The following is a 56,093-nucleotide window of genomic DNA, read 5'->3' as shown; positions in this document are numbered from 1 at the left end:
GACATACTGACACCTCGACTCCGAAGTCACGGGATAATGGGGGTATGTTATCCACAGCCCGATACCCAGCGGCAGCGTCGGTGATCCGTTTTTCCACCCTGCTGCTTACCGCTGCGGCGCTTCTCAGCGCCTGCTCTCCCGCACTCGACTGGCGCGATGTGCGACCGAAAGACATCAACATTCTGCTGACCTATCCCTGCAAACCGGAGCAGATCGCGCAGGACGTGGAGCTGGCCGACCAGAAAATAAAAATGAGTATGACCGGCTGCGTGGCCGACAAAATGACCTTTGCGCTCGCCCACGCCCAGCTGCCCAACCCCGCGCTGGCCGCCCAGGCGCTGGCTCAGTTGCATCAGGCCGCGGTGGACAATGTGCATGGCAAGGTCACCTTCTCGTCGCCCGACATTCCCAAAAATGCCACACCGGGTCTGCCAGACGGCCTGGATCTTCGCATCGACGGTCAGACGCCCGACGGCAAGCCGGTGCGAGAGCGGGTTTTGCTGTTCAGCCAGGGCAATAACGTCTATCAGGTCACCGCGCTTGCCCCCACAGACGACTTCAAGGATGAAGCGGCGCAAACTTTCGCCGGATCTGTGAATTTATCCCCCTCCCCCTGAAAACCAGCGACCTATCATGCAAAGCAGGTTCACTCGCCGGTAAGGTTCGTATGCCCGGTCTATTCATCATTGCCCACGCCCCGCTCGCCAGCGCCTTGAAAGAATGCGCCACCCATGTGTACGCCGGATGTCCGCAAAAGTTGCTGGCTTTCGACGTGGCGCCCGACGCCGTGGTCGAAGACACGGCGCAGGCCGCCCTGCCCGCGCTGCGCCAGGCCGCGGCAGATGGCAGCGCCCTGGTGCTGGTCGACGTTTTCGGCGCCACGCCGAGCAATATCGCGCTGCGACTGTCCGAGCTGGCGGGCGACCTCAAGCTCAAGATCGTGGCCGGGGTGAACCTGCCCATGCTGCTGCGGTCGGTGTGCTATCAGGCTGAGTCGCTCGACGGTCTGGCCGCCCGCGCGACGGCTGGCGCCGTTCAGGGCGTGGTTCAGGTTTCCGCAGGCGCCCCACAACAACAGTCCCTCCGCAGTCCTTCTCATGCCGCAACGCATCATTCAAGTCAGCAATAAGCTGGGTTTGCACGCCCGCGCGTCGGCCAAGCTCACCAAGCTCGCGGGACAGTTTCCCTGCGACATTTTCATTTCCAAGGGCGCGCGTCGCGTCAACGCGAAAAGCATCATGGGGGTGATGATGCTGGCGGCGGGCATCGGCTCCACCGTCACCGTCGAAGCCGAAGGCGATCAGGCCGATATCGCCCTCGACGCAGTGCAGGCGCTGTTCGACGACAAGTTCGGCGAAGGCGAGTAAGCGCGGCGCAAGGCCTCGCAGCTTTACATATCTTCACCCCCGCGAGACTTGCGGGCAATCGCCGCCTCGCAAAATGGATACATCGTCACTTCCTTTTCAAGGACTGCCATGAATCCTCAAACCTCTTCTCCTTCCACGTCCGCCAAGGTGTCGCGGCTGCGCCGCACTCTGGGCATGGTCAGCGCCGCAGTCGTCGTCGCCGTGGCCAGCCACGCCGCGCTGGCCAGCGCGCAAACCCCGCCGCCCGATGCCCCCATGCAGCACGGCGCCATGGGGGGCAAGATGGGCCATTGTGGCCCCGGCAAACATGGCGAACGCGGCATGGAGCGCATGCTCTCCAAAGCTGGCGTCAGCCCGGAGCAACGTGAAAAAATGCGCGCGCTGCAAAAACAATCCTGGGAAAAAGCCCGTCCGGAAATGGAGCAAATGCGCGGTCTGATGCAGCAGCGCATGAAGCTGCTAGCCGCGCCGCAGATCGATCGCGGTGCACTCGAGGCCTTGCGCGACAAGCAGATGGCCCTGGCCAACCAGCTCTCGCGCAACCGCACGCAGACGCAGTACGAAATGGCGCAAATCCTCACCCCCGAGCAACGCGCCAAGCTCTACGCCATGATGGAGCACCGCATGGATCGCATGGAACATCGTCACGGCCACGGCATGGGCCCTGGCATGATGCAATAAGGTTTCTTCACAGAGGGGCGCAGGCCGCTTGTCGCGGCCTGTCTGTTTTTACCGAAACTTTGTTTTGCTCAACGGGATTTCCCATGACCCCGCAAACCCGCACCTCCCCCAGCCAGCTGCTGCTGGTTGAGGACGACCTCCGGCTGGCCCAACAGGTCAGCGACTTCCTGCAAAGCGCCGGCTGGCAGGTGACGCATGCGGCCAATGCTGCGCAGGCCGAGGGCGAACTCAACCCGCGGCGCGGTGACGCCCTGGGTTTCGACGCGCTCGTACTCGACCTCATGCTGCCCGACGGCGACGGCCTCGACATCTGCCGCCGCCTGCACACGCACAGCGATCTGCCCGTGCTCATGCTGACGGCGCGCGGCGACCCGTTCGACCGCGTGGTCGGGCTGGAGATCGGCGCCGACGACTATCTCACCAAACCGTTCGAGCCGCGCGAGTTGCTGGCGCGGCTGCGCGCCATTACCCGCCGCCGCGCGGGCAGTCTGTCGCCGCGCGATCCGCAGGCCGAACAAATCCTGCGCTTCGGGCGACTCGATATCGACCCTGCCGCCCGTCAGGCACGCATCGACGGGGAAGACCGGCCGATGACGGCCTACCAGTTCGATCTGCTGCAAGTGCTCGCGCGCCATCCGGGTCGGGTGCTGACGCGCGAGTTCCTGCTGGGCGCCGTCAAGGGGGAATCGCTCGAAGCCTTCGACCGCTCCATCGACGTGCATATCAGCCGCATCCGCGCCGCGATCGAAGACGATCCGCGCCACCCCCGCCGCATTCTCACCCTGCGCGGCGCGGGTTATGTGTTCACCAAATCGCAGGACGGCATCTGAACATGGCTTCGCCCATGCCGCCCGGCGCCGTGCCGACCCCGCCCGCAGCGACGGAGCCCGGAGTAGCCAAGCAGGCCAAACTCTGGAAGCGGCTGTGGATCGCACTGATTCTGGCGCTGCTGGTGCAGGCGCTCGTTTCTGCCCTAGTGTTTCACTGGGTGTTCGAGATGGATCCGCAGCGCGCCCAGTTCCGGCGCGAAGTCTTCCGCGCCTTCATGCAGCAACACGGCATCGGCCCGCCCTCGCCCTGGCGTCATCTGCTGATGTCGCCCTTCTTCGGCACCGTGGTCACCGCCATTCTGCTCAGCCTGGTCACTTACCCCATCATGCGGCGGCTGACCCGGCGGCTGGAAAATCTCCAGCAGGGCGTGCGCGCCTGGGGCGGCGGCGACCTGAGCGCGCGCGTGCCCGTGCAAGGCCGCGACGAAGTGGCGCAACTCGCGCAGAGCTTCAACACCGCCGCCGGGCGAATTGAATCGCTGATGCAGAGCCACAAATCGCTGCTGGCCTACACCTCGCACGAACTGCGCACCCCGCTCACCCGGCTGCGTCTCAGCCTGGAAACGCTGTCCACCCCCGTGCCCGCCGCAGCGCGCGATGTCGCCGCGCGTGCCGCCAAGCACGATCTCGCCGAGCTCGATGCGCTGATCGACGACATCCTGCTCTCCAGTCGACTTGATGCCGCGACCGGACAAACCCTGCAGCTCGAAGAACTGGACCTGCTCGCCCTTCTGGCCGAAGAAGCCGCACGTTTCGACGTTGAAGTGCACGGCGACTGGATCACCCTGCAAGGCGACGAGCGCCTGCTGCGCCGCGCCGTGCGCAACCTGCTCGACAACGCCCAGCGCCACGCGCCGGGCGCCGCGCCGCAAGTCAGCCTGACCGCGGTGCAGGGCGGCGGCATCATCCGCGTCTGCGACCAGGGGCCAGGCATTCCCCCGGCCGATGCGCAGCGCATTTTCGAGCCTTTCGAGNNCGGCGAAGGCACCGGGCTGGGCCTGGCCCTGGTGCGCCGCATCGCCCGCCAGCATGGCGGCGAAGCCCGCTGCCTGCCCCGCGCTGGCGGCGGCACCTGCTTCGAAATCTGGCTCGGACGCAAGCCCTGAGCGCGGCGCCGCCGTTGCCGCCGCGCGCAAGACTGGCGCAATACTTGCTTGGCCCGTGCCTGCTTTCAGAACCTCCCATTGGAGCGACCGAAAGCTCCGGTTTTTTTAATACCATGCGTGACCGGACGCGGAAAGTCGCAGCAAAACAGGGGCTATTCGTTCTGCTTCGAGAGCATCCTGGGCCGCCTGCCATCGCTGGCGAACATCAAAACATCGCAGTTCACACCTCTTAAGGAAAAAATCATGACGTTCACTCTTCGCAAGCTCGCATCGCCGCGCCGTCTGGGCGCGCTGGCGGGTTCCGTGGCGCTGTGCGCGGTTTTCTGCGCCAGCGCATCTGCAACCCCCATCGCCCTGCCGCAGAAATACAAGGAACAAGGCCACCTGACCATCGCTGCCGACGCCACCTATGCGCCGATGGAATTCATCGCCAAGGACGGCAAGACCGTCGTCGGCGCCGACGTCGATCTGGGCAAGGCCATCGCCAAGAAGCTCGGCGTGAAGGCCGATTTCATCAACGCCAGTTTCGACAGCATCATTCCGGCACTGCAGTCGGGCAAGTACGACATGAGCATGTCGTCCTTCACCATCACCAAGAAGCGTGAAGAAGTCGTCGACTTCGTCAGCTATATGACGGCGGGCACCTCGTTCTACGTCAAGGCCAAGGGCGGCCCCAAGGTCAATGGGCTGGCCGATCTGTGCGGCATGTCCGTGGCCGTGGAAAAAGGCACGACCCAGGCCGCAGACGCCACCAAGCAGAGCCAGGAATGCGTGGCCGCTGGCAAGAAGGCCGTGACGGTTTCGGTGTTCCCCGACCAGAACGGCGCCAACCTCGCCATCGTCAGCGGCCGCGCACAAGTGGGCATGGCCGACTCGCCGGTGGCGGCCTGGATCGTTGAAGAGTCTCGCGGTCAGTTCAAGCTGACCGGCGATTCCTACAACTCCGCGCCCTATGGCATTGCGATTCCGAAGAACAGCGGCCTGGCCGAGCCGGTATTGCAAGCCCTCAAGGAAGTGATCGCCAGCGGCGAATACGCCAAGATCCTGCACAAATGGGGCATCACCCAGGGCGGCATCAAAGACCCCGCCATCAACACGGCCGTTCAGTAAGCACCCTCGCAGCCAAGCTACGTAGTCGGCCTGATAAGACTTGGTGCCCTGCGCCCAGGCGGCAAAAAGCCACTTCTGGGGCAGGGCTGCAACCATATCGGCGCTTGCTCGTCCTGGGTCTTCCTCTCTTATCCCCATCAGTTTAGGAATCGAATGATGATTCGCGTTCTCCGAGGCTACGCCTCTTTCCGCCACGGCTTGGGCGCCCTTAGCGCAATCGCAGTAGGCATGACCCTGGTGGCCTCTTCGGCTGCTGCGGCCACGATCGCCCTGCCCGCCAAGTACAAGCAGCAAGGCGAATTGACCTTTGCCTTCAATGCCGCCTACGCGCCCATGGAGTTCATCGCCAATGACGGCAAGACCATGATCGGCCTCGACATCGATCTGGCCAACGCCATTGCAAAAAAACTGGGCGTCAAGGCCAAGTTTGTCCAAGCTGGTTTTGACACCATCATTCCTGGGCTGCAATCGGACAGGTATGACTTGAGCATGTCGTCTTTCACCATCACCAAAAAGCGCGAGGAGGTGATGGACTTCGTCAGCTATTTCACTGCTGGCACTTCCTTCTACGTCAAGGCCAAGGGTGGCCCCGCGGTTGCCTCGTTGGGAGATTTGTGCGGACTGAGCGTGGCTGTGACCAAGGGCACGATTCAATCCGAAGACGCCACCAAGCAGAACCAGGAATGCAAGGCTGCGGGCAAGAAAGGTGTGGACGTGCAGTTCTATCCCGACCAAAACGCCGCCAGCCTGGCTATGGACAGCGGCCGCGCGCAAGTGTGCATGGCCGACTCTCCGGTGGCGGCGTGGATCGTTAAGGAATCGCGCGGCAAGTTCAAGCTTTCGGGTGTGCCCTACAACTCCGCGCCCTACGGCATTGTCATTCCCAAGAACAGCGGCCTGGCCGAGCCGGTGCTGCAGGCGGTCAAGGCGGTCATGGCCGATGGCGAGTACACCAAAATCCTGAAAAAGTGGGGCGCTGAGCAGGGTGCGATCACCACGCCTGAAATCAACCCTGCCGTGCAGTAAGTTCAATCCCCCGCTGTGACCGCGCGCCACAGCGGGTCGCCTGATCGGTTCCATTCCATGCGACCTGACGATATTCAAGCCATCCCGGCCCGACATCCCGGCCGCTGGGTGGCCGCTGCCGCTGTTTTTGTGCTTCTCCTAGCCACGGTCTACTCATTGACGACCAACCCGCGCTTCGAGTGGTCAGTCGTCGGTGAATATTTCTTCTCTGTGCGCATCTTGCACGGTTTGCTGCTCACTCTCGAACTCACCGTGATTTCGATGGTCATCGGCGTGGCGCTGGGCGTGCTGCTGGCGGTCATGCGCCTTTCGCACAACCCGATGGTCTCGAAGGCGAGCTGGTTCTACATCTGGCTCTTCCGCGGTACCCCGGTGCTGGTGCAGATTCTGTTCTGGTTCAACATCACCGCGCTTTACCCCAATATCGGCTTTGGCTCCTGGAGTTTCGATGCCAACAACCTGATCACCCCCTTCGTCGCCGCCATTCTGGCGCTAGGCCTCAACGAAGGCGCTTACATGGCCGAGATCGTGCGCGCGGGCATTCTGTCGGTGGACGAAGGCCAGAGCGAGGCCGGGGCCGCCCTGGGCATGTCGCGGTTGCAGATCATGCGACGCGTGGTGCTGCCGCAAGCCATGCGGGTCATCGTGCCGCCCACCGGCAACGAGGCGATCTCGATGCTCAAGACCACCTCGCTGGTCAGCGTGATCGCCGTAAGCGATTTGCTGTATTCGGCGCAACTCATCTACTCCGTGAACTACCGCACCATTCCGCTGCTGCTGGTGGCCAGCATCTGGTACCTGATCGTGACCACGTTGCTGTCGATCGGTCAGTTCTACATCGAACGCCATTTCGGCCGCAGCGCCACCCGTCAACTGGCCCCCACGCCATTGCAGCGTCTGCGCCAGCTCGCCTTCGGACGGGGCGCAAACAACGAGGTTGCCCAATGAACCAGCCCATGGTCAAGGCCGAAGGCGTGCACAAACGCTTCGGCTCCGTCGAGGTGCTCAAGGGCATTTCGATGGAGGTCGCGCGTGGCGAAGTGGTCTGCCTGTTGGGTGCATCGGGCTCGGGCAAATCCACCTTTCTGCGCTGCATCAACCACCTGGAAAAAATCGACGCCGGCCGTCTGCTGGTCGATGGCGAGTTGGTCGGCTATCGCCAGGTCGGCGAACGGCTGCACGAGTTGCACGACCGCGACATCTGCCGCCACCGCGCCGAAGTCGGCATGGTGTTTCAGCGCTTCAATCTGTTCGGCCACATGACCGCGCTGGAGAACATCATCGAAGCGCCCATGCTGGTGCGCAAAATGCCCAAGGCGCAAGCCACCGAGCGTGCCCGCGAGCTGCTCGCCCGCGTCGGGCTGGCCGATCGCGGCAGCGCCTATCCCAACCAGCTCTCGGGCGGGCAGCAGCAGCGCGTCGCCATCGCCCGCGCACTGGCCATGAGCCCCAAGCTCATGCTGTTCGACGAACCGACCTCTGCGCTCGACCCCGAACTGGTCGGCGAAGTGCTCGACGTCATGAAGTCGCTCGCGCGCGACGGCATGACCATGGTGGTCGTCACCCACGAAATGGGCTTCGCCCGCGAAGTAGCCGACCGCGTGGTGATGATGCACCAGGGGAAAATCATCGAATCCGCGCCGCCGGAGCAGTTTTTCGGCGCGCCGCAGCACGAGCGCACGCGGCAGTTCCTGTCCAAGATTCTCTGAGGTCATTGCCCAATTGCATTTGGCCCCAGAGGCATTAGCATCGTTTCCGTTTGTAACAACACAGCCACGGAGATCGATCATGACTCGCAGCCCCACCTCCCCCGCTCGCCGCCGCGTTCTTGCGCTCGCTGGCGGCGCCGCTTTGCTCTCCCCTCTTGCTCTGCGCCCTGCGTTTGCGGCCGAGTACCTCACCATCGCCACCGGCGGCACCAGCGGCGTGTACTACCCACTAGGCGTTGCGCTCTCACAGATCTACACCAAGGCCATACCTGCGGCCAAGAGTTCAGTCCAGGCGACCAAGGGATCGGTGGAAAACCTCAATCTGCTTGAAGCAGGCCGCGCCGAGCTGGGTTTCTCGCTGGGCGATTCGCTGTCGGACGCCTGGAAAGGCGAGGCCGACGCCGGGTTCAAAGTCCCGCTGAAAAAGCTGCGCACCATGGCGGCGATCTACTCCAACTATGTGCAGATCGTGGCGCGCGAAGATTCGGGCATCAAGACCCTGGCCGACCTGAAAGGCAAGAGTATTTCGGTGGGCGCACCCAAGAGCGGCACCGAACTCAACGCCCGCGCCTTGCTCAAGGCCGCCGGGCTGAGCTACAAAGACTTTTCCAAGGTCGAATACCTGCCTTTCGGCGAATCCGTGGAGCTGATGAAAAACCGTCAGCTCGACGCCACGCTGCAGTCGGCCGGGCTGGGCGTGTCTTCGTTGCGCGATCTGGCTGCGTCGCAAAAAATCGTGGTGGTTCCCGTGCCTGCTGACATCATCGCCAAGGTGGGCGATCCGGCGTATCAAAGCGGGGTCATTCCGGCGAACACCTATGAAGGCCAGACCGCCGCCGTGCCGACTGCGCGCATCCAGAATTTCCTCGTCACCCGCGAAGGGCTGAGCGAAGAGATGGTCTATCAGATGACCAAGGCGATGTTCACCCACCTGCCCGAACTCGTGGCGGCGCACGCCGCGGCCAAGGGCATCAGCCTCAAGGACGCGCCGCTCAATTCGCCCGTGCCGCTGCACCCCGGCGCGGCCAAGTACTACCGCGAAGCGGGTGTGCTGAAGTAAACCCCAGCAAGGCTTTTTCGCCTCGGCCCGCCTGCATGGGCCGTCTCATCCATCGTGTGGCGCCGCCACGAGCGGCCTTCACGCGCCTCGGATTCCAGCCATGAGCACCACCGCCGACGACCTGATCCACACCTCCTCGGAGCCGCACGCCGACAGCGGCCACCAGCGCAGCTTATCCGGCCTTGCCCAGCGCGGCGTCATGGCGGCGGCGCTGGCGTTTTCGGCCTATCAGCTCGTCGTAGCCGCCTTCCACCCGCTGTCGAGCCTGGTGATGCGCTCGCTGCATGTGGGCTTTCTGATGTTGCTGGTGTTCTGGGTCGTGCCGGCGCTCAAGCGCGGGAGCTGGATGCACCGCATTCCGTGGTTCGACTGGTTGCTGGGCGCAGCCGCTTTCGGGCTCGGGCTGTATCACTGGTTTTTCGAAGCCGACCTGATTCAGCGCAGCGGCGACCCGACGCTGTCAGACCTCTGGGTCGGCGCCGCGGTGGTGGTGTTGCTGTTCGAGGCGGCCCGGCGCAGCCTGGGCTTGGCGCTGCCGCTGGTGTGCGCGGCCTTTCTGCTTTACGGCCTGTTCGGCCAGTACCTGCCTGATGCCATCAGCCACCGCGGCTACGGGCTCGACCAGATCATCGGTCAGCTCTATCTCGGCACCGAGGGCATCTACGGCATTCCCACCCTGGTGTCGGCGACCTACATCTTTCTGTTCATTCTGTTCGGCGCGTTTCTCGAACATGCCGGCATGATCCGGCTGTTCAACGCCCTGGCGCTGGGACTGGTGGGCAAGGCGCGCGGCGGCCCGGCCAAGGTGGCCGTCATCTCTTCCGGATTGATGGGCACCATCTCCGGCTCCGGCGTGGCCAATGTGCTCACGGTAGGCCAGTTCACCATTCCGCTGATGAAGCGCTTTGGCTACTCGCCGGTGTTCGCCGGGGCGGTGGAAGCTACGGCCAGTATGGGCGGGCAGATCATGCCGCCGGTCATGGGCGCGGTGGCCTTCATCATGGCCGAAACCCTCAATGTGCCGTATGCCGACATCGTCAAGGCCGCCGTCATTCCGGCCGTGCTCTACTACCTCACCGCGTTCTGGATGGTGCATCTGGAGGCGGGGCGCAAGAAATTGCTCGGCCTGCCTGCCGACCAGATTCCCAACTCCTGGAAGGCGCTGAAGGAAAACTGGCATCTGGCCCTGCCGCTGGCCGCGTTGGTGTGGATGCTGTTCCACGGCTTTACCCCGATGTTCGCCGGCATGATGGGGCTGTCGCTCACCGCCATTCTGCTGCTGGGGGCGGCCATCGCCGCGCGAATTTCGCATACGGCGTTCCGCATGGTGTTCTGGTTTGCCTGCGGTCTGGGCGCGGCGGCGTTTCTACAGTTCGGCATCCTGCCGGTGCTGGGGGTCATTGCGGCGCTGGTCGCCATCAACTTGGTGGTCAAGGGCGGACGTCAGACGCTGCGCGTTTTGCGCGACAGTCTGATCGACGGCGCCCGGCAGGCCCTGCCCGTGGGCATCGCCTGCGCCATCGTCGGCGTGATCGTCGGTGTGCTCACCCTCACCGGCGCGGCCACGAGCTTTGCCGGGTTCATCGTGGACATCGGCGCGCACAGCCTGCTGCTCTCGCTGCTGCTCACCATGGCGGTCTGTCTGGTTTTGGGCATGGGCATTCCCACCATCCCGAACTACATCATCACCAGTTCGATCGCCGCGCCCGCCCTGCTCAAGCTGGGCGTGCCGCTCATCGTCAGCCATATGTTCGTGTTCTATTTCGGCATCATGGCCGACCTAACGCCGCCGGTGGCGCTGGCCGCGTTCGCCGCAGCCTCTGTGGCCAAGGCTTCGCCGATGCGCATTGGCTTCAAGGCCACGCAGATCGCGTTGGCGGGCTTCGTTGTGCCGTATATGGCGGTGTACGACCCGCAGCTCATGCTGCAAGGCGACTGGACCTGGCTGGGTGTGGCCTATGTGACGTCCAAGGCCATTCTGGCCATTGTGCTGTGGGGCGCGGTGGCCGTGGGCTATCTGCGCGGACCGATGTCGGTGCTTGAACGCCTGCTGGCGTTCTGCGCTGCCGCCTTGCTGATCACTGCCCTGCCGATGACCGACGAGGCCGGGTTCGCCTTGGCGGCCATCGTGCTGCTCTGGCATGGCCTGCGCGCACGCGGACTGGCCGCACAGGCGACGACCTGAAAGATCAAAGTTTTTTCTGCCAGAACTGAGCCCGGCCAAAGGCCGGGTCGAGCGCATAGGTCTCGAAGCCGAAGCGCCGATAACTGGCAATGGCCGAAGCGTTGCCGTCGAGCACTTCCAGGGTGAGCTTGCCGCAGCCGCGAAGGCGCGCTGCGTCTTCCACCCGCTGCAAAAGGCGGCGCGACAGACCCTGGCCGCGGTAGTCGGGCTCGACGTAAACGTCGTGCACATTCATCAGCGGTAGCGCCATGAACGTGGAAAAGCCCTCGAAGCAGTTGATGAGCGCAATGGGAGTGGCGCCGTCGAACGCGAGTACGCCAAAATAATCGGCGCGTTCGCGCAGTCGCTGCACCAGCACGGCCTTGACCTCGGGAGCGAGGTCTTCGCCGCCCCCCATCGGATCGCGGGCGTAGCGGGAAATGAGTTCCAGCAGCGCGTGGGCATGCTCAGGAAGGGACAAATCGACATCGACAAGGGTGATCACGCTGCACATCTCCAATGAAAACGGGGCGCCTTCGCGACGCCCCGTGTTGGCAGAAATGGTAGCGCGAGGCCGGTTCAGCTTATTTTTTGATGTCGCCGCAAGCCACGTATTTCTTCAGGTCCTGCGCGCTTTCATGCACGTTGATGGCCATGGGCTCCTTGAACAGATCGTCCATGCTCACGGACGGCAGCTTGGTGACCGACTTGCCGTCCACCACGTTTTCCAGCGGATACTTGGGAACCGGGTTGAGGTTGGCGCAGGTGCCGGGGTGGATATGGTCGGGCTGCGCCACGCCTTTGGGTCCGCCCTTGATATGGACGGTGACTTCGATGCCCTTGCCCATGGGCTTGATCAGGGCGTAGCCGGTTTCACCGGAATTGTTCTGGGCGGCAAGCTCGATCTTCAGTTCGTGCGGCATGGTGGAGGCAAAGGCCGGTGCGGCAGCAAAGCCGAGCAGGGCCAGGGAGAGTGCAAGTTTGTGCATGGTGAACTCCAGAGAAAAGGGCATTGATCAGGGAAAACACCGCGCGCTCTGCGGCGCAAAAGTGCTTTACGAAGCTTAATGAGCCGCGCATCTCCATGCTGGCCCGTCTGGTATTGCGTGGCGCAGGGTGTTTTGCGCCGCCGCGCCGCCGTTACCATCGCCGCATGGCTCTTCAACTGTTTGGTATTCCGGTTTCTCGCGGCATGGCCATCGGGCGTGCCGTCATCCTCGCTTCGGCCCGGTTGGACGTGGCGCATTACTTCGTCGACCCCGGCACGGAAGAGGCGGAAATTGAGCGCCTGCGCGCCGCGCGCCGTGCCGTGCGCGCCGAACTCGACACCCTCAAGGCGGATCTGCCCCCCGATGCCCCGGCCGAAATGGCCGCGTTCATCGATGTGCACAAAATGCTGCTCGATGATCGGCAGATGGCGCTCGACACCATCACCTGGATACGCCAGCGCCGCTACAACGCCGAGTGGGCGCTCACCGCCCAGCTCGACGTCATTTCGCGCAATTTCGAGGAAATGGACGACACCTATCTGCGCGAACGCATCGCCGACGTCGAGCAGGTGGTCGAACGCGTGCTGCGCGCCCTTCGCGGCAGCGCGGGGCTGGCCCGCTCGGCCAGCGGCAACGGCGATCTGGTGCTCATCGCCCATGACATCGCCCCGGCCGACATGCTGCAGTTCAAGACCGGGGTGTTCCGCGGCTTCGTCACCGATGTGGGCGGCAAAACTTCGCATACCGCCATCGTCGCCCGCAGTCTGGATATTCCCGCCGTGGTGGGCGCGCGCTCGGCCGGCAGCCTGATCCGCCAGGACGATCTGGTCATCATCGACGGCGACAGCGGGCTGCTCATCGTCGATCCGTCACCCGTCATCCTCGAAGACTACCGCCTGCGCCAGCAGGAATCGCAGCTCGCCCGCGAACGGCTCAAGCGCCTGAAATTCACCCCGGCGCGCACCCTCAACGCCGAGCCGGTGGAGTTGCTCGCCAACATCGAGCAGCCCGAAGACTGCGCGCCCGCGCTTGAAGCCGGTGCGATGGGGGTGGGCCTGTTCCGCACGGAATTCCTGTTCATGAATCGTGGCGACCATCTGCCCGGCGAAGACGAGCAGTACGCCGCGTACAGCCGCGTGATGCAGGCCATGCAGGGCAAGCCGGTCACCATCCGCACCATCGATATCGGCTCGGACAAACCGCTCGACGCCGAAGACTATCGCGACGGCGAGTTCACCCACCTCAACCCGGCGCTGGGGCTGCGCGCCATTCGCTACAGCCTGTCCGACCCGGCGATGTTCCGCATGCAGTTGCGCGCCTTGCTGCGCGCCGCCGCGCTCGGGCCGCTGAAGGTGCTCATCCCCATGGTGGCCCACGCCAGCGAAATCCGCCAGACCCTTGCCGAACTCAACAAGGCCCGCGCCGAACTCGATGCCAAGGGCGTTTCATACGGCCCGGTGGAACTGGGCGCAATGATCGAAGTGCCGGGCGCAGCCTTGGCGCTGCCCTTGTTCCTGCGGCATTTCGACTTCCTGTCGGTCGGCACCAACGACCTGGTGCAATACACCCTGGCGATCGACCGCGCGGATGAGAGCGTCTCCAACCTCTACGATCCGCTGCATCCCGCAGTGCTCAACCTGCTGGCGCAGATCATCACCCAGACCCGTGCTGCGGCCGCCTGGAAGGGCCGACCGGTGGAAGTGAGCGTGTGCGGCGAAATGGCCGGCGACCCGAGCATGACCCGCCTGCTGCTGGGCATGGGCCTACGCAGTTTTTCCATGCATCCGTCGCAGATCCTCGCGGTCAAGCAAGAAGTGCTGCGCGCCGACCCCGACAAGCTCGCGCCGCTGGTACAGACCGTGCTGTCGAGCTTCGAGCCCGAAGAACTGAAGGCGGCACTGGCGGCGTTGGGCTAAAGACTTGCGGGAACCTGTCGAGCCAGGGCCAGTCTTCACCTGCAGACCTCCTGACGCCCTTTTCTCCGACCGATCCGTGCGCTTCGCCTCGCCTCATTTCCGCCTACGCCGCCTGCGCCGCATCAGCCAGCAAGCCACCCTCTGCCTGCTCGGCGCCGCGCTATCTGGCGCGCCGGTTTGGGCGCAAGGCGCTGACACCCGCGCCCCCGGCTACGCCAGCAGCCTGCCGACCTTGGGAGACCCCGCGCAGGGCAGCCTGTCTTCGGTACAGGAAAAACGTCTGGGCGAAATCATCATGCGAGAAATGCGGCAGGAGCCCGACTACCTGCACGACAGCCTGCTGCGCGACTACCTCCAGGCCATCGTCGACCGCCTCACGCCCGCTGCCCGGCGCACCGCCGAGATGGAGGCGCCCGCGCACTTTCGCGTGTTTCTGCTGCGCGACCGCAGCTTCAACGCATTTGCCCTGCCCGGTGGCTGGATCGGGGTGCACACCGGGCTGATCATCGACGCGCAATCGCACGATCAAGTGGCGGCCGTGTTCGCCCATGAAATGTCGCACATTACCCAGCGACACATCGCCCAGCGGCTGGCGCAGATGGGCCGTGACAGGCTGCTGAGCATCGGCTCGCTGCTGCTGGCCGTCGCCGCCGCGAGCGCGGGGCAAGATCAGGCCGCGCAAGGTCTGGCGATGGGCGGGCAGGCCGCAGCCATCGACAGAGCCCTGCGTTTTTCGCGCAGCAACGAGCGCGACGCCGACCGCACCGGCGAAGAGGTGCTGGCGGAATCGGGCTATCCGCCGCAGGCCATGGCCAGCATGCTGCTACGGCTGCAAAACCTCTCCCGGCTCGACGACTCCGATGTGCTGGCCTTCCTGCAAACGCACCCGCTGACCAGCGAGCGCATCGCCGACGCCCAGGCACGCGGCGGCAACCATCCCCTGCCACCCGACCACGATCTGATGTTCTGGCTCATGCACGCCCGCGCCCGCGCGCTCACCCCAACCAAGCGCGACGCCATGCAGCGCGAGGAAAAGCGTTTCAGCGCCGACAAAGCCGCCTTCCCCGCCCAGCAGGCCGCCATCGCCTACGGTCAGGCCGTGTTGCTGCAAAGGCTGGGGCGGTTCGACGCCGCCGCGGCGGCGCTCACGCGGGCGCAAGCTGCAGTCGCCAGCGCCCCGGCCGCCGAGCGTCTGCCCCTCGATCTGCTGCAGGCCGAATTGCTGCTGGAGCATCAACCCGCGCAGGCCGCCGATGCAGCGCGTGCGCTTTACCGCCAGTTTCCGCAGTCCACTGCCGCCCGGCATCTGTTGGCGCGCTGCCTGCTGGCTTTGCCCGATAAAAAATCGGCGCGCGAGTTTCTGCGCCAGCAGACCGTGGCGCATCCACAAGACATCGTGCTGTGGCAAGACCAGGCCCGCGCCGAGGCCGCCCTGGGCGCCTTTGCGGCGCAACACCGCGCCACGGCCGAGGCTTACGCCCTGCAAGGAAAAACCGAAGCGGCCATCGAACAACTGCACATTGCGCAGCGCACGCCGGGGGCGGATTACTTCGAGGCATCGATCATCAACGCCCGTCTGCGCGCCCTCGAACAAGCGCACGCGCAGCAGGTACAGATCGACAAGGCGCTGCCGCAGTGAACGCCGCGCCGGAGCAATCGAATCTGCCGCGCAAGGATAATGCCACGCATGGCTGCGCCTTCACCGACATCCCCTGCCCCGACCTCCGTGTCTGACCGATTCCCGCTATCGCAATCGCTTGCCCTTGGCCTGCTGGGGCTGGCCATGTCGCTGCCGCTGATCTGGCCTTTCGATCCGGGCGTGGTGGCCAAGATGGGCACCACGCTGGTTGCCGCCGCGCTCTGGGCCGCGGTGTTTCTCGCCGCAGCCTGGAGCGGCCTGAGGCCGCGCTTCGGCCTGGCGGCGCTCGGCTTTGGCGTGGCCGCTGCCGTGGTCGGCCTGCAGACGCTCAGCGGGCAACTCGCCTACGCCAGCCAGGGCGCCATTACCGTGGCAGTGTTGTTGAGCGCGGCGCTGATCGCCGGGCTGGGCAACGCCGCCGTGCGGCGCACCAGCCGCCCGGGCGCGGGCGTGGTCGAACACCCCTGGCTCGACGTGGCCGCGGCCGGACTGCTGCTGCAAGGGGTGATTCAGGTGGTGTTCGGACTGGTGCAGTTCGCCCTCTGGCAGATGCCGTCGCTGGCCTCCTGGCTGGCGGCGCATGCACCGCTGTACGCCGACCTCATCAGCTACCCCTCGACCGGGCGGGTGTTCGGCAATCTGCGGCAACCCAATCATTACGCCACCGCCGTCGCGCTCGGCCTGGCCGGGCTGGCCTGGTGGGCGCCGCGATTGCGCGTGAGCGTGGTCTGGGCCGCCGTCATCGGCATGAGCTGGGCGCTGGTGGTCTGCGGCTCGCGCACGGGCATGGTGCAGGCGGTCGTCGCCGCCATTCTGGTGCTGATCGCGGTGCGCGGAGCCTGGCGCGATCCACGCTGGGCGGCGCTGGTGGCGGTGCCGGTGCTGTATGCGCTGTGGTGGTTGGCGTTGCGCGAAGCCGATCACCTCGGCTGGATCAGCTTTCTCGATGCCGTGACGCGCCAGCTCGACCAGCCCGTCAATGCCCGCGCGCTGATCTGGCGCAACGCGTGGCAGGTGTTCGAGCATCTGCCCTGGTTCGGCGCGGGCTGGGGGCAATTGGGCTGGGGGCTGCAACACGCGGCCATTCATCATGCCCTGCACCCACTGCCGCTGGACAATATCGACAACGCCCATGATCTCATTCTGCAACTGCTGGCGGAAACCGGGCTGGTAGGCACCCTGCCGATTGTGATCGTCGCCCTGGCCTGGCTGTGGCGCTCGGCCCGGGGCTGGATGCAACAGGGCCGCGCCGCACCGAACGACGCCTCGCCCATCGCCCTCACCGCCTGGATGGGCGTGGCGTTTCTGGGCCTGCACAGCTTGGTCGAATATCCCCTGTGGTATCTGTATTTCCTCTGGGTGTTTGCTTTTCTTGCAGGCTGGATGGACGGGTTCGGCCGCGGCGAAGTGGCCCCAGTCGCTCTAACCTTACCCCGCCCTGCGGCACTCGCCGTGGGCGCGCTGGCCGTTGCACTGGTCGCCAAGGCGGGCTACGACTACAACCTCACCAACACGGCGTACTCCGCAGATCGCGTTGAGGCCGCTGCGGCCATCCGGCAGGCTCAGCGCAGCGATCTGTTCTTCCGGCCGCTGATCGGATTTGCCGTGGCCAGCAGCCTTCAGGTGCGCGCCGCCGACTCTCACGCCGAACTGCTGCGCGAGCAGGCCGAGATCGACCGCGTCAGCCATGCCTATGGCGATCCCAATCTGCTGATCCGGCGCATCCTGCTGCTCAGCCGCCTCGGCCATGCCCAGCAGGCGCTGGCGCTGGCGCGCTACACCGCCAGTTCGTTCTGGCTGTATGCCCCCGGACTGGTCAAGCAGTTCCCCGCGCAAGCCGCGCAGGCCGGTCTGTCTGCAGCGCAAACCGCACCCTTGCTCGAAGCCTTGAAGCAAGCCCCCGTGCTGCGACGGGTTGTCGTACCGATCAATCACTGAACTCACCTCCCGCTGCACGCGGGAGGTGTACAGGATTTGTCACAACGATCACCGCGCCGCTTGTCGAGGTCTTTTGATGCGGCGCAAAATAGACACTTACTCTGACGATTTCCCATGCCTTCCCTCGCCCACGTACAGTCGATGTTGACCCAACCCGCCTTTCGGGAGGGGGTGCGCGATATGCGCGCCGTGTCTCTGGGCATCGCCGCCTGGGGATTGGTGACGGGCGTCGCCATGGTGAAGTCGGGGCTCAGCGTGCAACTGGCGCTGGCCATCAGCCTGTTCGTGTTTGCGGGCAGCGCCCAGCTCGCCGCGCTGCCGCTAATCGCAGCCGGAGCGCCGCTCTGGCTGATTCTGGGCACCGCGTTTTGCGTCAATCTGCGTTTTGTCGTCTTCAGCGCGCAAATGCGCCCCTACTTCGAGCAAGTACCGCGGTGGCGCCGTCTGGCCTACGGCTACCTGATCGGCGACCTGAACCAGGTGCTGATGATCCGGCGCCACCCCCACCCCACCCACGATCCGCAGCAGACGCAATACTTTCTCGGCGTGTCGCTGACCAACTGGGTCGCCTGGCAGATTCCCTCGCTGCTCGGCATTGCGATGGCACAGCACATTCCCGGCAGTTGGGGGCTGGCGTTTGCCGGCACGTTGGCGCTGCTGGGCATCGTGCTCTCGCTGCTGGCCGACCGCACGATAGCCGGGGTGATCATCGTCGCCTCGGCCTTGAGTGCGCTGTTGTTCTGGCTGCCGCTACGGCTCAATCTGGTGGCAGCCATCGTCGGTGCGCTGATCGTGGGCATGGCGTGGGAAGCCTGGAGCAGCCGCCAGCTCACCGCGAGCGCTGTGCTCGACGGCACCAAACCTTGAGAATCGAGCGGCCATGACCTTGTTCCAGCAGATCGCCCTCGTGGTCGGCATGACGGCCGTCACGGTGCTGAGCCGCAATCTGTTTTTGCTCTCTCGCAAAGCCATGCCCTTGCCTGCGCGCGTCAAGATCGCCCTGCGCTTCGCCCCCGCAGCAGCGCTGGCCGCCGTTGTTGCGCCCGAGTTGTTTTTACTCACCCCGCTCGGGCCGCCCTGGGTGAAACTGGGCGCCGCCGTCATTGCGGCGGGCTATTTTTTCGCACGCCGGGGCATTCTGGGCACCATACTCAGCGGCATGGTCACCTATTGGGCTTTGAGCTGGATCAGCCACACCTGGGCTTGAGAACAACGGCGGGCAAGGTTTGCTTGCGCTTCGTATTACGGGTGATGTGGTGCGAGGTCGGCTCCACCGATGTGTCGGTGACACAGGTTCCAGCGATTTTTACCCTGCTGTTTTGCCACATACATGGCGTCATCGGCGCGTTGCAGCAACTCGAAGCTGCTGCGCGCGTGCGTGGGAGCGGCCGCCACACCGATACTGGCCGTCACCCGCATGCCTGAGAGCAGGTCGTAGCCAGCCGCCGCGCAGACCTCGACGAGCTTGGCCGCGAGCGACTGCGCGGCCGACAGATCGGCCACGGCGCTAAGCGCAACGAATTCATCGCCGCCGATGCGGCCTATGGCGTCGTCGCGCCGCAGCACGTCCTGCATGGCGTGCGCCACCTGCACCAGCAAACGGTCGCCGCGCACATGGCCGAGGCGGTCGTTGATCTGCTTGAAGCCGTCGAGATCGATGAAGCACAGAGCGAGCATGTCGTCGCGGGTGCGTCGCGCCAGCGCGGTATCGAGACGCTCCATGATGGCGCGGCGGGTGAGCACCCCTGTCAGCGCGTCGCGCTCGGCGCGGTGCAGCAGCCGGGCGTGGGTGTCGATCTGGTGGGTGATGTCGCGCACGAAGGTCAACAGCGAAACCACGCGCCCTTCCTCGTCGCGCAGCGCCGACAACGTCCATTCCACCCAGATCCGCCGCCGGTCCTTGCGAATGTATTGCGCCTGTTCTACCCAGTTGTCGATCTCTCCGCGCAGCAAACGCTCATAGACCGCCAGAGTGCGCGCACGCTCCTCCTCGGGCACCCCCATAGCCAAGCGATGCGTGCCCAGGCGTTCGGCCTCGGAGTAGCCCAGAATGGCCTCGGCCGAACGCGACCAGCGCGTGACGATGAGTTCGGCGTTGCTCTCGATCACGCCCCAGGGCAGATTGTCCAGCGCCTGTTCGAGCAACCAGTTCGAGCGTTTGAGCGCCATCGCGGCGGTGACGTCGTCGTGCACATCGTGCGCAATGGTGTAAATGGCCTCGATGCGCCCGCCCATGCCCCGCTCGGGAAACACCTGGATGCGCGCCCAGCGTGGCGGATCGAGATGCCGAAGCAGGCGCAGGTAATCGGCCTGCTGGCCCGCAAAACCCCGCTCGAACGCGGGCTGCGCCGCAGTCCAGGCCTCATCGCCGTAAAGCTCTTTGAGCGTTCTGCCGCGCAGTTGGTCAGGATTTCGCCGCGCCCAGCTCACATAGGGCGGATTGAAAAAGGTCAGCCGCCCGTCGGCGTCCCAGCGGCCTATGGGCAGATCGACCGCTTCGAGCAGACTTCTGACTTCCGGCACGGCGGCCAGTCCGGGCAAAAGCTCTACCCCGGGCATCGGGGCCGGGTTGGGCTCGGGCTGAAAGGAGTCGCTCATGGAGGAAGACAAGTGAGGTGTCGGGATTTTCAGAGTGCGCCGGGTGAGCCGGGTCAACTAGGCTGACGAGATTCTGACTGCTGGCGCGAAGTCGTCAAGAGCACGCTCTACACTACACCCCGGTTTCCTGTGAGGGATTCCACATTTTCACTGATCGCATTATTTTGCCTATCCCCAATATCCCGCTACCCATGTCCCGCGCCACCAAAATCGTTGCCACCATCGGCCCTGCAAGCTCCTCGCCAGACATCCTCGAACGCATGCTCGCGGCCGGGGTCGATGTCGTTCGGCTCAATTTTTCTCATGGCAAGGCGCAAGACCATATCGACCGCGCCCAACTCATCCGCGAAACGGCCACCCGCCTGGGCAAGTCCGTTGCCATCATGGCCGATCTGCAAGGCCCGAAAATTCGGGTGGGCCGGTTCAAGGACGGCAAGGTCATGCTGCAACCCGGACAGAAATTCACGCTCGACGCCACCTGCGAAATCGGCGATGAGACCCGCTGCGGCCTGGACTACAAAGACCTGCCGCGCGACGTACACGCGGGCGACCGTCTGCTGCTCAACGACGGTCTCATCGTGCTCACCGTCGAGAGAGTGAGCGGGGATCAAATCCACACCGTCGTCACCATCGGCGGCGAACTGTCGAACAACAAGGGCATCAACAAACAGGGCGGCGGTCTGTCGGCCCCGGCCCTCACCGCCAAGGACATGGAGGACATTCGTACCGCGATGTCCTTCCAGGCCGACTATCTGGCCGTGTCCTTTCCCAAAAACGCCACCGACATGGAGCTGGCGCGGCAACTCGCCAACGTCGCCGGCGAGCCCTACCACCACAAGCCCGCGCTCATCGCCAAGATCGAGCGGGTCGAGGCAATTCCGGCGTTGGCGGAAATTCTGCGAGCCTCCGACGGCATCATGGTGGCGCGCGGCGACCTCGCAGTGGAAGTCGGCAATCCCGCCGTGCCCGCGCTGCAAAAACGCATGATCCGCATGGCGCGCGAAATGGATCGTGTGGTGATCACCGCCACGCAGATGATGGAGTCGATGATCGTCAACGCCGTGCCCACCCGCGCCGAAGTGTCCGACGTCGCCAACGCGGTGCTCGACGGCACTGACGCGGTCATGCTGTCGGCGGAAACGGCGGCCGGCAAGTACCCGGTGGAGACGGTAGAGGCGATGGCCAGCATCTGCGAGGCGGCGGAAACCTACGAAGAGGTCAAGCTCGAACACGACTTCGTCAACAAGCAGTTCACCCGCATCGACCAGTCGATCGCCATGGCTGCGCTGTTCACCGCGCACCACCTCGGCTGCAAGGCCATTGTGGCGCTGACCGAATCAGGCTCCACCGCGCTGTGGATGAGCCGCCACCGTGTCAATGTGCCGATTTATGCGCTGTCGCGCAGCGAAACCTCAGTGCGACGCATGGCGCTGTATCGCAATGTGCGCCCGATGCTGCTGAGCTTCAGCACCACCGACCGCGACGCCCTGCTCAACCAGGCCGAAGCCCGGTTGATCGAGAAAAACGCCGTGGCCTCCGGCGACAGCTACGCCATCACCTGCGGCGAGCCGATCGGCACGGCGGGTGGCACCAATATGCTCAAGGTCATGCGCGTGCCTCGCTAAACAGCCCGCTGCAGAAAAACGCCCGCATCGACCGAAGGCTTTGCGGGCGTTTTGCTTTGAGCGCTCCCCAAAGCCAAGCAGTGCTCAGACCTGCAGAAACTGCAACTGAATGCCGGTGAGGTTGATCACATCGCCGGAGCGCAGCACCACCGGCATGAGGCCGAGCGAGACGCCATTGACCTGCGCCCGCTTTTCGCCTTCGACCTGCACCAGTTCGTAGCCGCGCGGCTTGTGCATCACGCTGACCACCAGGGTGCCGCGCTGGCCGAAGGTGGTCTGCTCCTTGCTGAGCAGAATTTCCCGCCCTGCCGCATCCCCGCTGAGCACCTTGATCTTGTAGCTGCGCTCGGCATCTCCCGCCCGGGTGCGCGAATCCGAAAAACCCGAATTACCGAAACGGGAATTGCCAAACCCGGTAGTGGCGCCAAAACGTGACGGGCCGAAGGTGGTCTGACGCGTATCGGACAACAGCCGCAGGCTGTACTTGCCGATATCGACCGTGTCGCCTTCGCGGAAGGGGCTGGACTTGATGGGCGCGCCGTTCAGATAGGTGCCGTTGGTGCTGCCCAGGTCTTGAATGGTGTAGCTCTCGGCATCCGTTCCGCTATCGCGCAGTAACACGGCGTGCTCACCGCTGACCGCCAGGTTGTCGATGACCACATCGTTGTACGGACGACGCCCGAGCGTCGTGCGGTCTTTGCTGAGCACGACCTCTTTCAAAACTTTGCCATCCAGGGTAATCACGAGTTTGGCCACGATTTGAAGTCCGTTTAATGAGTCAGATCAAAATAGAAAAACGCATCGGCTGAGTCAGCGCACAGTCACCAGAATGACGGAAACATTGTCACGCCCGCCAGCCACATTAGCGTCATCCACCAGCTGGCGCGCAGCCGCCGCAGGATGTTCAGCATATTGCCGCAATATGTTTTCAATTTTGGCATCTGTCAACATATCGTTCAAGCCATCCGAACACAGAAGCAACAAATCCCCCGTCATCATGGGATGCATGGCGACATCCGGGTCGAGCCGGGCATCCACGCCTAGCGCCCGCGTCACCAGATTTTTGCCGCCTATCGTTTCCGCGTCCTCGGGCAGAATCAGCCCCATGTCGATCTGCTCCTGCAGGGCCGAGTGGTCGTGCGTGAGCAGGCGCAGTTGATTCTGCCGCAGCAGATAAGCGCGAGAATCCCCTGCATGGGCGATCACCGCCACATTTCCAGTAAACGCCACGGCAACCAGCGTGGCGCCCATCCCGGCATACTGCGCATTGCTGCGCGCGGCCCGCAGAATCTCGGCGTTGACATGGCGCACCGCAAAACGAAGTTCGGTGGACAGATCGAGCGCAGTCACCTTCGGATAGTCAGCCTTCAGGCGGGAAATACGCGCGCAAATCTGCGCCGTCGCCATGCCGCTGGCTACCTCTCCAGCAGCGTAGCCCCCCATGCCATCGGCCAGCACGGCAACCTGCGCCAGGGCATCGAACGCCACCGCGTCTTCGTTGTGCTCACGCACCCGCCCCGTATGGGTGAGGCTGATCATTTCATACTGCAGGGCGGGGCTGGAACTGGGTGTCTTAGCCATGATGGTGCTCATGCCGCAGAAGCCGAGGGGCGGCGATAAATCAGCTTTGCCACGGCCCACACCACGATGGCGCCGATCAGCCCGGCAATTTTTTCTGCGTAGGCCGCCCAGGGCAGCGCTTCAACCCAGTGCTCCACTGCAGGATCGGTGACCAGCAGGCCACCGGCAATCCAGCCCAGCAGCATGGCCCCGAGGGTGATCACCACCGGAAAGCGCTGCATCAGGCGGATGACCAACTGGCTGCCCCAGACGATGATGGGCACGCTCAGCAGCAGACCAAACACCACCAGCAGCATGCTGTGCTGCTCCCCGGCGTTTTGCGCGGCTCCGGCAATGGCGATGACGTTGTCCAGGCTCATCACGAAGTCGGCGATGATCACGGTCTTGACCGCAGCCCACAGCTTGTCTGCCGCCTGCACATCGCCGTGCCCTTCTTCCTCTTGCGGAGCGAGCAGCTTGATGCCGATCCAAAACAGCAGCAATGCACCGACAATCTTGAGCAAAGGCAGCTTGAGCAGGGTCAGCGCGAAAAAAATCAACACCACACGCAGCACGATGGCGCCCGCGGTACCCCAAAGAATGCCGAGCTTGCGTTGATGCGGCGGGAGCTTGCGCGTGGCCAATGCAATGACCACGGCGTTGTCTCCGCCCAGAAGAATGTCGATCAGAACGATCTGACCGATGGCCGTCAAGAACTCGACGGTGAGATAGTGTTCCATGCCGATGGCTGCCCCAGGAGGTATCGATGCAGTCCCATCGGGACTTGTCTTGCATCATACCGTTTGTAACCGGGGGCAGCCCCGGCGTTCGCATGGATCAGCGCAGGACTTGCTTGAGAAGTTTGCCCATTTCAGACGGATTGCGCGTCACGGTAAAGCCACATTCCTCCATGATGGCGAGCTTGGCATCGGCCGTGTCGGCCCCGCCGGAGATCAGCGCCCCGGCATGGCCCATGCGCTTGCCCGGAGGCGCGGTGACGCCCGCGATGAAACCGACCACCGGTTTTTTCATGTGGGCTTTGCACCAGCGCGCGGCCTCGGCTTCGTCAGAGCCGCCGATCTCGCCGATCATGATGACCGCATCGGTATCGGGGTCGTCGTTGAACGCCCGCATGATGTCGATGTGCTTGAGACCGTTGATCGGGTCGCCACCGATGCCCACCGCGCTGCTCTGGCCCAGCCCGAGTTCGGTGACCTGCGCCACCGCCTCGTAAGTGAGCGTGCCCGAGCGCGAGACGATGCCGATGCGACCCTTGCGGTGAATGTGTCCGGGCATGATGCCGATCTTGATTTCATCGGGCGTGATCAGACCGGGACAGTTCGGCCCGAGCAACAGGGTTTTCTTGCCACCGGACGCCTCCTTGGCCTTCATGCGGTTGCGCACCAGCAACATGTCCTTCACGGGAATGCCCTCGGTGATGCAGATCGCCAGATCGAGGTCGGCTTCCACAGCCTCCCATATGGCGGCAGCCGCGCCTGCCGGGGGCACATAGATGACGGAAACCGTGGCGCCCGTAGCCGCCCTGGCGTCGGCCACGGTGCCGTAAATGGGAATGCCCTCGAAGTCTTCGCCGGCCTTTTTGGGGTTGACGCCAGCGACGAAGCAGTTCTTGCCATTGGCATAGTCGCGGCACATGCGGGTATGAAACTGCCCTGTTTTGCCGGTGATGCCCTGGGTGATGACCTTGGTGTCTTGATTGATCAGGATAGCCATGTTGTCCTCTTGTTCTGTGGGGTGCGGCTCAGGCCTGCGCGGCATGAACGGCGGCTTGCGCCGCCTCGCCCATGGTGTTGGCGCTGATGATGGGCAGGCCGGAGTCGGCCAGCATCTTGCGCCCGATCTCTTCGTTGGTGCCCTTCATGCGCACCACCAGGGGCACGCTCAGGCCCACCGTGCGCGAGGCGGCAATGACGCCCTCGGCAATGGTGTCGCAGCGCATGATGCCGCCGAAGATGTTGACCAGGATCGCCTTGACATAGGGGTTGTGCAGCATGATCTTGAACGCCTCGGTCACCTTTTCGGTGGTGGCGCCGCCGCCCACATCGAGAAAGTTGGCGGGCGAGCCGCCGAACAGCTTGATGGTGTCCATCGTCGCCATCGCCAGCCCGGCGCCGTTGACCAGGCAGCCGATATTGCCGTCGAGCTGGATGTAGGCGAGGTCGAATTTGTGCGCCTGCACCTCGGCCGGGTCTTCCTCATCGAGATCGCGCAGCGCCTCGATTTCGGGGTGACGGAACAGGGCGTTGTCGTCGATGTTGAACTTGGCATCGAGCGCTTTTATCCTACCGTTTCCTTCCAGAATCAGCGGGTTGATTTCCACCAGCGAGGCGTCGGTGTCCATATAGCACTGGTAGAGCTTCTTGAACACGTCGATCGCCTGGGCCTGCGAGGCGAGCGGAATGCCGATGCCCGCGGCCAGTTCCAGCCCCTGTGCCTCTTGCAGGCCAACCAGCGGATCGACGAACACCTTGAGAATTTTCTCCGGCGTCTTGGCAGCGACCTCTTCAATGTCCATGCCGCCTTCGCTCGACGCCATGACGGCCACTTTTTGCGTGGCACGGTCGGTGAGCACGGCGACGTAATACTCTTTTTGAATGTCGGCGCCCTCCTCGATCAGCAGCCGTCGCACTTTCTGCCCCGCAGGGCCGGTTTGATGGGTGACGAGCTGCATCCCCAGGATTTGCAGGGATAGTTGCCGGACTTCGTCCAGCGTTCGCGCCAGCTTGACGCCACCGCCCTTGCCCCGCCCGCCAGCGTGAATCTGCGCCTTCACCACCCAGACCGGGCCGCCCAATTCCTGCGCTGCGGCGACGGCCTCATCGACGGAAAACGCGGGCTTGCCGCGCGGAACCGGCACACCGTGTACTCTTAATAGTTGCTTGGCCTGATATTCATGAATTTTCATGGCGTCTCGTCCTCGACTTGTGGTGCAGGCATTGTGCCTTCGGTGCGTTGCTGCGCAGTTTGCTGCGCCCAACGGGGATAAAACTCGGCGACTGCTGGACTGTCCAGCCGCAGGGCGTGGCAGCGGTTGAGCTGAAAAGGCATACCGGCGGCACGCTCCGTGTCTAAACGCCCCCTGGGTCGGCTCGCCGACCCGCCCCCCGAGGGGATCAAGAAAGCTTGGGGCGGCCCTGCGCTTTCTTGAGGCTCCGGCAAGGTAATCGTCGCCAGCCCGGCCAACCCTTGAATGGCTGCGGTCGGCAGCACTTGCGTCAATTCGGTGAGATGGGTGCAGCCCAGCACGCCGCCCAGGCGCTCGCGCACAGCGGAACGAAATCCGCGCAGCAGATTGAGGCCGATCAGCCGCCGGTAGGCGTCATCGTGATCGCCGCAGGTGTCGTAAGGGCTGAACAGAGTGTGCGAGCGGGCATCGACGATGTCGAGCGCGTCGTCGATGGTGACGATGAGTAACATGTCATGCACCGGAATGCCCGCCGGGCGGATCCGTTCGGACAGGGTGAGATCGCGCGTTTTCACGTCCCGCAATTCGGCCTGCAGATCCCACAAGCCATCCTCTCGCGCATAGACCTCGATACTGAGACTGCGGCGGTGAACCAGACGGCGATTGGGCGAAGACGGGGCGGCAGGAGTGTCGCGCATGGTGGATCAATTTTTGATGAAGCGCAAGAATCAGTGTAGCAGCCTGCTGCGGCGCAGCAAGTCAGTCGACGTCTTCCGTGCCCTCGCCGCGCAAAACCGCGCGGACGGCGTCCCCGCTGAAGCCACGTTGAGTCAAAAAACGAGCCTGTTTGGCCCGCTCGGCAGCGTCTTGCGGAAGCGCCTGGAATTTTCGCGCCCAAGCGGCTTGGGCGCGAGTCAGTTCGCTGTCTTTCAGGGACTGACGCAGATTTGCCGTGGCATCGGACGATAGGCCGTGCGCGTCGAGTTCTTGTGCGATGCGCAAATTGCCGTAGCGCTGCTGCCGCCGATGAATGAGCGACTGGGCAAAACGCTCACTGCTGAGCAGACCCGCCTGCTCCAGACTGGCGAGCAGGGCCTCGACCTCTTCGGGCGCCTCGCAATAGCGCAGCAGCTTGCGCCGCAGTTCCAACGGGCTGTGCTCCCGTTGCGAGAGATAGCGCACGGCCCGCGCTCGCAAAGAAGGCTGGGCGCGAGGCAGACTCATGGCAACGGACTCAGTCTTGCTCTTCCTCGGACATATCGGCCGTCATCAGCGCATTGGCCTCAGGCACGCCGAGGCTGGCGCGGACCTTGTTTTCGATCTCGCGGGCGATGTCGGGATTTGACTTGAGAAATTCGCGCGCGTTGTCCTTGCCCTGGCCGATTTTCTCGCCGTTGTAGGCATACCAGGAGCCGGACTTCTCCACCAGTTTGGCCAGCACCCCCAGGTCAACGATTTCGCCTTCACGCGAAATACCTTCGCCATAGAGGATGTCGAACTCCGCCTGTTTGAACGGCGGCGCCACCTTGTTCTTCACCACCTTCACCCGGGTTTCAGAGCCGACGACTTCTTCGCCCTTCTTGATGGCGCCGATGCGACGGATGTCTAGGCGCACCGAGGAGTAGAACTTGAGCGCGTTGCCGCCGGTCGTCGTTTCGGGATTGCCGAACATCACACCGATTTTCATGCGGATCTGGTTGATGAAAATGACCAGGCAGTTGGTGCGCTTGATGTTGGCGGTGAGCTTGCGTAGCGCCTGGCTCATCAGCCGGGCCTGCAGACCCGGCAGCGAATCGCCCATCTCGCCCTCGATTTCGGCCTTGGGCGTGAGCGCAGCCACCGAGTCGATCACGATCATGTCCACCGAGCCGGAGCGCACCAGCGCGTCGACGATTTCAAGCGCCTGCTCGCCGGTATCGGGCTGGGAAATCAGCAAATCGGGTAGTTGCACCCCGAGTTTGGAGGCGTATTGCACGTCGAGCGCATGCTCGGCATCGATGAAGGCGCAAGTGCCGCCGAGCTTCTGCATTTCGGCAATGACCTGCAGGGTGAGCGTGGTCTTGCCCGAGGACTCTGGCCCGTAGATTTCCACCACCCGGCCGCGCGGCAAGCCGCCTACGCCCAGGGCGATGTCCAGGCCCAGCGAGCCGGTGGACACCACCTGAATGTCGCGCTGCGCCTCGCCATCATCCATGCGCATGATGGTGCCCTTGCCGAACTGCTTTTCAATCTGCGACAGCGCGGCGGCAAGCGCCTTGGCTTTTTCTGGATTCACTGCGGATTTCCCCTGTTCCATGGCATGGTCCTCAAGTCTGAATAGCACTGCGCCGCAATGTAGCACAGCTGTATATAAAGACAGATTTTTTCTGCTTCCGGCGCCCCAAAAAAAGAGGGCCGAAGCCCCCCTCTTTCCAAAACTTGCAGCGTGAGCAAGCTTTTAAAAACTATAGCCCACTGCCAAGGTGTAGACCACCGGATTGAACTTGATGTTCGTCGACGCCTGGCTGGTGATGACCGAGCGATCCCGCGTGTATGAGGTGGAGGTCAGCGTGCTGCGCACATCCGAATAAGCAACGGTACTCACCAACGACCAACGCGAATTGAAGCGATAGATCAGACCAATGTGGGCGGCCCAGGTCAAATCGCTCGATAGATGGATATCGGTTGGCCCTTGCGCATGCTCAAGCGGCGGCAATGCCTTGGTGTTACGAAACCACGTGTAGTTGACGCCCAAGCCGACGAAGGGGTCCCACTTCGCCTCTTTTCCTCGAATGTGGAAGTTGATGAAGGCCGTTGGCGAGTACACATCCACATCGGTCACACCAACGCCACTGAGCGTGCGCCAGCCGCTGCCCTCTGCATAGGTGCGCACCGTGGGCGGATAACCCAGCGCCAGCTCGAAACTCCACGGCCCGGGTAGGTTGCGCACGTACCCTAAACCGAGAGTCGTGGCATTGCCCTCCGCCAAATTGAGATTGGGCGGGGTGTTGTAGCCGCTCAAATTCGGCTGGCTAGGATGGTTATTGAGATAGGCAGCGCCGACATAGATGATATTTTTCGGAAAATCATCGGCATGCGCGGTGGGCAGAAGAGCGAAGCTGGCGGCGGAAAAAATGCTGCCCAGTACAGTGCGTTGTAAGGCATTCATTGCTCGTCTCCTCGTTGTCATTGCGAAATCCAGCCAAAACCCTTCATCGCCTGCAATGTTGTGCTAGCAATGATTTTGTAACCAGCGGGTGTGGGGTGAACGGTATCGGCAAACAGCCATGTGCCCAAATTCGCCGCACTGGCGCCGGCGGCAGCATACGGGGTGTTGACGTTGCACAACAGAGAGCTCGTGGTCGCCGGGTTACACCAAGGGGTAGTCACGTTGGTGAAACCGAATTGCGCCGGATTGGTGACCTCCTGGTTGAGCAGGCTGTAGCCATCGAGCACCTTGACCGGCTGCCCCTGTAGATCGTTCAACAAACGCTGATTGAACACCTGCACCAAATTGGAAAGCAGATAGCAAGGCGCTCCCGTGTTGGTGTTGTCGCACACATAACCGGCAGGAGGCGTTTGCGGCGGCGTCAGACCGGTGTAGGGCAAACCGCGTCCGAATGGCGTCTGCGATGAGTCCGGCAAGGTGTAGACCATCACATACTTCGCCCCTTTGCTGGTGATGAGCTTGATTTGAGCAGCCAGTTCATCGGCCGCGGTCGCGACGGTGTTCTGCGCGTTACTGACTGCAGAAGTGGTTGCGGATTGCTGCGCCTGCGCTTGGATTTGCGCAATCTGCGCCTGCGTCAGATTGGGGTTTTGCTGCAGGGCGCTTGTGACTGCCTGCGTGACGGCTTGCGTCACTGTGGCGCTTACCGTACCCAGAGCCGTAAAAATGTCGTTATTGCCCGCCAGCACGGTGACCAACTGATTGCTGTTGAAACTGCCATTGAACTGCGCGAGATAATTTTGCACTTGTGCGGTGACCGGCAGGGTCAAAGCCCCGCCGCTGTGGCCGATGCCATTCGCGTTGCTCACCATGGAACCGCCCTGAGCAAAATTGGTGCAAGTGGCTTGCCCGGAAGAAGGCGGCGCGCTGAAAGCACAGAACGTAGGCGTCGAGGTCGGCCCGGTCGCTCCGAGATACATCACGCCGGAGGGGGTGCCATAGCCAATCACATTAGGCGTCAAACCCAGTTTCAGGCTGGAGGCCAGAACCCCCGTCCAGTTGCCGGTGGTATCGCCATTGACGGTGAACTGCCCTCCTGCGGGATAGGGCAAGCCGGTAAACGGCACGGTTGCGCCATAGGTGCTGACCGCCGCCAAGGTGTACGCACCGTCGTCGGACAAACTATCGCCAAACGCCACAATCTGCTTGAACCCGCCGCTCGGCGGCGCGGCCGGCGCCGTGCTGGCCGAATTCACACTCGCCACGGAGGCCAGCGAGGGCGGAGAAGGATTTCCGCCGCCGCCGCAACCTGCCAAGCCCAAGGCACTGGCCAAGGCCAGCGCAATCCAGACACGATTCCGCATGAACATCTCCTCAAACATTGTTGTATGCCTGCTGGCCTGCAGGCGGGCGGGTCAAAAAAAGAACGACCGTTCGCTTTAGCGTAGCCGAAGGAAAATGGCGTCGCAAGAGTGGTACTGCGCATTTGCCACAGGTTTGCCGATTTGCAACAAAAGGATACATGTTCGCCTTTTGTGGCGAACCACCCGCTCTTGCAGGACGTCAGCGACCCGAGCCATGCACTGCGCGCGTCAGCCGGTCGCGCAGCGCCAGCCACGCAGGCGATGGCGGCAAGACTTCAACGCAAATCTCCTCGAGCCCTGCCGCATCTAGTCTGCGTAAAACAGCGTAAAGCTGTTGCGCATAGGCAGCAGGATCGGCAGGCAGCGTGACCCATGAGGGATGGGGCGCAAGTGGCTGCGGCGGGAATGCCAGCACCCCGATGCGCCGCCCCGCGCTCGTGCCAATCTCCCAGCGTGCATTGATTTGCTCGCGTGAACACCACTGCAGCGGTGTGCGCGGGGCGTAATGCGCCGGCAGCACGCCCGCCACACGCGGGGCAGATTCTGCCGGGCGCAGCAAGTCGGCCTCGGCCACGCCCAGGGTTTGCGCGATGTCAGCCGCCTGCAACTGCCCCGGGCGCAGGATGCGCGGCGGTTGCGCGGTGCAATCGACGATGGTGCTCTCGATGCCCACGGCGCAGGCGCCGCCGTCGAGCACCAGCAGGTCGTCGCCGAGTTCTGCATGCACATGCGCCGCCGTGGTGGGGCTGATGCGGCCGAAGCGGTTGGCCGACGGCGCCGCCAACCCGCCCTGCCCGCCTTTGAAAATCGCCAGCACGGCCTGGGCGACGGGATGGGAGGGGCAGCGCAGACCGATGGTGTTCTGTCCACCGGCGCAGGCGTCGGCCACGCCGGGTTTGCGCGGCAGAATCAAGGTGAGCGGCCCGGGCCAGAAGGCGGCGGCAAGTTTGCGCGCGGTTTCAGGCACTTCGGACGCCCAATGCCCCAGATCGGCGGCGCGGTGGATATGCACGATCACGGGGTGGTCGGCAGGCCGCCCCTTCGCGGCATAGATTCTGGCGACGGCCTGCACGTTCTCGGCGTCGGCGGCCAGGCCGTAAACGGTTTCAGTCGGCAGACCGACCAGTTCGCCCGCCTCCAGACGCCGCACGGCCTCGATGATCTCGCGCGGACGCACTTGGGCGTCGGTGTTCACCTCGCTCACCTCAGAACGGCTCCAGGCCGAGAACGGTGCAGGCGTGCAGCGCGGTCTGGCGCGCTTCGGCAGGGGTGGCCGCCGTGCAGGTGAGGTGGCCCATCTTGCGGCCCTCGCGCGGCGCGTGCTTGCCGTAGAGGTGCAGATGCGCGCCGGGTTGCGCCAACACGGTGGCCCAGTCGGGCTCGCGCTGCTGGCCGGTGGCGTCGAACCAGAGATCGCCCAGCAGGTTGAGCATGACAGTGGCGCTGTGCTGCCTGGGCACTAGCAACGGCGCGTTCACCAGGGTGCGCCACTGCAGCTCGAACTGCGACACGGTGCAGGAGTCGATGGTGTGATGGCCGGAGTTGTGCGGACGCGGCGCGATTTCGTTAGCCAGCAGGCGACCATCGCGCAGCACGAAAAATTCCACGCAGAGCACGCCGACATAGTCCAGCCCCTCCGCCACGGTGGCTGCGGCGTTCTGCGCAGCCTCGGCGATGTCGGGGGTGATGGACGCGCCGGGCGAAAAGCTGGCGAACAGAATGCCGTCGCGGTGCAGGTTCTGCTGCGGCTCGTAAAGCACGGAGCAACCGTCGCGGCCGCGCGCCATCACCACCGACAGTTCATAGGCCAGATCGAGTTTTTTCTCCAGCACGCAGTCCACACCGCCCAGGGCGGCCCAGGCCGCAGGCAGGTCGGCGGCTGTTTGCACCGTGATCTGCCCTTTGCCGTCATAGCCCAGCCGGGCGGTTTTAAGAATGCCGGGAAACAGCTCAGTGCTCACCGCACCAAGGCCGCCGCTCGCGGTCAGCACCGCGTGCGGCGCGCAAGGCACGCCAAGCCGCGCAAACAAGGCCTTTTCCTGCGCCCGGTCCTGGCACACAGCCACGGCCTGCGGCGCGGGCGCCAGCGGCACGCGCGACTCCAGCCACTGCATCGAGTGCGCCGGAATATTCTCGAACTCCACCGTCACCGCAGCGCAGTCGCGGGCGAGTTGATCGAGCGCCAGCGGGTCGTCATAGCGTGCTGCCAGATGGATGCCGGTGACCTGCGCTGCGGGCGCGGCTTCGTCGGCTTCGAGCACGGCCACGCCATAGCCCGCGCTCTGCGCCGCCTGGGCAAACATGCGGCCCAACTGCCCGCCGCCGAGCACGCCCAGCGTGGCGCCGGGGGGAATGAATGCGGCAGACTTGCTCATGCCGGGCTACCCACGCGCATGGCCCGCGCTGCGGCGGTTTGCTCCGCGCGGAAGGCGTCGAGCTGATCGCGCAGGCCCGCGTCATGCGCCGCCAGCATCGCCACGGCAAACAGCGCGGCATTTGCCGCCCCGGCTTCGCCGATGGCAAAAGTGGCAACCGGCACACCCTTGGGCATCTGCACAATGGACAGCAGCGAATCTTCGCCCCGCAGATACTTGCTGGGCACCGGCACGCCGAGCACCGGCACCGTGGTCTTGGCCGCGAGCATGCCCGGCAGATGCGCCGCGCCGCCCGCACCGGCGATGATGGCGCGCAGGCCGCGCTGCTGCGCACTGTCGGCATAGGCAAACAGATCGTCGGGCATGCGGTGGGCCGAGACCACCTGGCAGTCGTGCGCCACCCCGAAGCGGACGAGGATGTCCGCCGCATGGCGCATCACCTCCCAGTCGCTTTGCGACCCCATCACCACGCCGATTGCGGCCATCTGCTCTCTCCTGTGCAACGCCTGTAAACGAGTGATTTTAAGAAGCAGTGGATCAAGCCCTTGAAATCGCGCCCCGCTATGCTCCATCCAAACGCAGATCGTGCGCCTGCATACACCCCTTGGTATGGCGCCGACCGCCCCCATTTGCCCTGCTCATTCAGGAGTCGAACATGATTGATGCCACCGTTGCCAATTTTGAAACCGAAGTCGTCGAAGCCTCCCATACCGTCCCGGTGTTGGTCGATCTGTGGGCCCCGTGGTGCGGCCCCTGCCGCGCGCTTGGCCCCATTCTCGAAAAGCTGGAAGTGGCTTACGAAGGCCGTTTCAAGCTGGTGAAAATCAACACCGAAGAAGAGCAGGAACTGGCCGCTGCGTTCGGCGTGCGCAGCATCCCCATGGTCATGCTGCTCAAAGACGGCCAGCCGGTGGACGGTTTCGTCGGCGCTCTGCCCGAAGGCCAGATCCGCGAATTTCTCGACAAGCACGTTCCCGACACCGCGCCGGAGCAGACGGACGAGGCCGAACCGAGCGATGCCAAAGCCGAGTCTGCACCTGCGCTGCCGCCGCTGGAAAAGCTGCAGCAAGACTTGGCCACCAATCCGGCCAACGACAACGCGCGCAAGGCGTATGTCGAACTGCTGCTGAAGGACGGCCGCACCGCCGACGCCAAGTTGGCGTTCGAGCCCATTGCCGGCAAGGCGCTGGCCGACGCCCGCATCCAGGCGCTGGCCGACTGGCTTTCCGCCGCGCAGGCCGCGCCCGGCCTGCCCCCTGTTGCCGCGCTGCAGGCCAGCATCGCCGCCAACAAGCGCGACTTCGACGCCCGCTACGCCCTGGCGCAGCAACACATGGCCGCGCAGCAGTGGACCGCGGCGCTGGACGAACTGCTCGACATTCTCATGCGCGACAAAAGCTGGAGCGAAGACCGCGCGCGCAAGACCTTTGTCAACATTCTGGAGCTGATGACGCCTGCAGATGCCCCCAAGCCCGCGCCCGGCCAGCCCCCGGTCACCGATCCCACGGTGGAGAGCTACCGCCGCCGCCTGAGCATGACGGTACTGAGCTGAACTCCTGGCCGCCCACAAAAACGCCGACTAGAAGTCGGCGTTTTTCATGGCGTTTGCACACGCGTTACAGCGTGATCTGCGTCCCCAGCAGCTTGAGAAACTGTCCCATCCACGCCGGATGCGCGGGCCAGGCCGGGGCGGTCACCAGATTGCCCTGCGTCACCGCCTGATCGACTGGAATATCGGCATAGTCGCCGCCGGCCTCACGCACTTCCGGGCCGCAGGCCGGATAGGCCGAGCACTTGCGACCTTGCAGCACGCCCGCCGCCGCCAGAATCTGCGCGCCGTGGCATACCGCCGCCACCGGCTTGTCGGCGCTGAAAAAATGCCGCACCAGATCGAGCACCTTGGGGTTGAGCCGCAGGTACTCGGGGGCGCGTCCGCCGGGGATGACCAGCGCGTCGTAGTCCTCGGCCTTCACTTCGGCGAAAGTGGCGTTGAGGGTGAAGTTGTGGCCGGGCTTTTCGGAATAGGTCTGCGCGCCCTCGAAGTCGTGAATCGCGGTTTTCACCTGATCGCCCGCCTTCTTGTCGGGGCAGACCGCGTGCACCGTGTGGCCCACGGCCAGCAGGGTCTGGAACGGCACCATGGTTTCGTAGTCTTCGGCGTAATCACCCGCCAACAACAGAATGCGTTTTGCAGCCATATCGAGTCTCCATCGAGAGTAGGCCGCACATGCGGCCCGCCTATTGTGAAACGCGGCGGGTGAAAAACTCAACCCTGCGAATTTCTACAATCGCTCCATTCCTCACGAAAGCCCGCCCATGACCTCTGCCCTGCTGCAATCCTCCCTGCATTCCCTGCCCTTGCTGTCGCGCGGCAAGGTGCGCGAAAACTATGCTGTGGGCGCCGACCGCCTGCTGATGGTGGCCACAGACCGCATCTCGGCGTTTGACGTCATCATGGCCGAGCCCATTCCCGGCAAGGGCGAAATTCTCAACCGCATGGCGCGGTTCTGGTTCGGCCTGCTGCACGACGTGGCGCCCAACCATTTGCTCGACATCGATCCCGAGGCCGTGGTGGCCGCAGACGAGCGCAGTCAGGTGCGCGGTCGCGCCATGGTGGTCAAACGCCTCAAACCCCTGCCGGTGGAAGCCGTGGTGCGCGGCTATCTCGCGGGTTCGGGCTGGAAAGACTATCAAGCCACCGGCGCGGTCTGCGGCGTCGCCCTACCAAAAGGCTTAAAGCTCGCCAGCAAGCTGCCCGCGCCCATTTTCACCCCCGCCACCAAGGCCGAACTGGGCGAACATGACGAGAACATTTCCTTCGCGCAAATGGAGCAGGCCATCGGTGCCGAACTCGCCGCGCAAGTGCGCGACATCAGCATCACCCTCTATCAACGCGCTGCCGACTACGCCGCCGCGCGCGGCATCCTGATCGCCGACACCAAGTTCGAATTCGGCCTCGATGACAACGGCACCCTCACCCTGATGGACGAAGTGCTCACCCCGGATTCCTCGCGCTTCTGGCCCGCCGACACTTGGTTGGAGGGCAGCTCGCCGCCGAGCTTCGACAAACAGTTTCTGCGCGACTGGCTCGAGGGCGTGCCCGGCTGGAACAAACAACCGCCGCCCCCCACCCTTCCCGCCGACGTCATTGAGCACACCCTGGCCCGCTACCGTGAGGCACTGGAACGGCTCACGGCTTGATGGCGTAAGCGCAGACGACCCCGACAAACATCGCCAAACCCAGATAGTGGTTGAGCCGGAAGGCGCGAAAGCATTGCGCCGGATCGCGCTCGCGGATGAGGGTGTAGTGATACCCGGCCTGCGCTGCGGCGGCGGCCACGCCCAGGAAGTAAGGCCAGCTCAGTTGCAGCGCCCACCCCACGGCAGCCCATAGCGCGATGTAGGCGCAATAGCTCGCCATGACCGCCGCCACGTCGGCGCGGCCGAAGGTGATGGCCGAGGTCTTGATGCCGACCTTGAGATCGTCTTCGCGGTCGACCATGGCGTATTCGGTGTCGTAGGCCAGCACCCAAAACAGATTGCCCAGCAGCAGCACCCAGGCCAGCAGCGGCACGTCGCCGCGCGCTGCGGCAAAGGCCATGGGAATGCCGAAGCTGAAGGCCACGCCGAGATAGGCCTGCGGCAGCGCGAGCCAGCGCTTGGTGTAGGGATAGGCGATGGCGATCAGCAACGCCGCGACCGACATCTGGATGGTGAGCAGGTTGGTGGTGAGCACCAGGCCGAAGGCCGCGAGTGCGAGCGCCGCGCCGACCAGCAGCGCCTCCCGGCTGGACACCTTGCCCGAGGTGACCGGACGCTGCGCGGTGCGGCGCACGGCGCGGTCGAAGTCTTGGTCGGCCACATCGTTCACCGCACAACCAGCCGAACGCATGAGAAACGTACCCGCGATGAACACGACGACCAGCCACCAACTCGGTCGCCCGTCGCTGGCGATCCACAAAGCCGACAGACTCGGCCACAACAAGAGAAGAGAACCGACCGGCTTGTCCCAACGGATCAAGGCCAGCCATAAGCGCAAACGTTCCATGCGTGAATTATCGCCACGCAGGGAACGTCGATGAAACGGATGACGGGGGAAACGACTGAACGCCGATCAGCCTTCGAGCAGCGAGCGCAGCATCCAGGCGGTTTTTTCGTGAATGTCCAGGCGCTGGGTCATTAGGTCGGCGGTGGGCTGATCGTTGACCTCGTCGGCCACGGTGAACACCGCGCGCGCCGTCTTGGCCACAGCCTCGTGGCCCTTGACCAGAATGCCGATCATCTCCTGAGCCTTGGGCGGCTGCGCCGGCACGTCGGCCAGGCTGGAGCGCGAACTGAAACCGTGATAGGAGCCGGGCACGGAGAAGCCGAGTGCGCGGATGCGCTCGGCAATCGGATCGACCGCATTCCACAGCTCGGTGTACTGATCCATAAACATCAGATGAAGGGTGTTGAACATCGGCCCGGTCACGTTCCAGTGGAAGTTGTGCGTGGTGAGATAGAGCGTGTAGGTATCGGCCAGCAGATGCGAGAGCTGCTCGGCCACTTTGGCGCGGTCGTCATCCGAAATGCCGATGTGAATCGGGGTCGATGAGGCATGCAGGGTGCTTTTGCTCATGATGTTCCTTTCAGTCTGTTAGATCAAGGCTAACCATAGCGCCCGGCGGCAAACCGGCGCAAGCACGGGGCATCAATAAAACGAGAGATCGGCCTGTCAGTCGCAGCGCTCAAGCGCCATAGCCTTCCGGGTTGCCCTGCTGCCAGCGCCAGGCGTCGGCGCAAATGGTGTCGAGCCCGCGTTTGGCGCTCCAGCCCAGAAGGGCTTTCGCCGCCGCCGGATCGGCCCAGCATTCGGCGATGTCGCCCGGACGGCGCGCCACGATCTCATACGGCAGATCGCGGCCGATGCTCTTGCCGAAGGCCTGCACCATCTGCAGCACCGAGTAACCTTGGCCGGTGCCGAGGTTGACGGTGAACATGCCCTCATGGCCCAACAGATAACGCAGCGCCGCCACGTGCCCCTCGGCCAGATCCATGACATGGATGTAGTCGCGCACGCCGCTGCCGTCCACCGTAGGCCAGTCGCCGCCGAACACCCGCAGCTTCTGCAGGCGGCCCACCGCCACCTGGGTGATGTAGGGCATGAGGTTGTTGGGAATGCCGCGCGGGTCTTCGCCGATGAGCCCGCTTTCGTGCGCACCCACCGGGTTGAAGTAGCGCAGACGGGCGATGCGCCAATGCGGTTCGGCCCGGTGCAGATCGCCGAGAATTTCTTCGATCATCAGTTTGCTGCGGCCGTAGGCATTGGTCGCGCTGAGCGGAAAGTCTTCACGGATGGGCGTCGAAGCGGGATCGCCATAGACCGTGGCCGACGACGAGAAGATGAGGTTGTGCACCTTGGCGCGTTGCATCGCCTCGAGCAGAACCACCGTGCCGCCGACGTTGTTGTCGTAGTAGATCAGCGGTTTTTCCACCGACTCACCCACCGCCTTCAGTCCGGCGAAGTGGATCACGGCGTCGATCTTGTGCTGCGCGAACACGGCGTCGAGCCGCGCCGCATCGCGGATGTCGGCCTGCATGAATGCAGGGCGCTTGCCGGTGATGCGCTCCACCCGCGCCAGCGACTCGGCACTGCTGTTGCACAGGTTGTCGTACACCACCGGGAGGTAACCCGCTTCGATGAGAGCGACGCAGGTGTGCGAGCCGATGTAGCCGGCGCCGCCGGTGACGAGGATGGTGGCTGTGGTCATGTCGTTTTGCGGTGAAAGTCGAGGAATGGATGGGAGAAGGGTTTCCCCTATTCTGCCTTGTCAACATGAGGCACAAACATCTTTCACACGGGCGCCCCGTTACGATGCTGCGCCATGACCCCAGAAGCCCGCAACGACGCCCCGCCTTCCCCCTGGATAGTCCGCCATGCCTCGCTGCTGCGCGCGGGCGGCAACGTGCTCGATGTGGCCTGCGGCGGAGGTCGCCATGTGCGCTGGCTGCAGCAACGCGGCCATACGGTGTTTGCGGTGGACCGCAACGCTGAAGCCCTCGCCGGGCTGCGCGATCTGGCGCAGGTGCTGGTGGGCGACCTGGAAGCCGGTCCCTGGCCCTACGGCGAACAAACTTTCGATGCGGTGGTCGTGACCAACTATCTCTGGCGCCCTTTGCTGCCGCGCATCGTGGAAGCGGTCGCCCCCGGCGGCTTTCTGCTCTACGAAACCTTCGCCCTCGGTCAAGCCAGCGTGGGCAAGCCGTCGAATCCTGATTTCTTGCTGCGGCCTGGCGAGTTGCTCGACGCGGTGCGCCCGGCGCTGCGCGTACTGGCCTTCGAAGACGGCTTTGTCCAAGCGCCTCACCCCGCGTATGTGCAGCGCATCGCCGCCGTGCGCGAAGCGCCCAACGCCAGCGCGGCAGACCGATACAATCTTTCCATTTGACAGGCAGCTCACAAGCAGCACACGCAGACCAATGTCCTCCCAACCTCTGGTCATCCGCGGCAGCATCGTCGCCCTGGTGACCCCCATGCACTCCGATGGCAGCGTGGACTACCCCGCGCTGCGCAAGCTGGTCGACTGGCACATCGAACAAGGCACCGACTGCATCAGCCCCTGCGGCACCACGGGCGAATCTCCCACCCTGCCGGTGGACGAGCACATCGAAATCGTGCGCACGGTAGTCCAACAGGCGGCTGGCCGCGTGCCCGTGATGGCCGGCGCCGGTGCCAACTCCACCAGCGAAGCCATCGAACTCTCCAAGCGCTGCCAGGAAGTCGGGGCCGATTGTGTGCTCAGCGTCGTGCCTTACTACAACCGTCCCACGCAAGACGGCATGGTGGCGCATTTCACCGCCATCGCCGAGGCGATCGACATCCCCGTGGTGCTCTACAACGTGCCGGGCCGCACCGTGGCCGATATGCAGGTGGACACTGCCCTGCGTCTCGCCCAGGTGCCCGGCATCATCGGCATCAAAGAGGCCTCAGGCAACATCGACCGCGCCGCACAGCTCATTCGGCGCGCTCCGTCTTCGTTTGCCATTTATTCCGGCGACGACCCGACCGCCGTGGCGCTGATGCTGCTGGGCGGGCATGGCAACATCAGCGTGTCGGCCAACGTCGTTCCACGCCGCATGCACCAACTGTGCACGGCCGCGATGGCGGGCAACGCCGCGCTGGCCAGCAAACTGCATTTCGAGCTCATCGAGCTCAATCAGCTACTGTTCTGTGAGCCCAACCCCATACCCGTCAAGGAAGCACTGCGCCTCATGGGTCGCATCGACTCGGGCCTGCGACTACCCCTGACCCCCTTGCAATCGACCTTTCACGCCCCGTTGCGTGCGGCCTTGCAGGCACTGGGCCTGCCGGTGGTTCACTGATTTCGTTCACTGATTTTCCCCATTCACCCCTTCGCATCTCCGAGACCTTCTTGCGTATGAACCTATCCAATCACTGGCGGTTGAGCGCCTTGGCCATTGCCCTGAGCGCCGGCGCCTTCCTCAGCGGCTGCTCATCCCTGAACACCGTTGTTCAGGGCAAGGGAGTGGACTACGAAAGCGCCAAACAGGGCAATCCGCTCGAAGTGCCGCCCGACCTCACCCAACTTGCGCGACAAGAGCAATACGTCGTTCCGGGCAGCCCCAATGCCCCGGTGAGCGCGCTCGCTTACGACAAGGGAGTGCAAACCGCCGAGCAAGTCGCCAAGACCAACACCGTTTTGCCGCAATACCCTGGCATGCGCATCGACCAGGCGGGCGGTCAACGCTGGCTGGTGGTCGACTCCAGCCCCGATCAACTCTGGGAAAAAGTCAAAGGTTTCTGGCAGGAAAACGGCTTCTATCTCACCCAGGCTGATGCCACAAACGGCGTGATGGAGACCGACTGGGCGGAAAACCGGGCCAAACTGCCGCAGGACTTCATTCGTAAGTATCTCGGCAAGGTGTTCGACAGTCTGTACGACACCGGCACGCGCGACCGCTTCCGCACGGTGTTCGAGCGCACACCCGACGGCAAGGGCACGCAGATCTACATCACCCACCAGACGATGAAAGAGGTCTACAACTCCAACGACAAATCGACCACGGCCTGGGAGCCCGCAACACCCGATCCAGGGCTCAACACCATCTTTTTGCGCAAACTCATGGTCACCCTGGGTCTGAGCGAGGAGGCGGCGAAACAACGCATCGAAAATCCGGTGCAACTGGCCCAACCCGTGGCCTCAAAACTCGTGGACGACGGCCTGGCGCTGCAATTACAAGACGGCTTCGAAACCGCTTGGCGTAAGGTCAGCCTGGCGATCAATACTGCAGGCTTCACCGTGATTGAACGCAACCGCGCAGAAGGCCGCTTCGATGTGCGCTACATCAGTGCTGAAGCCGCGCTCAAGGCCTCGCAGGACAGCACGGGATTTTTCGGCAAGCTGTTCGGCAAAAAGGAAAGCGAGCCCAAACCGGCCGACTACCGCATTGCCCTGCAAAACGCCGGGACGCAAACCGTGGTGACCGTGCAGACACTTGAGGGCAAGCCGCTGCAGACCGACGACGCGCGCAAGATCCTGCAAATCCTGCAACAGCAGATTCAGTAAGTCGTAAGTCACCCAAGACCATGGCCCACTAGAGGGCTATGGTCGGCCAAAATTTAGACCACAAAAAAGCCGACTTGCGCCGGCTTTTTTGCGTCTGCAAAGAAATTACTTGGCAGCGCTGGCGCCAGATGCAGCAGCAGCCGGGGCCGAAGCAGCGGCGGGAGCCGAAGCAGCAGCGGGAGCCGAAGCAGCAGCAGGTGCCGAGGCCGGAGCCGAGGCAGCAGCGGGCGCAGAGGCAGCAGCGGGAGCCGAAGCAGCCGGAGCGGCCTCTTCTTTTTTACCGCAAGCGGCCAGGGCGAGAGCGGCGATCATGGATGCCAGCAGAAGGGACTTTTTCATTACTTTCCTCTAAGCGTCAGTCAAAATGGGGGTTGGCCCGAAAAAATTCTTTACCGTCCTGATTGAACCCAATCGCAACCAGAACCGGTTTGCATATCAAGTTCAGCGCATAAGTATAGTGGGACTTCGGGTTATCCCCGTGTTGCAATTTCAAGGTTCCGAATTGCCGTGTTGCAAAATTGTCACAAACCCAGAATCACCGCAGGAAATGCCGGGGTGGCCTGCTCCCAGACCTCGTCGAAACGCATGCGCAAGGCGTGCACACGCGCAGCCGTCTGCAAGGTCTCGCCCGACATCCATGTCGCGGTATGTGCATAGACGGCGCAACGAGGCGATCCTGCCATTTCGACCAATCCGCGAGCGCCCGTTTCGGCAATCTGGCGACAACTCACCAGGTGAGCAAAGTCGCGGCGGAACGCGGCGAAGCGCGGAAAACGGCCTCTCACCTGGCTCCAGTCCAGCGCCAAAAACCGCAGGGCATCGAGACGTCTGGCATCGCGCAGCGCCCATTGCTCCAGTTGCTGGATGAACGCGGGCTGATTCAACGGCCAGGCGCGATAGTCGGCGCTGAAACAGTAAAGACTCGCTCCATGATCGGCCACAAGCGCGCCGAGGGCCGCATAGGCTTGAGTGCGCGTCTCGAAGGGCAGGTCTTGGCCGATCGGCGTCATCTGGATGTCACTCGAGTTTGCTATGCGGGCGAACTCTCGGCTGAACGCTCATGGCCCGGTTGCAACCAGCCGATAGAGCACCAGTCGGTCAAGGCGGCCTGTTCTGCCGAAGTCGCCGTCTGAACCTGCGCAGCGCTCAGGTTTTGCTGATCGGCCAGTTGGCGCAGCAACGCGGAGGAGGCCAATGCAGCATCCACCGCCTCTCCATTGAGGAACAGCGCCTGCGCGGTGTAGAGCATTTTGCTGCGGCGATCGAGCCGACAACCCGTCTGCCGACACGCGTGGCGCAATGTGGCTGCAGGGGTTTCGACGCTTTCGAACCAGACCTGAGGCTTGGGAGTGGTGAGGTAGAGACCGAGCACGTTCTCGAACATCGCAGCGTCGGGTTTGAGGCGGCTGAAAGCCTCGCGGGCAAACTTCACCATGGCCTCAGGAAGCAGCGCGGGAGACGCCCCAGAGCGCAGCGGCGGATCGCGGTAGATCGCGCCGCTTTGCTGCGCTTCCGCCAGTTGCCACAGCACTTCCTTGAGCAACTCGCCCTGCGGCGGCGCGCGAAAGCCCACCGAGTAAGTCATGCAATCACCGCTGGCCGCGATGCCGTCGTGGCCCCAGCCAGGGGGCAGATAAAGCATGTCGCCGGGTTCGAGGATCAGGTCTTCCTCGGGCGTGAATTTCGCCAGCAGCTTGACCGGTTTGCCGGGTTGTAGCGTGGCGTCTTCCACCGGACCGATGCGCCAGCGCCGCCGTCCGGCGGCTTGCAGCAGGAATACGTCGTAAGCATCTTGGTGCGGCCCAACGCCGCCGCCCTCGCTGGCCCACGAAATCATCAGGTCGTCGAGCCGCGCGTCGGGAATGAAGCGGAATTGCCGCAGCAAATCGCCTGCGGCATCGACGTGCAGGTTCACCCCCTGAACCAGCAGCGTCCAGTTGCGCTGTTCGACGGGCGGAAGCTGCTTGCGCGAAAAAGGCCCGTGATCGAGCTGCCAGCGGCGGCCCGCGCGCTGCAATAGGCGCGATTCGACATCGTCATGCCCAGCCAGAGCGAACAGTTGCGCCCGGCTGAGCAGGGGCTTGAAGCCCGGAAAGGCCTGGCGCAGCAGCAGCGGTTTACGCTGCCAGATTTCGCGCAGGAAGCGGGCTTCGGTGAAGGCCCCCCAATGAAGCGTCGCAGTTGACATCTTTGTCATGTTCCAATGCGGGCGAACTTTTGGTCGTTCCCCGTTTCCATATTCAAACTCCAGCGAGCATAACCATGAAAATTACCGAAGGCCTTGTCGCCACCCTGTCCTGGCGCATGACAGACTCGCAAGGCGAGTTGATCGACGAAAACGCCGAAGGCGACGACTTCTATGTCGGCGGCGACGATCTGCTGCCGCGCATGGCCGAGCAGATGCTGGGCATGGGCGTGGGCGACAAGGGCGACATCTATCTGCAGCCCGAAGATGCGTTCGGCGACTACGACGCCGACTTGCTGCTGGTCGAAGACCGCAAGCTGTTTCCCGCCGAACTCGAAGAGGGCATGATGTTCGAGCAACTGCCCGAGGGCTGCTCGCCGGGCGATGCCGATGCCTTCTACACCGTGACCGAAATTCACGACGAAAAGGTGCTGCTCGACGGCAACCATCCGCTGGCAGGTATGGCGCTGCGCATCGAATACACCGTGCTCGACGTGCGCGAAGCCGATCCCGACGAAATCGAGGTGCAGAGCGCGCTGCTCGATTCGGCTGATGCAGGGCTGTTTCTCCCCGGCGAGAAATAAACCTCGCGGTAAACCCCGCCGGTATTCAATTCATTCTCGGTTTTTCTGCTGCGCGCTGGCCGCTTCGCGCGCCAGCCGCGCTTTTTTGCGCGCGCGCCATTCCAGCCGCAGGTGCAAACTCCAACCGAACAGGGTGATGAAATAACCGGCAACGGCCAGAATGAGCGCCAGCAGCGGCACGCCGACGAACAGCGGCGTGCCCAGATTCCAGGCCCAGTGCGCCAGCGCGACGGTCGAATCCCAGAGGTGCAGCCAGTCGAAATCGGGCGGCGCGGTGAGCCTGTGCGCAGCATGCGCGGGGCTGACCAGCACGCCGAGCTTGTAGGCCACGAGGTAGAGCGGCACGATGGTGAGCGGATTGCTGTAGAGCGTCACCACCAGAGCGATGGGAAAGTTGCAGCGCACCATCACAGCCAGAATGCCCGCGGTGAGCATCTGGAACGGGCCAGGAATCAAGCCGCCGATCATGCCCGCCGCCACCGCCAGCGCCACGCTGCGGCGGTTCAGGCTCCACAGCGCCGGGTGCGCAATGTATTTGGCGAAGGGACGCAGCCACGGGCTGCTTTGCATCACCTCGAACTTGCGTACCAGCAGCTTGGCCCAGCGACGCGCCATGTCACAGCCCTATGGGTTTGCGCGGATCAGTGCGCGCCGGTGGAGCCAAAGCCCCCGGCGCCGCGCTCGGTGGCGTCGAAGTGCTCCACCACCTCCCACTGCGCCTGCACCACCGGCACGATGACCATCTGCGCGATGCGTTCCATCGGTTGCACGGTGTAGGCCGCGCTGCCGCGGTTCCAGCAGCTCACCATCAGCGGGCCTTGATAGTCGGAATCGATCAGCCCGACCAGATTGCCCAGCACCACGCCATGCTTGTGTCCCAGGCCGGAGCGCGGCAGCAGCATGGCGCACAGGCCGCAGTCGTCGATGTGCATGGCCAGGCCGGTGGGAATGAGCTCGGCCTGCCCCGGTTGCAGGGTCAGCGGGGCGTCGATGCAGGCGCGCAGATCCATGCCCGCGCTGCCCGGGCTAGCGTAGGCGGGAAGCTGCTCGCGCAGACGGTCATCGAGAAGGCGGACGGCGATGCGGGGATGAGACAAGAGGATTCCTCGGTGGATGAAGCGATTCAATCGCTGGCGGCGGCACACACCGCTCAGAGACCAGCACGTTCAAGCCGGGCCGCGATCTCATTGATGAGCTTGCGCGCCAGCACGAGCTTGTCGCCACTGCCCAGAGGGTGATGACCGGCAGCGTCGAACAGTTCCAGCCGGTTGTCGTCGCGGCCGAAAGTGTCCGGCCCGAGGTTGCCCACCAGCAGCGGCACGTTTTTGCGCTGGCGCTTGGCTGCGGCGTGTTCCGCCAATTTTTCGCTCTCGGCGGCAAAGCCCACGCAGAACGGCGGCTGCGGCAAAGCGGCTACCGTGGCGAGAATGTCCGGGTTGGCCTGCAAGGCAATGGTCGGAGCGCCCTCGCCTTCGCGCTTTTTCTGTTTCTGCGCATGAACCTGTGAAGGCCGCCAGTCGGCCACGGCCGCGGTGGCGATGAACACCTGCGCGGCGTCAACCTGCGCCATCACCGCGTCGAACATCTCCTGCGCGCTGGTCACGTCCACCCGCTGCACGCCATGCGGCGCGGGCAGCGCGGTCGGGCCGCTGACCAGCACCACGCGGGCCCCGGCCTCACGCGCCGCGCGGGCCACGGCGTAGCCCATCTTGCCGCTGGAGCGGTTGGTGAGACCGCGTACTGGGTCGATGGCCTCGAAGGTGGGGCCGGCGGTGACCAGCACGGTGCGGCCTTTGAACAATTTGGGCTGAAACGCGGCGACGATGTCTTGCAACAAATCTTCGGGTTCGACCATGCGGCCTTCGCCGACCTCGCCGCAGGCCTGCTCGCCCGCGGCCGGGCCGCTGATCAGCGCACCGTCTTCGCGCAGCCGGGCGACGTTGCGCTGCGTGGCCGGATGGCCCCACATCTCGCGGTTCATCGCCGGGGCGAACAGCACGGGCTTGTTGGACGCCAGCAGCAGGGTGGAGAGCAGATCGTCCGACAAGCCGCCCGCCGCCTGCGCGAGCACATTCGCCGTGGCTGGCGCGACGACCACGAGATCGGCGGCGCGCGTCAGCTCGATATGCGCCATGCCGTTGCCCACGCGGGTATCCCACAGGTCATCGAAAACCGGCCGACCGGTGAGCGCCTGGAAGGTCGCGGCGCCGACAAAGCGCGCACCCGCAGCCGTCAGTACGACCTGCACCGTCGCCCCCGCCTTGACCAGCAGCCGCGTCAACTCGGCCGCCTTGTAGGCCGCGACTCCGCCGGTGACGCCGAGAACGATGTGTTTGCCCTGCAAGTCCATGGCCACTGCGCGCATTCAGGCGCCGAGACGCTGTTGCAGCAGGCTCATGGCCTGGGCCAGCGCGGCGTCGATCTGCTCGGGCTGAGTACCGCCGGCCATGGCGAAGTCAGGCCGACCGCCACCCTTGCCGCCCACGGCCTGCGCCGCGGCACTAACCAGATCGCCGGCCTTGATCTGACCCACGCGGTCAGCGCTCACTCCTGCGGCGAGCTGCACCTTGTCGCCCTCGGCGCTTGCCAGCAGCACCACGGCCGTCTTGAGTTTGGACTTGATGCGGTCCACCGCTTCGCGCAAGCCCTTGGCGTCCAGCCCGTCCATGCGCGCCAGCAGCACCGAGGTGCCGCCGATGGTGATGGCCTGCGACACCAGGGCGTCGCCCTGGGCGGCGGCCTGCTGCGCCTTGAGCTGGGCCAGGTCTTTTTCGAGCTGGCGCTGCTGCTCTAACAGTTGCTCGACCTTGGCCGCAGACTCCTCGGCCGGCGCCTTCAGGGTGCGCGACAGCCGCGCGACCAGCGCATTCTGCTTCTGCACAAAGGCCAGCGCGTTCAGGCCGGTGATGGCCTCCACCCGGCGGATGCCCGCGGCCACACCGCCTTCGAACACGATCTTGAACAGCCCGATGTCGCCGGTGCGCGCCACGTGGGTGCCGCCACACAGCTCGCGCGAAGTGCCGATGTCGAGCACCCGCACGGTGTCGCCGTACTTCTCGCCGAACAGCATCATCGCGCCCAGCCCCTTGGCCTCGTCGATGGGCATCACGCGGGCTTGCGTTGCGGCATTAGCCAGAATTTCCTCATTCACCAGGCGTTCGACTCGGGCGATCTCGTCGTCGCTCATCGGCGCGTCGTGGGCGAAGTCGAAGCGGGTCTTGTCGGCATCGACCAGCGAACCCTTTTGCTGCACATGATCGCCCAGCACCAGACGCAGCGCCTTGTGCATCAGGTGGGTCACACTGTGGTTGCGCATGACCGCCAGACGGCGCTCGCCGTCCACCTGCGCGGCCACGATTTCGCCCACTTTGAGGCTGCCCGACTCGAGCGTGCCGTGGTGGCCGAACACGTCCGCCTGCAGCTTTTGCGTATCGTGCACGACAAAGCGCAGATCGCAGGAGTCGCCCTCGAACAGCACACCGCTGTCGCCCACCTGCCCGCCGGATTCGGCGTAGAACGGCGTGCGGTCGAGCACGACCACGCCTGGGTCGCCGGCCTGCAAGGTTGGCACCGAAGTGCCATCCTTGTAGAGCGCGACCACGCGCGCCTCCTTCACCAGCAGATGCTCGTAACCGTCGAAGCGGGTCTTGTCGCCGACGTAGTCGAGCGCGGCCTGCATCTTGAACTTGCCCGCTGCACGTGCTTGCTCGCGCTGGCGGGCCATGGCGACGTCGAAAGCGGCTTCATCCACATTCACCCCATGTTCGCGGCACACGTCCTGCGTGAGGTCGAGCGGGAAGCCGAAGGTGTCGTGCAGTTTGAAAGCCAGTTCGCCAGGAACTTTTAGATCATTCCAAGCCCGTTTCAACGACTCGACGCTATTCTCCCCGCGCCTACGTAAATCGTCAGATATCTTTTTGATCATCCCATCAGGAATCACACTCGGGTCATACACCAAGACGCTGTGAGTAAGGGGGAGTAAAGGGCTATGTTCCGAGAAATGGCAGAGAGTGATGCCTTCCCTGAATGGGCTAAAGCCATTCAATCTCCATTTGCGAGAAAACTCCCGGCCAGCTTGTTGGGCATCTAACCCAGCCTCAAGAAGTTGCATTCCTGACCCGACCGTCTCGAAAAACCGAGCCTCTTCCTGTTTCAATACTGCGGAAACCTTATCTTGATTCTCGGCCAGCTCGGGATAGGCCGCCCCCATCTGCTCCACCAGATCGGGCACCAGTTTGTAGAAAAACGGCTGGCGCACGCCCAGCTTGTAGCCGTGGCGGATGGCGCGACGCACGATACGACGCAGCACATAACCGCGCCCTTCGTTGCCCGGAATCACGCCATCGACGATGAGAAAAGCACAGGCGCGGATGTGGTCGGCGATGACCTTGAGCGAGGCATGGCCCAGATCGGCGGTCGCGGTCTCGCGCGCAGCGGCCTTGATGAGCGCCTGAAACAGGTCGATCTCGTAATTGCTGTGCACATGCTGCAGCACCGCGGCAATGCGCTCCAGGCCCATGCCGGTATCCACGCAGGGCTTGGGCAGGGGCTTCTGGCGGAAGACGGCCAGCTTGTAGCCTTCGCCATCCTTGCTCACCAGACCGATGCCGCCCTCGGCCTCGACGGCCTGTTTGCGCGCGGTGGCCTGATGTTCGGTCTCGAAGCGCTCCTCGCCAGCGGCATAGCGCTCGAACTGCATGAACACCAGGTTCCAGATCTCGATGTAACGGTCGCCGTCTTCTTCGGCCGAGCCGGGTGGGCCACCCCAGATCTCGGGGCCGTGGTCGTAGAAAATCTCGCTGCAGGGCCCGCAGGGGCCGGTATCGGCCATCTGCCAGAAGTTGTCTGAGGCGTAGCGGGCGCCCTTGTTGTCGCCAATGCGGATGATGCGCTCGACCGGCACGCCGACTTCCTTGGCCCAGATGTCGTGCGCCTCGTCGTCTTCGGCGTACACCGTCACCCACAGCTTCTCGGCCGGGAGCTTATAGACCGTGGTGAGCAACTCCCAGGCGTAGCGGATGGCTTCGCGCTTGAAGTAGTCGCCGAAGCTGAAGTTGCCCAGCATCTCGAAGAAGGTGTGATGCCGCGCGGTGTAGCCCACGTTCTCCAGATCGTTGTGCTTGCCGCCGGCGCGCACGCAACGCTGCGCCGTGGTGGCGCGCTTGTAGGGACGCTGGTCCTGACCGAGGAACACGTCCTTGAACTGCACCATGCCCGAGTTGGTGAACAGCAGCGTGGGGTCGTTGCCCGGCACGAGCGAGGAAGACGCCACGCGGGTGGAACCCTGCGATTCGTAATAGGCCAGAAATTTTTCGCGGATGTCGGAGACGTTCATGGGGCGGGTAAGTGGCTGTGGCACGGGCGCGGAACTGGCTCTGGCGCACGATCATGCAAAAGGTTAGATTTTAGGGCTTACAACCTGATCCCGTTCACCCCAACCGGAGCTGCCCATGAACCGGCCCGCCAATCCGCTGTCCCTGCTCAAAGACCCCACGCTGTTCAAGACCCAGGCCTATATCGATGGCCAGTGGATCGATTCCGCCCGCCGCTTCGCAGTCACCGACCCAGCCACCAATGCCGAACTGGCGCAGGTGCCCGCGCTGGAGCCCATGCATGCGCAGCTCGCCATCGACGCCGCAGATGCAGCCTGGCCCGCCTGGCGCGCCCTGCCGGCCAAGCAGCGCGCCGCCATCCTGCGCAAGTGGTTCGATCTGCTGGTGGCCAACGCCGACGACCTGGCCCGCCTGATGACCGCCGAACAAGGCAAGCCGCTGGCCGAGGCCAAGGGCGAAGTACTCTACGGCGCCAGCTTCGTGGAATGGTTCGCCGAAGAAGCCAAGCGGGTTTACGGCGAAACCATTCCCAGCCCCGACGCCACCAAGCGCCTGCTCGTCCTCAAGCAGCCCGTCGGCGTCTGCGCCGCGATCACGCCGTGGAATTTCCCCCTGGCCATGATCACCCGCAAGGTCGCGCCCGCACTGGCCGCCGGTTGCCCCGTGGTCATCAAGCCCGCCGAACAGACGCCGCTGACCGCGCTGGCCGCAGCCGAACTGGCCCACCGCGCCGGTATTCCGCGCGGCGTGCTCAACGTGCTCACCGCCGACGCCGAAGGGTCGATCGCCATCGGCAAGCTGCTGTGCGCATCAAAGGTGGTGCGTCATCTGTCGTTCACCGGCTCCACCGAGGTCGGCCGCATCCTCATGGCGCAGTCGGCGCCCAGCATCAAGAAGCTGTCGCTCGAACTCGGCGGCAACGCACCCTTCATCGTGTTCGACGACGCCGATCTCGACTCGGCCATCGAAGGCGCCATGGCGAGCAAGTACCGCAACGCCGGCCAGACCTGCGTCTGCGCCAACCGGCTGTATGTGCAGGACGGCATCTACGACCGATTCGTCGAGCGCTTGGCGCACGCCGTGGGCAGCCTGAAAATCGGCAGCGGCTTCGATGAAGGCGTGAATCTGGGCCCGCTGATCGACGATCAGGCGCTGGCCAAGGTCGAGAAGCACATCAGCGACGCCACCTCCAAGGGCGCGCGCATGGTGGTGGGCGGCAAGCGGGTGGAGACCGGCCCCAATGCCGGACGCTTCTTCCAAGCCACCGTACTGGCCGATGTGACGAGCGACATGCTCTGCGCCAGAGAGGAAACCTTCGGCCCGGTGGCGCCGGTGTTCCGCTTCAAGACCGAGCAGGAGGCCATCGCCGCGGCCAACGCCACCGAATTCGGCCTGGCTGCCTACTTCTTCAGCCGCGACGTCGGTCGCATCTTCCGCGTGGCCGAGGAACTCGAATACGGCATGGTGGGCATCAACACCGGCCTGATGTCCAACGAAGTCGCGCCTTTCGGCGGTGTGAAACAGTCCGGCCTGGGCCGCGAAGGTTCACATCACGGCATTGACGAATATGTCGAAATGAAATATCTCTGCCTGGGTGATTTAAACAAGTAGCGCCCGGCCAGCGCTTCAATCGAGCCCCGCCAGCACCCGCACGTGCTCGGCCACGCTGCGGCCGAGGGCGCTAAGGTTGTAGCCGCCTTCCAGGCAGGAGACGATGCGGCCTTCGCACTGCGCCTCGGCAAAGTCCACCAGTTGGCGGGTGATCCAGGCGTAGTCGGCTTCCACCAGGCCCATCTGACCCATATCGTCTTCGCGGTGGGCGTCGAAGCCGGCGCTGATGAACAGCATCTGCGGCGCAAATGCCCGCAGTCGGGGTAGCCACTGCTCGGTGACGATGTGACGCACCCCGTCGCCCTTGGTGTAGGCCGGAACGGGGACGTTGACCATATTCGGCTGCTCGCCTTCCGCGCCGCTGTAGGGGTAGAAGGGGTGCTGGAAGAAGCTCACCATCAGCACCCGTTCATCGCCCCGGAATATGTCTTCGGTGCCGTTGCCGTGGTGCACATCGAAATCGACGATGGCCACGCGCTCCATCCCGCGCACATCGAGCGCGTGGCGTGCGGCAATGGCGACATTGCCGAGAAAACAGAACCCCATGGCCTGATCGCGGGTGGCATGATGGCCGGGCGGGCGGACGGAGCAAAAGGCGTTGTGCAGATGACCGTCGATGACGGCATCGGTCGCGCTGATGGCCGCACCGGCAGCCCGCAGCGCGGCTTGCCAGGTATGCGGATTCATCATCGTGTCCGCGTCGATCCACTCATGCCCCTGCTCGAAATCACCGCGCTTTTTGAGATCGGCGACATACAGCGCCGAATGCGCGCGCTCAACGTCCTCCAGGCTGGCGGGCGGCGCGTCGTCGTGGCGTTCGAGCCAGGGCGCAATCTGCGCGGCGATCAACCGGTCTTCAATGGCGGCGAGGCGCTGCGGGCATTCGGGATGGTCTGCCCCCATTTCGTGCAGGGTGCAGTCGGCATGGGTGTAGAAGCCGGTCGTCATGGTTCTTGTCTCCTGCGGCATATCCCCAGATTCGGGGCATGCACGTCGTCCTCGTAGCATAGTGCGCTGTCGCCTCCCACTCCGCCGCTCGTGAAAACCCCAGCCCTGCCCAGTCTGCTCGACCAGCTCGAAACCATTATCAAAGGCAAGCGCCCGCAGGTGGAACTCGCCGTGTGCTGCCTCTTGGCCAGCGGTCATTTGCTCATCGAAGATCTGCCCGGGGTGGGCAAGACCACGCTGGCCCATGCCCTGGCCGCCACGCTGGGGCTGCAGTACGCCCGCGCGCAGTTCACCTCCGACCTCATGCCGGGCGATCTGCTGGGCATTTCGGTGTTCGACCGCAACCGCAGCGAGTTCGTGTTTCACCCCGGCCCGGTGTTTTCGCAGGTGCTGCTGGCCGACGAAATCAACCGCGCCGGGCCGAAGGTGCAAAGCGCCCTGCTCGAAGCGATGGAAGAGCGCCAGGTGAGTGTGGACGGACAGACGCGCCGCCTGCCCGAGCCATTTTTCGTCATCGCCACGCAAAACCCGTTCGACCAGCTCGGCACCTATGCCCTGCCCGAGTCGCAGCTCGACCGCTTTCTGCTGTGCATCTCGCTGGGCTACCCCAGCCGCGCCGCCGAGCGCGCCCTGCTCGAAGGCCGCGACCGGCGCGAGCTGATCGCGGAGCTGCAGCCGGTGCTGACCCCCGAGCGCTTGATCGAGCTGCAGCGACAGGCGCAGGCCGTGCATGCCGCTCCCGCCCTGCTCGACTATGTGCAGGAGCTGCTCACGCAGACGCGCAACGGGCGCTGGTTCATCGAGGGGCTCAGCCCGCGCGCCGGTCTGGGCCTGCTGCGCGCTGCCCGGGCCTGGGCGCTGCTGCAGGGCCGCGACTACCTCATTCCCGACGACGTGCAGCAAGTCCTGCCATTCGTTGCCGGGCACCGCTTGCGCACCCTCGACAGCCCCACGGTCAACCGCGCCGCCTCGTTGCAGGCAGTGCAATCGCTGCTGGAACACGTCCCGGTGTAACAAGGCCCGAAGGCCCGCGCGCCAAGCAGTGATCATGCCACCCTCCGCCGATACCGCCCTGCCTCAGCCCGCCGCGTCGAACACCCTGCGCGACGCCTTCGCGCAGCGCTTCGATGCCTGGGCGCTAGCGCGCCATCCGGCCGGCGGCAGCACGCGGCTGACCCACCGCAACGTCTACATCCTGCCCACCCGCACCGGCTGGTTTTTCGCCCTGCTGCTGCTGGTCTTGCTGGTGCTGAGCATCAACTACCAGCTCAATCTCGGCTATCTGCTCACCTTCCTGCTGGCGGGCAGCGCGATGATGGCCATGCATGTCACCCACAACAATCTTCGCGGCTTGCAGCTCACCGCGCGGCCGCCCGAAGGCCTGCTGCACCAGGGCCAGAGCGCCCGTCTCGGCCTGCTGCTGCAAGGCGGCGCACGCGACCGCTGGGGGCTGGCCCTGCGCCCGGCAGGCACCCAAGCTACGCCGCCCGCGCCCCAGAAGAAGGCCCGCCGCAAGGCGTCCAGCCCGCCCTACCCCTGGGCCTACGCCGACTGCGCCCGCAACAGTGAAACCGCCCTCACCCTGAGCTGGACGCCGCCGCGCCGCGGCCTGCTGGCCTGGCCCCTGCTCACCGTCGAAAGCTATTACCCGCTGGGCGTCTGGACGGCCTGGAGCCGCTGGCAGCCGCAGATCGAACTGCTCGTGCTGCCCGCCGCCGAGCATCCCGCCCCGCCCCTGCCGCCCGCCCGCCCCACGCCAGGCAACGGCCCGGCGCTTGCGCGCGGCGGCGGCGAAACCGATGGCGTGCGCGCCTACCGCACCGGCGATTCGCTACGGCATGTGCTGTGGAAAAAATTCGCCCGCAGCGACGAACTCATCAGCCGCGACACCGCCCAGCCCCAGGCCTGCGCCGAACTCTGGCTCGACTTCGCCACGCTGCCCGCGCAGCTCGATATCGAAGCCCGGCTGTCGCGGCTGTGCGCCTGGGTGCTGGCGGCCGACCGCACCGGCACGCCCTACGGCCTGCAGCTCGGCGGCCAGCAAATCAGGCCAGCCACCGGCGCCGCGCACCGAGCCGCCTGCCTGCGCCTGCTCGCGCTGCATCCCGGCCCCCTGTTGCAGCCCCGTTCGGGCGCCGCCCCGCGAGCCAAGTCGTGATGCAGTCCAACCCCAGCCAGACGCTGCTGGCCCGCTGGACCCACCGCACCAACGCCCTGCCGCGCGATGCGCGCGACACCTTGTTTCTGCTCGGCGTGTCGCTGCTGCTGATGCTGCCGCTGTTCGTCCATCTGCCTTGGTGGACGAGCGCGCTGGTGCTCGGCCTGCTGGCCTGGCGTGCGGCGCTGGCCTGGCGCAGTGCGCCGCTGCCCCGGCGCGGCGTGCTGGTGCTCATTTTGCTGTTCTCCGTCGTCATCACCCTGTGGGATTTCCACACCGTACTCGGGCGCGATGCCGGAGTCGCGCTGCTGTGCGTGCTGCTCGGCCTCAAGACCCTGGAGATGCGCTCGCGCCGCGATGCCCATGTGCTGTTCTTCCTCGGTTTTTTCACCATCGCGGCCAACTTTCTGTTCTCGCAATCGCTGGGCACCGCCCTGGTCATGGTGCTGGCCACCTGGGGCATGCTGGCCGCGCTGGTCAACGCCAATCTGCCCGCCGGGCGGCCGCCGCTGCGGCAGTCGCTGCTCACCGCGCTCAAGATGATGGCGCTGGGCGCGCCCGCGATGGTCGTGCTGTTCATGGTGTTTCCGCGCCTGAGCGCGCCGCTGTGGGCCTTGCCGCAAAGCGGCGCGCAGGCCATCACCGGGCTGTCGGCCAGTATGTCACCGGGGCAGATCGCCGAGCTGGCGCGAGACGACTCGGTCGCCTTCCGCGTGGTGTTCCACGGCCAGCGGCCGCCCGACCGCGAGCTTTACTGGCGCGGCCCGGTGCTGAGCGTGTTCGACAACGGCGTGTGGCTGCCCGACCCGCGCCAGCGCGACCGCGCCACCCTCAGCCCGCCCGCCGATCTGCACCTGAGCGGCCCACCCGTGCGCTACACCGTCACCCTGCAGCCCACGCAGCAGACCTTCGTCTTCGCGCTCGACGCCCCGGCGGCCGCGCCCGAGATCGAGGGATATCGGGTGCAGTGGCTGCCCGACCTGCAACTGGTCACCGGGCGGCCGCTCGACCATCTCTCGCGCTACACCGTCGAGTCGTCACCGCAGTTTCGCTACGGCCCCACGCAATTCAGCCCCGCCCTGCGTGCCGACGAAGCCCTGCCTGCGGGCTTCGATCCGCGCAGCGTGGCGCTGGGAAGGCAACTCGCCGCGCAAGCCAAGGCGGCCGGACAGGGCGGCGCCTTCGTCGCGCAAGCCCTGCTGCAGATGTTTCGCAACCAACCCTTCCGCTACACCCTCAACCCCGGCACCTACGGCCGGCGCGACGGCGTGGACCAATTTCTGTTCGACCGCCGCGCCGGTTTTTGCGAACACTACGCGCAGGCGTTCGTCGTGGTGATGCGGGCCGCAGGCATTCCCGCGCGCATCGTCACCGGCTACCAGGGCGGCCGCTTCAACCCGGTAGACGACACCTGGGTGGTGCGCCAAAGCGACGCCCACGCCTGGGCCGAATACTGGCTGCCCGAACGCGGCTGGGTGCGCGCCGACCCCACCGCCGCCGTTGACCCGGCGCGCATCGACCGCAGCGGCGCCACCCTGGCCGCGCGCGAGCCCCTGTTGGGCGTGGCCGCGCTCGG

56 protein-coding genes are annotated in these 56,093 nt (G+C 64.4%); 28 read left to right on the top strand and 28 right to left on the bottom strand.

What is annotated here, in order from left to right:
* Positions 1-44: 44 nt before the first annotated feature.
* From B3H47_RS08495 to B3H47_RS08440, 12 genes are all read left to right on the top strand, one after another.
* On the top strand, positions 45-617 hold the full coding sequence (locus tag B3H47_RS08495) for a hypothetical protein (RefSeq protein WP_286986719.1): 573 nt from the start codon (positions 45-47) through the stop codon (positions 615-617).
* A gap of 50 nt (positions 618-667) precedes the next feature.
* Positions 668-1,129, top strand: a complete 462-nt coding sequence (locus B3H47_RS08490; RefSeq protein ID WP_286986718.1) for a PTS sugar transporter subunit IIA — start codon at positions 668-670, stop codon at positions 1,127-1,129.
* Positions 1,098-1,367: an HPr family phosphocarrier protein gene (locus B3H47_RS08485; protein ID WP_013105118.1), complete on the top strand. Its 270-nt coding sequence runs from the start codon at positions 1,098-1,100 to the stop codon at positions 1,365-1,367. The genes B3H47_RS08490 and B3H47_RS08485 overlap by 32 nt, the downstream gene beginning before the upstream one ends.
* Before the next feature lie 108 nt (positions 1,368-1,475).
* Positions 1,476-2,048: a Spy/CpxP family protein refolding chaperone gene (locus B3H47_RS08480; protein WP_286986717.1), complete on the top strand. Its 573-nt coding sequence runs from the start codon at positions 1,476-1,478 to the stop codon at positions 2,046-2,048.
* A gap of 83 nt (positions 2,049-2,131) precedes the next feature.
* Entirely contained in the window at positions 2,132-2,878 is a 747-nt protein-coding gene (locus tag B3H47_RS08475) for a response regulator (protein ID WP_286986716.1), read from the top strand.
* Positions 2,879-2,880: 2 nt separating this feature from the next.
* A complete protein-coding gene (locus B3H47_RS08470; protein WP_286986715.1) occupies positions 2,881-3,984 on the top strand; it encodes a sensor histidine kinase in 1,104 nt (367 codons plus the stop codon).
* A 243-nt stretch (positions 3,985-4,227) separates the two neighbouring features.
* On the top strand, positions 4,228-5,094 hold the full coding sequence (locus B3H47_RS08465; RefSeq protein ID WP_286986714.1) for an ABC transporter substrate-binding protein: 867 nt from the start codon (positions 4,228-4,230) through the stop codon (positions 5,092-5,094).
* Between the two features lie 156 nt (positions 5,095-5,250).
* On the top strand, positions 5,251-6,120 hold the full coding sequence (locus B3H47_RS08460; protein ID WP_286986713.1) for an ABC transporter substrate-binding protein: 870 nt from the start codon (positions 5,251-5,253) through the stop codon (positions 6,118-6,120).
* 57 nt (positions 6,121-6,177) lie between these two features.
* Positions 6,178-7,068 (top strand): amino acid ABC transporter permease, encoded by an 891-nt coding sequence (locus B3H47_RS08455; RefSeq protein ID WP_286986712.1) that lies wholly within the window; start codon positions 6,178-6,180, stop codon positions 7,066-7,068.
* Positions 7,065-7,829: an amino acid ABC transporter ATP-binding protein gene (locus tag B3H47_RS08450; RefSeq protein ID WP_276707060.1), complete on the top strand. Its 765-nt coding sequence runs from the start codon at positions 7,065-7,067 to the stop codon at positions 7,827-7,829. Before B3H47_RS08455 ends, B3H47_RS08450 begins: the two co-directional genes overlap by 4 nt.
* Positions 7,830-7,908: 79 nt before the next feature.
* Positions 7,909-8,889 carry a TAXI family TRAP transporter solute-binding subunit gene (locus B3H47_RS08445; RefSeq protein WP_286986711.1) on the top strand — a complete coding sequence of 327 codons (981 nt, stop codon included), beginning with the start codon at positions 7,909-7,911 and terminating at the stop codon, positions 8,887-8,889.
* A gap of 100 nt (positions 8,890-8,989) precedes the next feature.
* Positions 8,990-11,074, top strand: coding sequence for a TRAP transporter permease (locus B3H47_RS08440; RefSeq protein WP_286986710.1), 2,085 nt, complete (start codon positions 8,990-8,992; stop codon positions 11,072-11,074).
* Between the two features lie 4 nt (positions 11,075-11,078).
* Here the strand turns inward: B3H47_RS08440 and B3H47_RS08435 are convergent, their stop codons facing one another.
* Positions 11,079-11,567: a GNAT family N-acetyltransferase gene (locus tag B3H47_RS08435; RefSeq protein ID WP_286986709.1), complete on the bottom strand. Its 489-nt coding sequence runs from the start codon at positions 11,565-11,567 to the stop codon at positions 11,079-11,081.
* A gap of 70 nt (positions 11,568-11,637) precedes the next feature.
* A complete protein-coding gene (locus B3H47_RS08430; protein WP_013122545.1) occupies positions 11,638-12,042 on the bottom strand; it encodes a hypothetical protein in 405 nt (134 codons plus the stop codon).
* 164 nt (positions 12,043-12,206) lie between these two features.
* On the opposite strand from B3H47_RS08430, the gene ptsP reads away from it, so the two are divergent.
* The 5 genes from ptsP to B3H47_RS08405 all read left to right on the top strand — a co-directional run bounded on the left by ptsP (position 12,207) and on the right by B3H47_RS08405 (position 18,742).
* Positions 12,207-13,958: a phosphoenolpyruvate--protein phosphotransferase gene (gene ptsP, locus B3H47_RS08425; protein WP_286730426.1), complete on the top strand. Its 1,752-nt coding sequence runs from the start codon at positions 12,207-12,209 to the stop codon at positions 13,956-13,958.
* 76 nt (positions 13,959-14,034) lie between these two features.
* Positions 14,035-15,597 carry a M48 family metalloprotease gene (locus B3H47_RS08420; protein WP_286730425.1) on the top strand — a complete coding sequence of 521 codons (1,563 nt, stop codon included), beginning with the start codon at positions 14,035-14,037 and terminating at the stop codon, positions 15,595-15,597.
* Positions 15,598-15,684: 87 nt separating this feature from the next.
* On the top strand, positions 15,685-17,535 hold the full coding sequence (locus B3H47_RS08415) for an O-antigen ligase family protein (protein ID WP_286986708.1): 1,851 nt from the start codon (positions 15,685-15,687) through the stop codon (positions 17,533-17,535).
* 114 nt (positions 17,536-17,649) lie between these two features.
* A complete protein-coding gene (locus tag B3H47_RS08410; RefSeq protein WP_286986707.1) occupies positions 17,650-18,402 on the top strand; it encodes an AzlC family ABC transporter permease in 753 nt (250 codons plus the stop codon).
* Between the two features lie 13 nt (positions 18,403-18,415).
* A complete protein-coding gene (locus B3H47_RS08405) occupies positions 18,416-18,742 on the top strand; it encodes an AzlD domain-containing protein (protein WP_286986706.1) in 327 nt (108 codons plus the stop codon).
* Between the two features lie 35 nt (positions 18,743-18,777).
* Here the strand turns inward: B3H47_RS08405 and B3H47_RS08400 are convergent, their stop codons facing one another.
* On the bottom strand, positions 18,778-20,133 hold the full coding sequence (locus B3H47_RS08400; RefSeq protein ID WP_286986705.1) for a sensor domain-containing diguanylate cyclase: 1,356 nt from the start codon (positions 20,131-20,133) through the stop codon (positions 18,778-18,780).
* 191 nt (positions 20,134-20,324) lie between these two features.
* On the opposite strand from B3H47_RS08400, the gene pyk reads away from it, so the two are divergent.
* The gene (gene pyk / locus B3H47_RS08395) at positions 20,325-21,758 is read left to right on the top strand and encodes a pyruvate kinase (protein WP_286986704.1); all 1,434 of its coding nucleotides are present in this window, start codon (positions 20,325-20,327) and stop codon (positions 21,756-21,758) included.
* Between the two features lie 84 nt (positions 21,759-21,842).
* Here the strand turns inward: pyk and B3H47_RS08390 are convergent, their stop codons facing one another.
* The 13 genes from B3H47_RS08390 to purE all read right to left on the bottom strand — a co-directional run bounded on the left by B3H47_RS08390 (position 21,843) and on the right by purE (position 33,616).
* Entirely contained in the window at positions 21,843-22,514 is a 672-nt protein-coding gene (locus tag B3H47_RS08390; RefSeq protein WP_013105099.1) for an FHA domain-containing protein, read from the bottom strand.
* A 54-nt stretch (positions 22,515-22,568) separates the two neighbouring features.
* On the bottom strand, positions 22,569-23,339 hold the full coding sequence (locus B3H47_RS08385) for a Stp1/IreP family PP2C-type Ser/Thr phosphatase (protein WP_286986703.1): 771 nt from the start codon (positions 23,337-23,339) through the stop codon (positions 22,569-22,571).
* Positions 23,340-23,347: 8 nt separating this feature from the next.
* Positions 23,348-24,058, bottom strand: a complete 711-nt coding sequence (locus B3H47_RS08380) for a TerC family protein (protein WP_013105097.1) — start codon at positions 24,056-24,058, stop codon at positions 23,348-23,350.
* Positions 24,059-24,155: 97 nt separating this feature from the next.
* Complete coding sequence (gene sucD, locus B3H47_RS08375; protein ID WP_286986702.1) at positions 24,156-25,052, bottom strand: succinate--CoA ligase subunit alpha; 897 nt, start codon at positions 25,050-25,052, stop codon at positions 24,156-24,158.
* A gap of 28 nt (positions 25,053-25,080) precedes the next feature.
* The gene (gene sucC, locus B3H47_RS08370) at positions 25,081-26,244 is read right to left on the bottom strand and encodes an ADP-forming succinate--CoA ligase subunit beta (protein WP_286986701.1); all 1,164 of its coding nucleotides are present in this window, start codon (positions 26,242-26,244) and stop codon (positions 25,081-25,083) included.
* A complete protein-coding gene (locus B3H47_RS08365; protein WP_286986700.1) occupies positions 26,241-26,942 on the bottom strand; it encodes a DUF2889 domain-containing protein in 702 nt (233 codons plus the stop codon). Before B3H47_RS08365 ends, sucC begins: the two co-directional genes overlap by 4 nt.
* A 61-nt stretch (positions 26,943-27,003) precedes the next feature.
* Positions 27,004-27,468, bottom strand: a complete 465-nt coding sequence (gene recX, locus B3H47_RS08360) for a recombination regulator RecX (RefSeq protein WP_286986699.1) — start codon at positions 27,466-27,468, stop codon at positions 27,004-27,006.
* A 10-nt stretch (positions 27,469-27,478) separates the two neighbouring features.
* Positions 27,479-28,540 (bottom strand): recombinase RecA, encoded by a 1,062-nt coding sequence (recA, locus tag B3H47_RS08355; RefSeq protein WP_013105092.1) that lies wholly within the window; start codon positions 28,538-28,540, stop codon positions 27,479-27,481.
* Positions 28,541-28,681: 141 nt separating this feature from the next.
* Complete coding sequence (locus B3H47_RS08350; protein WP_276728137.1) at positions 28,682-29,392, bottom strand: OmpW/AlkL family protein; 711 nt, start codon at positions 29,390-29,392, stop codon at positions 28,682-28,684.
* A gap of 17 nt (positions 29,393-29,409) precedes the next feature.
* A complete protein-coding gene (locus tag B3H47_RS08345; protein WP_286986698.1) occupies positions 29,410-30,756 on the bottom strand; it encodes an SGNH/GDSL hydrolase family protein in 1,347 nt (448 codons plus the stop codon).
* A 199-nt stretch (positions 30,757-30,955) separates the two neighbouring features.
* Positions 30,956-31,960: an L-threonylcarbamoyladenylate synthase gene (locus tag B3H47_RS08340; RefSeq protein WP_013105089.1), complete on the bottom strand. Its 1,005-nt coding sequence runs from the start codon at positions 31,958-31,960 to the stop codon at positions 30,956-30,958.
* A gap of 1 nt (position 31,961) precedes the next feature.
* Entirely contained in the window at positions 31,962-33,131 is a 1,170-nt protein-coding gene (locus B3H47_RS08335) for a 5-(carboxyamino)imidazole ribonucleotide synthase (RefSeq protein WP_286986697.1), read from the bottom strand.
* Positions 33,128-33,616 carry a 5-(carboxyamino)imidazole ribonucleotide mutase gene (purE, locus tag B3H47_RS08330; RefSeq protein WP_286986696.1) on the bottom strand — a complete coding sequence of 163 codons (489 nt, stop codon included), beginning with the start codon at positions 33,614-33,616 and terminating at the stop codon, positions 33,128-33,130. Before purE ends, B3H47_RS08335 begins: the two co-directional genes overlap by 4 nt.
* A gap of 170 nt (positions 33,617-33,786) precedes the next feature.
* Here purE and trxA point away from each other — a divergent pair, with 170 nt between their 5' ends.
* The gene (trxA, locus tag B3H47_RS08325; RefSeq protein ID WP_156053258.1) at positions 33,787-34,683 is read left to right on the top strand and encodes a thioredoxin; all 897 of its coding nucleotides are present in this window, start codon (positions 33,787-33,789) and stop codon (positions 34,681-34,683) included.
* A gap of 64 nt (positions 34,684-34,747) precedes the next feature.
* Here trxA and B3H47_RS08320 read toward each other — a convergent pair whose 3' ends face one another.
* Entirely contained in the window at positions 34,748-35,329 is a 582-nt protein-coding gene (locus B3H47_RS08320) for a DJ-1/PfpI family protein (protein ID WP_156053259.1), read from the bottom strand.
* Between the two features lie 118 nt (positions 35,330-35,447).
* Here B3H47_RS08320 and B3H47_RS08315 point away from each other — a divergent pair, with 118 nt between their 5' ends.
* Positions 35,448-36,332, top strand: a complete 885-nt coding sequence (locus tag B3H47_RS08315; RefSeq protein WP_156053260.1) for a phosphoribosylaminoimidazolesuccinocarboxamide synthase — start codon at positions 35,448-35,450, stop codon at positions 36,330-36,332.
* Here the strand turns inward: B3H47_RS08315 and ubiA are convergent.
* The 3 genes from ubiA to galE form a co-directional block, all read right to left on the bottom strand.
* Positions 36,322-37,179, bottom strand: a complete 858-nt coding sequence (gene ubiA, locus B3H47_RS08310; protein WP_156053261.1) for a 4-hydroxybenzoate octaprenyltransferase — start codon at positions 37,177-37,179, stop codon at positions 36,322-36,324. The two genes, B3H47_RS08315 and ubiA, sit on opposite strands and share 11 nt — an antisense overlap.
* 66 nt (positions 37,180-37,245) lie before the next feature.
* On the bottom strand, positions 37,246-37,749 hold the full coding sequence (locus tag B3H47_RS08305) for a Dps family protein (RefSeq protein ID WP_013122523.1): 504 nt from the start codon (positions 37,747-37,749) through the stop codon (positions 37,246-37,248).
* A gap of 109 nt (positions 37,750-37,858) precedes the next feature.
* Positions 37,859-38,881, bottom strand: coding sequence for a UDP-glucose 4-epimerase GalE (galE, locus tag B3H47_RS08300; RefSeq protein WP_156053262.1), 1,023 nt, complete (start codon positions 38,879-38,881; stop codon positions 37,859-37,861).
* Positions 38,882-38,995: 114 nt separating this feature from the next.
* Between galE and B3H47_RS08295 the strand changes: the two genes are divergently transcribed.
* The 3 genes from B3H47_RS08295 to bamC are packed head-to-tail and all read left to right on the top strand — an operon-like array spanning position 38,996 to position 41,698.
* Positions 38,996-39,559: a class I SAM-dependent methyltransferase gene (locus B3H47_RS08295; protein ID WP_156053263.1), complete on the top strand. Its 564-nt coding sequence runs from the start codon at positions 38,996-38,998 to the stop codon at positions 39,557-39,559.
* A gap of 31 nt (positions 39,560-39,590) precedes the next feature.
* Positions 39,591-40,493 carry a 4-hydroxy-tetrahydrodipicolinate synthase gene (gene dapA, locus B3H47_RS08290; protein ID WP_156053264.1) on the top strand — a complete coding sequence of 301 codons (903 nt, stop codon included), beginning with the start codon at positions 39,591-39,593 and terminating at the stop codon, positions 40,491-40,493.
* A gap of 56 nt (positions 40,494-40,549) precedes the next feature.
* Positions 40,550-41,698: an outer membrane protein assembly factor BamC gene (gene bamC / locus B3H47_RS08285; protein ID WP_156053265.1), complete on the top strand. Its 1,149-nt coding sequence runs from the start codon at positions 40,550-40,552 to the stop codon at positions 41,696-41,698.
* A 105-nt stretch (positions 41,699-41,803) separates the two neighbouring features.
* Here the strand turns inward: bamC and B3H47_RS08280 are convergent, their stop codons facing one another.
* From B3H47_RS08280 to B3H47_RS08270, 3 genes are all read right to left on the bottom strand, one after another.
* Positions 41,804-42,037, bottom strand: coding sequence for a hypothetical protein (locus B3H47_RS08280; RefSeq protein WP_079668456.1), 234 nt, complete (start codon positions 42,035-42,037; stop codon positions 41,804-41,806).
* Between the two features lie 182 nt (positions 42,038-42,219).
* Positions 42,220-42,708 carry a hypothetical protein gene (locus B3H47_RS08275; protein WP_156053266.1) on the bottom strand — a complete coding sequence of 163 codons (489 nt, stop codon included), beginning with the start codon at positions 42,706-42,708 and terminating at the stop codon, positions 42,220-42,222.
* A 20-nt stretch (positions 42,709-42,728) separates the two neighbouring features.
* On the bottom strand, positions 42,729-43,886 hold the full coding sequence (locus B3H47_RS08270; protein WP_156053267.1) for a JmjC domain-containing protein: 1,158 nt from the start codon (positions 43,884-43,886) through the stop codon (positions 42,729-42,731).
* Between the two features lie 74 nt (positions 43,887-43,960).
* Between B3H47_RS08270 and B3H47_RS08265 the strand changes: the two genes are divergently transcribed.
* Complete coding sequence (locus B3H47_RS08265) at positions 43,961-44,467, top strand: FKBP-type peptidyl-prolyl cis-trans isomerase (RefSeq protein ID WP_156053268.1); 507 nt, start codon at positions 43,961-43,963, stop codon at positions 44,465-44,467.
* Positions 44,468-44,497: 30 nt separating this feature from the next.
* Here B3H47_RS08265 and B3H47_RS08260 read toward each other — a convergent pair whose 3' ends face one another.
* From B3H47_RS08260 to alaS, 4 genes are read right to left on the bottom strand one after another with little or no spacing between them, the layout of a single operon-like run.
* Positions 44,498-45,082 carry a DUF2062 domain-containing protein gene (locus B3H47_RS08260; protein WP_156053269.1) on the bottom strand — a complete coding sequence of 195 codons (585 nt, stop codon included), beginning with the start codon at positions 45,080-45,082 and terminating at the stop codon, positions 44,498-44,500.
* 26 nt (positions 45,083-45,108) lie between these two features.
* Positions 45,109-45,564, bottom strand: coding sequence for a dUTP diphosphatase (gene dut, locus B3H47_RS08255; RefSeq protein WP_156053270.1), 456 nt, complete (start codon positions 45,562-45,564; stop codon positions 45,109-45,111).
* Positions 45,565-45,617: 53 nt separating this feature from the next.
* Complete coding sequence (coaBC, locus tag B3H47_RS08250; RefSeq protein WP_156055231.1) at positions 45,618-46,817, bottom strand: bifunctional phosphopantothenoylcysteine decarboxylase/phosphopantothenate--cysteine ligase CoaBC; 1,200 nt, start codon at positions 46,815-46,817, stop codon at positions 45,618-45,620.
* Between the two features lie 15 nt (positions 46,818-46,832).
* Positions 46,833-49,802 (bottom strand): alanine--tRNA ligase, encoded by a 2,970-nt coding sequence (alaS, locus tag B3H47_RS08245; RefSeq protein ID WP_156053271.1) that lies wholly within the window; start codon positions 49,800-49,802, stop codon positions 46,833-46,835.
* Between the two features lie 115 nt (positions 49,803-49,917).
* Between alaS and B3H47_RS08240 the strand changes: the two genes are divergently transcribed.
* Complete coding sequence (locus B3H47_RS08240) at positions 49,918-51,411, top strand: NAD-dependent succinate-semialdehyde dehydrogenase (protein WP_156053272.1); 1,494 nt, start codon at positions 49,918-49,920, stop codon at positions 51,409-51,411.
* 15 nt (positions 51,412-51,426) lie between these two features.
* Here the strand turns inward: B3H47_RS08240 and B3H47_RS08235 are convergent, their stop codons facing one another.
* Entirely contained in the window at positions 51,427-52,359 is a 933-nt protein-coding gene (locus B3H47_RS08235) for a histone deacetylase family protein (protein ID WP_156053273.1), read from the bottom strand.
* Between the two features lie 90 nt (positions 52,360-52,449).
* Between B3H47_RS08235 and B3H47_RS08230 the strand changes: the two genes are divergently transcribed.
* The 3 genes from B3H47_RS08230 to B3H47_RS08220 all read left to right on the top strand — a co-directional run.
* A complete protein-coding gene (locus B3H47_RS08230) occupies positions 52,450-53,373 on the top strand; it encodes an AAA family ATPase (protein WP_013105060.1) in 924 nt (307 codons plus the stop codon).
* A 34-nt stretch (positions 53,374-53,407) separates the two neighbouring features.
* Positions 53,408-54,517, top strand: coding sequence for a DUF58 domain-containing protein (locus B3H47_RS08225; protein ID WP_286986695.1), 1,110 nt, complete (start codon positions 53,408-53,410; stop codon positions 54,515-54,517).
* On the top strand, positions 54,517-56,093 hold a 1,577-nt coding region (locus tag B3H47_RS08220), incomplete at its 3' end, for a DUF3488 and transglutaminase-like domain-containing protein (RefSeq protein WP_286986694.1). The genes B3H47_RS08225 and B3H47_RS08220, both read left to right, overlap by 1 nt.

The sequence above is a fragment of the Thiomonas sp. UBA7699 genome (genome assembly GCF_002482605.1).
Lineage (GTDB): Bacteria > Pseudomonadota > Gammaproteobacteria > Burkholderiales > Burkholderiaceae_C > Thiomonas > Thiomonas arsenitoxydans.
Note: the sequence above shows the minus strand (reverse complement) of the source record. Positions and strands in the feature narration are given on the sequence as shown.

Coding starts and splice junctions, on each gene's coding strand:
- recA (WP_013105092.1), bottom strand. CDS start 28,540: ATGGAACAGGGGAAATCCGCAGTGAATCCAGAAAAAGCCAAGGCGCTT.
- dapA (WP_156053264.1), top strand. CDS start 39,591: ATGTCCTCCCAACCTCTGGTCATCCGCGGCAGCATCGTCGCCCTGGTG.
- B3H47_RS08280 (WP_079668456.1), bottom strand. CDS start 42,037: ATGAAAAAGTCCCTTCTGCTGGCATCCATGATCGCCGCTCTCGCCCTG.
- B3H47_RS08440 (WP_286986710.1), top strand. CDS start 8,990: ATGAGCACCACCGCCGACGACCTGATCCACACCTCCTCGGAGCCGCAC.
- B3H47_RS08460 (WP_286986713.1), top strand. CDS start 5,251: ATGATTCGCGTTCTCCGAGGCTACGCCTCTTTCCGCCACGGCTTGGGC.
- B3H47_RS08380 (WP_013105097.1), bottom strand. CDS start 24,058: ATGGAACACTATCTCACCGTCGAGTTCTTGACGGCCATCGGTCAGATC.
- B3H47_RS08385 (WP_286986703.1), bottom strand. CDS start 23,339: ATGGCTAAGACACCCAGTTCCAGCCCCGCCCTGCAGTATGAAATGATC.
- recX (WP_286986699.1), bottom strand. CDS start 27,468: ATGAGTCTGCCTCGCGCCCAGCCTTCTTTGCGAGCGCGGGCCGTGCGC.
- B3H47_RS08335 (WP_286986697.1), bottom strand. CDS start 33,131: ATGAGCAAGTCTGCCGCATTCATTCCCCCCGGCGCCACGCTGGGCGTG.
- B3H47_RS08410 (WP_286986707.1), top strand. CDS start 17,650: ATGCCTTCCCTCGCCCACGTACAGTCGATGTTGACCCAACCCGCCTTT.
- B3H47_RS08490 (WP_286986718.1), top strand. CDS start 668: ATGCCCGGTCTATTCATCATTGCCCACGCCCCGCTCGCCAGCGCCTTG.
- sucD (WP_286986702.1), bottom strand. CDS start 25,052: ATGGCTATCCTGATCAATCAAGACACCAAGGTCATCACCCAGGGCATC.
- B3H47_RS08225 (WP_286986695.1), top strand. CDS start 53,408: ATGCCACCCTCCGCCGATACCGCCCTGCCTCAGCCCGCCGCGTCGAAC.
- B3H47_RS08400 (WP_286986705.1), bottom strand. CDS start 20,133: ATGAGCGACTCCTTTCAGCCCGAGCCCAACCCGGCCCCGATGCCCGGG.
- B3H47_RS08305 (WP_013122523.1), bottom strand. CDS start 37,749: ATGAGCAAAAGCACCCTGCATGCCTCATCGACCCCGATTCACATCGGC.
- B3H47_RS08295 (WP_156053263.1), top strand. CDS start 38,996: ATGACCCCAGAAGCCCGCAACGACGCCCCGCCTTCCCCCTGGATAGTC.
- B3H47_RS08260 (WP_156053269.1), bottom strand. CDS start 45,082: ATGGCGCGTCGCTGGGCCAAGCTGCTGGTACGCAAGTTCGAGGTGATG.
- sucC (WP_286986701.1), bottom strand. CDS start 26,244: ATGAAAATTCATGAATATCAGGCCAAGCAACTATTAAGAGTACACGGT.
- B3H47_RS08455 (WP_286986712.1), top strand. CDS start 6,178: ATGCGACCTGACGATATTCAAGCCATCCCGGCCCGACATCCCGGCCGC.
- B3H47_RS08240 (WP_156053272.1), top strand. CDS start 49,918: ATGAACCGGCCCGCCAATCCGCTGTCCCTGCTCAAAGACCCCACGCTG.
- B3H47_RS08480 (WP_286986717.1), top strand. CDS start 1,476: ATGAATCCTCAAACCTCTTCTCCTTCCACGTCCGCCAAGGTGTCGCGG.
- B3H47_RS08270 (WP_156053267.1), bottom strand. CDS start 43,886: ATGTCAACTGCGACGCTTCATTGGGGGGCCTTCACCGAAGCCCGCTTC.
- alaS (WP_156053271.1), bottom strand. CDS start 49,802: ATGAACGTCTCCGACATCCGCGAAAAATTTCTGGCCTATTACGAATCG.
- B3H47_RS08405 (WP_286986706.1), top strand. CDS start 18,416: ATGACCTTGTTCCAGCAGATCGCCCTCGTGGTCGGCATGACGGCCGTC.
- B3H47_RS08265 (WP_156053268.1), top strand. CDS start 43,961: ATGAAAATTACCGAAGGCCTTGTCGCCACCCTGTCCTGGCGCATGACA.
- B3H47_RS08495 (WP_286986719.1), top strand. CDS start 45: ATGTTATCCACAGCCCGATACCCAGCGGCAGCGTCGGTGATCCGTTTT.
- B3H47_RS08350 (WP_276728137.1), bottom strand. CDS start 29,392: ATGAATGCCTTACAACGCACTGTACTGGGCAGCATTTTTTCCGCCGCC.
- pyk (WP_286986704.1), top strand. CDS start 20,325: ATGTCCCGCGCCACCAAAATCGTTGCCACCATCGGCCCTGCAAGCTCC.
- bamC (WP_156053265.1), top strand. CDS start 40,550: ATGAACCTATCCAATCACTGGCGGTTGAGCGCCTTGGCCATTGCCCTG.
- purE (WP_286986696.1), bottom strand. CDS start 33,616: ATGGCCGCAATCGGCGTGGTGATGGGGTCGCAAAGCGACTGGGAGGTG.
- ptsP (WP_286730426.1), top strand. CDS start 12,207: ATGGCTCTTCAACTGTTTGGTATTCCGGTTTCTCGCGGCATGGCCATC.
- B3H47_RS08450 (WP_276707060.1), top strand. CDS start 7,065: ATGAACCAGCCCATGGTCAAGGCCGAAGGCGTGCACAAACGCTTCGGC.
- B3H47_RS08315 (WP_156053260.1), top strand. CDS start 35,448: ATGACCTCTGCCCTGCTGCAATCCTCCCTGCATTCCCTGCCCTTGCTG.
- B3H47_RS08365 (WP_286986700.1), bottom strand. CDS start 26,942: ATGCGCGACACTCCTGCCGCCCCGTCTTCGCCCAATCGCCGTCTGGTT.
- galE (WP_156053262.1), bottom strand. CDS start 38,881: ATGACCACAGCCACCATCCTCGTCACCGGCGGCGCCGGCTACATCGGC.
- B3H47_RS08465 (WP_286986714.1), top strand. CDS start 4,228: ATGACGTTCACTCTTCGCAAGCTCGCATCGCCGCGCCGTCTGGGCGCG.
- B3H47_RS08445 (WP_286986711.1), top strand. CDS start 7,909: ATGACTCGCAGCCCCACCTCCCCCGCTCGCCGCCGCGTTCTTGCGCTC.
- B3H47_RS08345 (WP_286986698.1), bottom strand. CDS start 30,756: ATGCGGAATCGTGTCTGGATTGCGCTGGCCTTGGCCAGTGCCTTGGGC.
- B3H47_RS08235 (WP_156053273.1), bottom strand. CDS start 52,359: ATGACGACCGGCTTCTACACCCATGCCGACTGCACCCTGCACGAAATG.
- B3H47_RS08430 (WP_013122545.1), bottom strand. CDS start 12,042: ATGCACAAACTTGCACTCTCCCTGGCCCTGCTCGGCTTTGCTGCCGCA.
- B3H47_RS08275 (WP_156053266.1), bottom strand. CDS start 42,708: ATGACGCCGATCGGCCAAGACCTGCCCTTCGAGACGCGCACTCAAGCC.
- B3H47_RS08435 (WP_286986709.1), bottom strand. CDS start 11,567: ATGTGCAGCGTGATCACCCTTGTCGATGTCGATTTGTCCCTTCCTGAG.
- trxA (WP_156053258.1), top strand. CDS start 33,787: ATGATTGATGCCACCGTTGCCAATTTTGAAACCGAAGTCGTCGAAGCC.
- B3H47_RS08485 (WP_013105118.1), top strand. CDS start 1,098: ATGCCGCAACGCATCATTCAAGTCAGCAATAAGCTGGGTTTGCACGCC.
- ubiA (WP_156053261.1), bottom strand. CDS start 37,179: ATGGAACGTTTGCGCTTATGGCTGGCCTTGATCCGTTGGGACAAGCCG.
- coaBC (WP_156055231.1), bottom strand. CDS start 46,817: ATGGACTTGCAGGGCAAACACATCGTTCTCGGCGTCACCGGCGGAGTC.
- B3H47_RS08320 (WP_156053259.1), bottom strand. CDS start 35,329: ATGGCTGCAAAACGCATTCTGTTGTTGGCGGGTGATTACGCCGAAGAC.
- B3H47_RS08475 (WP_286986716.1), top strand. CDS start 2,132: ATGACCCCGCAAACCCGCACCTCCCCCAGCCAGCTGCTGCTGGTTGAG.